59 protein-coding genes, 1 rRNA gene and 1 pseudogene (1 of these 61 running past the window's edge) are annotated in these 54,923 nt (G+C 71.1%); 32 read left to right on the top strand and 29 right to left on the bottom strand.

What is annotated here, in order from left to right; translation table 11 throughout:
* Together ACIA8N_RS23555 and ACIA8N_RS23550 are read right to left on the bottom strand one after the other, a co-directional pair.
* Positions 1-478 carry the beginning of a GNAT family N-acetyltransferase gene (locus ACIA8N_RS23555; protein WP_365783126.1) on the bottom strand. The gene continues 767 nt to the left of window position 1, outside the view, so 478 of the gene's 1,245 nt are visible here — the first part of the coding sequence; its start codon is at positions 476-478; its stop codon lies off the left edge, out of view.
* Between the two features lie 132 nt (positions 479-610).
* Positions 611-1,234: an ABC transporter substrate-binding protein gene (locus ACIA8N_RS23550; protein WP_365783128.1), complete on the bottom strand. Its 624-nt coding sequence runs from the start codon at positions 1,232-1,234 to the stop codon at positions 611-613.
* A gap of 139 nt (positions 1,235-1,373) precedes the next feature.
* Between ACIA8N_RS23550 and dtd the strand changes: the two genes are divergently transcribed.
* Complete coding sequence (gene dtd, locus ACIA8N_RS23545) at positions 1,374-1,799, top strand: D-aminoacyl-tRNA deacylase (RefSeq protein WP_365783130.1); 426 nt, start codon at positions 1,374-1,376, stop codon at positions 1,797-1,799.
* Positions 1,800-1,860: 61 nt separating this feature from the next.
* Here the strand turns inward: dtd and ACIA8N_RS23540 are convergent, their stop codons facing one another.
* The 6 genes from ACIA8N_RS23540 to ACIA8N_RS23515 form a co-directional block, all read right to left on the bottom strand.
* Positions 1,861-2,826 carry a folate-binding protein gene (locus ACIA8N_RS23540; protein WP_365783132.1) on the bottom strand — a complete coding sequence of 322 codons (966 nt, stop codon included), beginning with the start codon at positions 2,824-2,826 and terminating at the stop codon, positions 1,861-1,863.
* A gap of 21 nt (positions 2,827-2,847) precedes the next feature.
* Positions 2,848-3,285, bottom strand: coding sequence for a transcriptional repressor (locus ACIA8N_RS23535; protein WP_365783134.1), 438 nt, complete (start codon positions 3,283-3,285; stop codon positions 2,848-2,850).
* Positions 3,286-3,326: 41 nt separating this feature from the next.
* Positions 3,327-3,899, bottom strand: coding sequence for an FABP family protein (locus ACIA8N_RS23530; RefSeq protein WP_030218907.1), 573 nt, complete (start codon positions 3,897-3,899; stop codon positions 3,327-3,329).
* A gap of 225 nt (positions 3,900-4,124) precedes the next feature.
* The gene (locus ACIA8N_RS23525) at positions 4,125-4,955 is read right to left on the bottom strand and encodes a hypothetical protein (RefSeq protein WP_365783136.1); all 831 of its coding nucleotides are present in this window, start codon (positions 4,953-4,955) and stop codon (positions 4,125-4,127) included.
* A complete protein-coding gene (locus tag ACIA8N_RS23520) occupies positions 4,952-5,731 on the bottom strand; it encodes a hypothetical protein (protein WP_365783138.1) in 780 nt (259 codons plus the stop codon). The genes ACIA8N_RS23525 and ACIA8N_RS23520 overlap by 4 nt, the downstream gene beginning before the upstream one ends.
* Positions 5,728-6,471 carry a hypothetical protein gene (locus ACIA8N_RS23515; protein WP_365783140.1) on the bottom strand — a complete coding sequence of 248 codons (744 nt, stop codon included), beginning with the start codon at positions 6,469-6,471 and terminating at the stop codon, positions 5,728-5,730. Before ACIA8N_RS23515 ends, ACIA8N_RS23520 begins: the two co-directional genes overlap by 4 nt.
* 210 nt (positions 6,472-6,681) lie before the next feature.
* Between ACIA8N_RS23515 and ACIA8N_RS23510 the strand changes: the two genes are divergently transcribed.
* Positions 6,682-7,047, top strand: coding sequence for a DsrE family protein (locus tag ACIA8N_RS23510; protein WP_365783142.1), 366 nt, complete (start codon positions 6,682-6,684; stop codon positions 7,045-7,047).
* Entirely contained in the window at positions 7,047-8,183 is a 1,137-nt protein-coding gene (locus ACIA8N_RS23505; protein ID WP_365783144.1) for a hypothetical protein, read from the top strand. The genes ACIA8N_RS23510 and ACIA8N_RS23505 overlap by 1 nt, the downstream gene beginning before the upstream one ends.
* A gap of 15 nt (positions 8,184-8,198) precedes the next feature.
* Here the strand turns inward: ACIA8N_RS23505 and ACIA8N_RS23500 are convergent.
* The 9 genes and pseudogenes from ACIA8N_RS23500 to ACIA8N_RS23460 all read right to left on the bottom strand — a co-directional run.
* A pseudogene (locus tag ACIA8N_RS23500) lies at positions 8,199-8,273 on the bottom strand (DUF3099 domain-containing protein); the annotation flags it as partial.
* 120 nt (positions 8,274-8,393) lie between these two features.
* Positions 8,394-8,654, bottom strand: a complete 261-nt coding sequence (locus tag ACIA8N_RS23495; RefSeq protein WP_399416776.1) for a DUF3099 domain-containing protein — start codon at positions 8,652-8,654, stop codon at positions 8,394-8,396.
* Positions 8,655-8,798: 144 nt separating this feature from the next.
* A complete protein-coding gene (locus tag ACIA8N_RS23490) occupies positions 8,799-9,086 on the bottom strand; it encodes a DUF1416 domain-containing protein (protein WP_015035121.1) in 288 nt (95 codons plus the stop codon).
* A gap of 52 nt (positions 9,087-9,138) precedes the next feature.
* On the bottom strand, positions 9,139-9,984 hold the full coding sequence (locus ACIA8N_RS23485; protein ID WP_365783146.1) for a sulfurtransferase: 846 nt from the start codon (positions 9,982-9,984) through the stop codon (positions 9,139-9,141).
* Between the two features lie 159 nt (positions 9,985-10,143).
* Complete coding sequence (locus ACIA8N_RS23480; protein WP_350497993.1) at positions 10,144-10,224, bottom strand: putative leader peptide; 81 nt, start codon at positions 10,222-10,224, stop codon at positions 10,144-10,146.
* A 248-nt stretch (positions 10,225-10,472) separates the two neighbouring features.
* Positions 10,473-11,159 (bottom strand): DUF2993 domain-containing protein, encoded by a 687-nt coding sequence (locus tag ACIA8N_RS23475; RefSeq protein WP_365783148.1) that lies wholly within the window; start codon positions 11,157-11,159, stop codon positions 10,473-10,475.
* Positions 11,160-11,314: 155 nt separating this feature from the next.
* On the bottom strand, positions 11,315-12,541 hold the full coding sequence (locus ACIA8N_RS23470) for a hypothetical protein (RefSeq protein ID WP_365783150.1): 1,227 nt from the start codon (positions 12,539-12,541) through the stop codon (positions 11,315-11,317).
* 11 nt (positions 12,542-12,552) lie between these two features.
* Complete coding sequence (locus ACIA8N_RS23465) at positions 12,553-12,807, bottom strand: MoaD/ThiS family protein (RefSeq protein WP_359212528.1); 255 nt, start codon at positions 12,805-12,807, stop codon at positions 12,553-12,555.
* A 45-nt stretch (positions 12,808-12,852) separates the two neighbouring features.
* A complete protein-coding gene (locus ACIA8N_RS23460; RefSeq protein WP_365783152.1) occupies positions 12,853-13,659 on the bottom strand; it encodes an alpha/beta fold hydrolase in 807 nt (268 codons plus the stop codon).
* 223 nt (positions 13,660-13,882) lie between these two features.
* On the opposite strand from ACIA8N_RS23460, the gene ACIA8N_RS23455 reads away from it, so the two are divergent.
* The 6 genes from ACIA8N_RS23455 to ACIA8N_RS23430 all read left to right on the top strand — a co-directional run bounded on the left by ACIA8N_RS23455 (position 13,883) and on the right by ACIA8N_RS23430 (position 19,995).
* A complete protein-coding gene (locus ACIA8N_RS23455; RefSeq protein WP_365783154.1) occupies positions 13,883-14,692 on the top strand; it encodes a response regulator transcription factor in 810 nt (269 codons plus the stop codon).
* A gap of 24 nt (positions 14,693-14,716) precedes the next feature.
* The gene (locus ACIA8N_RS23450; RefSeq protein WP_030554336.1) at positions 14,717-15,742 is read left to right on the top strand and encodes a LacI family DNA-binding transcriptional regulator; all 1,026 of its coding nucleotides are present in this window, start codon (positions 14,717-14,719) and stop codon (positions 15,740-15,742) included.
* Between the two features lie 120 nt (positions 15,743-15,862).
* Positions 15,863-16,981 (top strand): trypsin-like peptidase domain-containing protein, encoded by a 1,119-nt coding sequence (locus ACIA8N_RS23445; protein WP_365783156.1) that lies wholly within the window; start codon positions 15,863-15,865, stop codon positions 16,979-16,981.
* A gap of 32 nt (positions 16,982-17,013) precedes the next feature.
* Entirely contained in the window at positions 17,014-17,742 is a 729-nt protein-coding gene (locus ACIA8N_RS23440; protein WP_030218961.1) for a response regulator transcription factor, read from the top strand.
* A complete protein-coding gene (locus ACIA8N_RS23435; RefSeq protein WP_365783158.1) occupies positions 17,739-19,130 on the top strand; it encodes a HAMP domain-containing sensor histidine kinase in 1,392 nt (463 codons plus the stop codon). Before ACIA8N_RS23440 ends, ACIA8N_RS23435 begins: the two co-directional genes overlap by 4 nt.
* Before the next feature lie 61 nt (positions 19,131-19,191).
* Positions 19,192-19,995: a nucleotidyltransferase gene (locus tag ACIA8N_RS23430; protein WP_365783160.1), complete on the top strand. Its 804-nt coding sequence runs from the start codon at positions 19,192-19,194 to the stop codon at positions 19,993-19,995.
* Here ACIA8N_RS23430 and ACIA8N_RS23425 read toward each other — a convergent pair.
* The 4 genes from ACIA8N_RS23425 to ACIA8N_RS23410 all read right to left on the bottom strand — a co-directional run bounded on the left by ACIA8N_RS23425 (position 19,992) and on the right by ACIA8N_RS23410 (position 25,155).
* The gene (locus ACIA8N_RS23425) at positions 19,992-20,846 is read right to left on the bottom strand and encodes a phosphatidylinositol-specific phospholipase C (RefSeq protein WP_365783162.1); all 855 of its coding nucleotides are present in this window, start codon (positions 20,844-20,846) and stop codon (positions 19,992-19,994) included. The two genes, ACIA8N_RS23430 and ACIA8N_RS23425, sit on opposite strands and share 4 nt — an antisense overlap.
* A 141-nt stretch (positions 20,847-20,987) precedes the next feature.
* Positions 20,988-21,464, bottom strand: a complete 477-nt coding sequence (locus tag ACIA8N_RS23420; RefSeq protein WP_365783164.1) for a hypothetical protein — start codon at positions 21,462-21,464, stop codon at positions 20,988-20,990.
* Positions 21,465-21,486: 22 nt separating this feature from the next.
* Positions 21,487-23,007, bottom strand: a complete 1,521-nt coding sequence (locus tag ACIA8N_RS23415; RefSeq protein WP_365783166.1) for a vanadium-dependent haloperoxidase — start codon at positions 23,005-23,007, stop codon at positions 21,487-21,489.
* A 312-nt stretch (positions 23,008-23,319) separates the two neighbouring features.
* Positions 23,320-25,155, bottom strand: a complete 1,836-nt coding sequence (locus tag ACIA8N_RS23410; RefSeq protein WP_365783168.1) for a bifunctional metallophosphatase/5'-nucleotidase — start codon at positions 25,153-25,155, stop codon at positions 23,320-23,322.
* A gap of 153 nt (positions 25,156-25,308) precedes the next feature.
* On the opposite strand from ACIA8N_RS23410, the gene mshD reads away from it, so the two are divergent.
* The 11 genes from mshD (at position 25,309) to pstB (ending at position 36,769) form a co-directional block, all read left to right on the top strand.
* Positions 25,309-26,235 (top strand): mycothiol synthase, encoded by a 927-nt coding sequence (mshD, locus tag ACIA8N_RS23405; protein ID WP_365783170.1) that lies wholly within the window; start codon positions 25,309-25,311, stop codon positions 26,233-26,235.
* Positions 26,236-26,351: 116 nt separating this feature from the next.
* A complete protein-coding gene (locus ACIA8N_RS23400; RefSeq protein ID WP_365783172.1) occupies positions 26,352-26,738 on the top strand; it encodes a GntR family transcriptional regulator in 387 nt (128 codons plus the stop codon).
* On the top strand, positions 26,735-27,577 hold the full coding sequence (locus ACIA8N_RS23395) for an ABC transporter ATP-binding protein (RefSeq protein WP_365783174.1): 843 nt from the start codon (positions 26,735-26,737) through the stop codon (positions 27,575-27,577). The genes ACIA8N_RS23400 and ACIA8N_RS23395 overlap by 4 nt, the downstream gene beginning before the upstream one ends.
* Positions 27,574-28,554: an ABC transporter permease gene (locus ACIA8N_RS23390; RefSeq protein ID WP_365783176.1), complete on the top strand. Its 981-nt coding sequence runs from the start codon at positions 27,574-27,576 to the stop codon at positions 28,552-28,554. Before ACIA8N_RS23395 ends, ACIA8N_RS23390 begins: the two co-directional genes overlap by 4 nt.
* Before the next feature lie 260 nt (positions 28,555-28,814).
* Entirely contained in the window at positions 28,815-31,070 is a 2,256-nt protein-coding gene (locus ACIA8N_RS23385) for an RNA degradosome polyphosphate kinase (RefSeq protein ID WP_365783178.1), read from the top strand.
* Complete coding sequence (locus ACIA8N_RS23380; protein WP_365783180.1) at positions 31,057-32,070, top strand: CHAD domain-containing protein; 1,014 nt, start codon at positions 31,057-31,059, stop codon at positions 32,068-32,070. Before ACIA8N_RS23385 ends, ACIA8N_RS23380 begins: the two co-directional genes overlap by 14 nt.
* Entirely contained in the window at positions 32,067-32,480 is a 414-nt protein-coding gene (locus ACIA8N_RS23375) for an NUDIX hydrolase (protein WP_365783182.1), read from the top strand. The genes ACIA8N_RS23380 and ACIA8N_RS23375 overlap by 4 nt, the downstream gene beginning before the upstream one ends.
* A 196-nt stretch (positions 32,481-32,676) precedes the next feature.
* Positions 32,677-33,819 (top strand): phosphate ABC transporter substrate-binding protein PstS, encoded by a 1,143-nt coding sequence (pstS, locus tag ACIA8N_RS23370; protein ID WP_365783184.1) that lies wholly within the window; start codon positions 32,677-32,679, stop codon positions 33,817-33,819.
* A 104-nt stretch (positions 33,820-33,923) separates the two neighbouring features.
* Complete coding sequence (pstC, locus tag ACIA8N_RS23365; RefSeq protein ID WP_365783186.1) at positions 33,924-34,898, top strand: phosphate ABC transporter permease subunit PstC; 975 nt, start codon at positions 33,924-33,926, stop codon at positions 34,896-34,898.
* Positions 34,895-35,968: a phosphate ABC transporter permease PstA gene (gene pstA, locus ACIA8N_RS23360; RefSeq protein ID WP_365783188.1), complete on the top strand. Its 1,074-nt coding sequence runs from the start codon at positions 34,895-34,897 to the stop codon at positions 35,966-35,968. Before pstC ends, pstA begins: the two co-directional genes overlap by 4 nt.
* A gap of 24 nt (positions 35,969-35,992) precedes the next feature.
* The gene (gene pstB, locus ACIA8N_RS23355; protein ID WP_365783190.1) at positions 35,993-36,769 is read left to right on the top strand and encodes a phosphate ABC transporter ATP-binding protein PstB; all 777 of its coding nucleotides are present in this window, start codon (positions 35,993-35,995) and stop codon (positions 36,767-36,769) included.
* Positions 36,770-37,215: 446 nt separating this feature from the next.
* Here pstB and ACIA8N_RS23350 read toward each other — a convergent pair whose 3' ends face one another.
* Both ACIA8N_RS23350 and ACIA8N_RS23345 read right to left on the bottom strand, forming a co-directional pair.
* Positions 37,216-38,214: an inorganic phosphate transporter gene (locus tag ACIA8N_RS23350; RefSeq protein ID WP_030554364.1), complete on the bottom strand. Its 999-nt coding sequence runs from the start codon at positions 38,212-38,214 to the stop codon at positions 37,216-37,218.
* Positions 38,215-38,219: 5 nt separating this feature from the next.
* On the bottom strand, positions 38,220-38,840 hold the full coding sequence (locus tag ACIA8N_RS23345; protein WP_030219030.1) for a DUF47 domain-containing protein: 621 nt from the start codon (positions 38,838-38,840) through the stop codon (positions 38,220-38,222).
* Between the two features lie 193 nt (positions 38,841-39,033).
* On the opposite strand from ACIA8N_RS23345, the gene ACIA8N_RS23340 reads away from it, so the two are divergent.
* Positions 39,034-39,384, top strand: a complete 351-nt coding sequence (locus ACIA8N_RS23340) for a metal-sensitive transcriptional regulator (RefSeq protein ID WP_030219033.1) — start codon at positions 39,034-39,036, stop codon at positions 39,382-39,384.
* 149 nt (positions 39,385-39,533) lie between these two features.
* On the opposite strand, the gene ACIA8N_RS23335 is transcribed toward ACIA8N_RS23340, so the two are convergent.
* Together ACIA8N_RS23335 and ACIA8N_RS23330 are read right to left on the bottom strand one after the other, a co-directional pair.
* Positions 39,534-39,680, bottom strand: coding sequence for a hypothetical protein (locus ACIA8N_RS23335; protein ID WP_365783226.1), 147 nt, complete (start codon positions 39,678-39,680; stop codon positions 39,534-39,536).
* A gap of 160 nt (positions 39,681-39,840) precedes the next feature.
* On the bottom strand, positions 39,841-40,683 hold the full coding sequence (locus ACIA8N_RS23330; protein ID WP_365783193.1) for a hypothetical protein: 843 nt from the start codon (positions 40,681-40,683) through the stop codon (positions 39,841-39,843).
* 132 nt (positions 40,684-40,815) lie between these two features.
* Between ACIA8N_RS23330 and ACIA8N_RS23325 the strand changes: the two genes are divergently transcribed.
* The gene (locus ACIA8N_RS23325; RefSeq protein ID WP_169749549.1) at positions 40,816-40,980 is read left to right on the top strand and encodes a hypothetical protein; all 165 of its coding nucleotides are present in this window, start codon (positions 40,816-40,818) and stop codon (positions 40,978-40,980) included.
* A gap of 78 nt (positions 40,981-41,058) precedes the next feature.
* Here ACIA8N_RS23325 and ACIA8N_RS23320 read toward each other — a convergent pair whose 3' ends face one another.
* Both ACIA8N_RS23320 and ACIA8N_RS23315 read right to left on the bottom strand, forming a co-directional pair.
* Positions 41,059-41,787, bottom strand: a complete 729-nt coding sequence (locus ACIA8N_RS23320) for a phosphatase PAP2 family protein (RefSeq protein WP_365783195.1) — start codon at positions 41,785-41,787, stop codon at positions 41,059-41,061.
* A 229-nt stretch (positions 41,788-42,016) separates the two neighbouring features.
* Complete coding sequence (locus ACIA8N_RS23315) at positions 42,017-43,045, bottom strand: NlpC/P60 family protein (RefSeq protein ID WP_399416787.1); 1,029 nt, start codon at positions 43,043-43,045, stop codon at positions 42,017-42,019.
* Between the two features lie 316 nt (positions 43,046-43,361).
* On the opposite strand from ACIA8N_RS23315, the gene ACIA8N_RS23310 reads away from it, so the two are divergent.
* The 6 genes from ACIA8N_RS23310 to ACIA8N_RS23285 all read left to right on the top strand — a co-directional run bounded on the left by ACIA8N_RS23310 (position 43,362) and on the right by ACIA8N_RS23285 (position 50,414).
* The gene (locus tag ACIA8N_RS23310; RefSeq protein ID WP_017242359.1) at positions 43,362-43,670 is read left to right on the top strand and encodes a hypothetical protein; all 309 of its coding nucleotides are present in this window, start codon (positions 43,362-43,364) and stop codon (positions 43,668-43,670) included.
* 99 nt (positions 43,671-43,769) lie between these two features.
* A complete protein-coding gene (locus ACIA8N_RS23305) occupies positions 43,770-44,609 on the top strand; it encodes a hypothetical protein (protein WP_365783199.1) in 840 nt (279 codons plus the stop codon).
* Positions 44,599-45,927, top strand: coding sequence for a hypothetical protein (locus ACIA8N_RS23300; protein WP_365783201.1), 1,329 nt, complete (start codon positions 44,599-44,601; stop codon positions 45,925-45,927). Before ACIA8N_RS23305 ends, ACIA8N_RS23300 begins: the two co-directional genes overlap by 11 nt.
* Entirely contained in the window at positions 45,924-47,477 is a 1,554-nt protein-coding gene (locus ACIA8N_RS23295) for an SCO6880 family protein (RefSeq protein ID WP_030554375.1), read from the top strand. The genes ACIA8N_RS23300 and ACIA8N_RS23295 overlap by 4 nt, the downstream gene beginning before the upstream one ends.
* A gap of 20 nt (positions 47,478-47,497) precedes the next feature.
* Complete coding sequence (locus ACIA8N_RS23290) at positions 47,498-48,892, top strand: ATP-binding protein (RefSeq protein ID WP_365783203.1); 1,395 nt, start codon at positions 47,498-47,500, stop codon at positions 48,890-48,892.
* Between the two features lie 4 nt (positions 48,893-48,896).
* Positions 48,897-50,414, top strand: coding sequence for a type IV secretory system conjugative DNA transfer family protein (locus ACIA8N_RS23285; RefSeq protein ID WP_365783205.1), 1,518 nt, complete (start codon positions 48,897-48,899; stop codon positions 50,412-50,414).
* Between the two features lie 34 nt (positions 50,415-50,448).
* Here ACIA8N_RS23285 and ACIA8N_RS23280 read toward each other — a convergent pair whose 3' ends face one another.
* Positions 50,449-51,009 (bottom strand): GNAT family N-acetyltransferase, encoded by a 561-nt coding sequence (locus tag ACIA8N_RS23280; RefSeq protein WP_365783207.1) that lies wholly within the window; start codon positions 51,007-51,009, stop codon positions 50,449-50,451.
* Between the two features lie 135 nt (positions 51,010-51,144).
* Between ACIA8N_RS23280 and ACIA8N_RS23275 the strand changes: the two genes are divergently transcribed.
* The 4 genes from ACIA8N_RS23275 to ACIA8N_RS23260 are packed head-to-tail and all read left to right on the top strand — an operon-like array spanning position 51,145 to position 54,755.
* On the top strand, positions 51,145-52,047 hold the full coding sequence (locus tag ACIA8N_RS23275; RefSeq protein WP_365783209.1) for an ABC transporter ATP-binding protein: 903 nt from the start codon (positions 51,145-51,147) through the stop codon (positions 52,045-52,047).
* Positions 52,044-52,814: an ABC transporter permease gene (locus tag ACIA8N_RS23270; protein ID WP_365783211.1), complete on the top strand. Its 771-nt coding sequence runs from the start codon at positions 52,044-52,046 to the stop codon at positions 52,812-52,814. The genes ACIA8N_RS23275 and ACIA8N_RS23270 overlap by 4 nt, the downstream gene beginning before the upstream one ends.
* Positions 52,815-52,827: 13 nt before the next feature.
* Positions 52,828-54,090 (top strand): sensor histidine kinase, encoded by a 1,263-nt coding sequence (locus ACIA8N_RS23265; RefSeq protein ID WP_365783213.1) that lies wholly within the window; start codon positions 52,828-52,830, stop codon positions 54,088-54,090.
* Positions 54,087-54,755, top strand: coding sequence for a response regulator transcription factor (locus ACIA8N_RS23260; RefSeq protein ID WP_365783215.1), 669 nt, complete (start codon positions 54,087-54,089; stop codon positions 54,753-54,755). Before ACIA8N_RS23265 ends, ACIA8N_RS23260 begins: the two co-directional genes overlap by 4 nt.
* Before the next feature lie 76 nt (positions 54,756-54,831).
* On the opposite strand, the gene rrf is transcribed toward ACIA8N_RS23260, so the two are convergent.
* Positions 54,832-54,923 (bottom strand): 5S ribosomal RNA (gene rrf / locus ACIA8N_RS23255); the annotation flags it as partial.

The raw sequence follows: 54,923 nt of genomic DNA, 5'->3' as shown, positions 1-54,923 counted from the left end.
GGCCGCCGTCGTCCGGGCGGCCCGAACGGCGCGGGTCGAGCCCCGCCCTGCGGACGTCCACGCTCCACTCGGTGATCCAGCTCGCCGTGCCGAAGCCGAACCGCCCGTAGATGGGGTACTCGGCGGCGATCAGCGTCGCGACCGCGTCGCCCCGCTCCTTCGCGGCGGCCAGGTCGGCGGCCATCATCCGGCTGAGCAGGCCGCGCCTGCGGTGCGTCGGGGAGACCGTGACCTGGCTGATCGCGTCGGCGGTGACGCTGCCCCCGCCGACCGTGCTGACCTCCTGCCGGAACGACCGGAAGGTGGCGACGATCCGGCCGCGGTCGAAGGCCCCGAGCGTCCGCGCCAGGCCGACGTGCGCGAGACGGTCGGCGGCCTCCTCGTCGGACACGACGGGCGGGCGGAGGAACCCGGTGCGCAGGGCCCGCTGCCAGTCGGGGAACTCGGACTCCGCCACCGTGCGTACGTCGACAGTCATCCTCCGACCCTACGCACGGCCCTTTCGCGCCCGCACCCGAGTTTCCGCGACCTGGTTCCGGCACCCGACTCTCCGCCCCCGGTTTCGGCACCCGAGTGTCCGCACCCGGGTTCCCGCACGCTCCCGGCCGGGTCAGGCCAGCAGGTCGTCGACCTGGGCCTCGCCCTCCCGGTAGCGGCGGGCGATCTCCGCGCTGCATTCGTCGGCGGTCCGCTGGAGATGCTGCCGGCGCCGGGAGATCTGCTGCTCGTAGCCCGCGAGCCGCCCCATCGCCGTGTGCAGCTCGTCGTCCGTACGGGCCGTCAGGTCCGACAGCTCGACCTCCGACAGCATCTCGGACGCGAGCCGCCGGTACTCCTCGCTCCGCGGCGTCGACAGCGTCACGTGCCGGGCCGAACTGCGATGCCGCGACGGCACGTCGGCGAGGATCTCGGAGAGCCGGTCCAGTACCGGGGACTCGGGATCGGTCCGCCGCGCAAGCTCGGCGCGCAGGATGTCGATCCGCCCCTGGAGCATCCTCCGCACATAGCTCAGGTCGGCCTCGTCGCTCTGCGCCTCCCGGCGCAGCGCCCGCAGCTCGGGCAGCCGCAGCGCCCCGAGGTCCGGCTGTGCCCGGTCCGGCAGGGCCGGTTCGGCGGTCCGCTGCACGGGTGGGCGCGTGGCCGGGCCTCCGCCCGGTCCACCTCCGCCCCTGGTTCCGGCGCGAATCAGCGGTACGGGGCCGAACGGCGTCGGCCCGGTGCCAGGTGCACTCATCAGAATCGTCCCCTCGACCGGTGCGGAGCCGCACCGCCTGACACGCATGGTGCCACTCCTGCACGCGCGCGTGCAGGCGCTCTGCACCCGTTCGGCCCCTCATCCACCGGCCTGCGGGCGACTCGGTAGGTTGGGGCGCATGCGTGCAGTAGTGCAGAGGGTCGACGGCGCGAGTGTCGTCGTCGCAGGGGAGACCGTCGGTGAGATCACCGGCGAGGGGCTGTGTGTACTGGTCGGGGTGACCCACGAGGACACCCCGGAGAAGGCCGCCCAAATGGCCAGAAAGCTCTGGTCCGTCCGGGTACTGGACGACGAGAAGTCCTGCTCGGACGTGAACGCGCCGCTGCTCGTGATCTCTCAGTTCACGCTCTACGGGGACGCCCGCAAGGGCCGCCGGCCCACCTGGAACGCCGCCGCGCCGGGCCCCGTCGCCGAACCCCTCGTGGACGAGGTCGTGCACCGGCTGCGGGAACTGGGCGCGCACGTGGAGACGGGCCGCTTCGGAGCGGACATGCGCGTCTCACTCACGAACCACGGCCCGTTCACGGTACTGATCGAGGTCTGATCGGGCTCTGGTCGAGCTCCGATCGGGCTCTGGTCGAGCTCTGCCCCCCCAAGATCGCGTCCTACGGCTCGACGACGACCTCCTGCGCCGCCGCCGTCGTCCCGACGATCAGCGGCGCGTCCACGGGTACGTTCCGCTTCACCAGGGCGAGGGCGATCGGGCCCAGCTCGTGGTGGCGGGCGGAGGTCGTCACGAAGCCGAGCTGCCGGCCCTCCTCCCCGTCGGCCGCCAGCCGCACCGGGGTGCCGTGCCCCGGCAGGAGCACCTCGCTGCCGTCCAGGTGCAGGAAGACGAGGCGGCGCGGCGGCTTCCCCAGGTTCTGCACCCGGGCGACGGTCTCCTGCCCCCGGTAGCAGCCCTTCTGGAGGTGGACGGCGCTGCCGATGAGACCGACCTCGTGCGGGATCGTCCGGTGGTCGGTCTCGAAGCCGAGCCGGGGCCGGTGCGCCTCGACGCGCAGCGCCTCGTACGCCAGGATCCCGGCGGCCGGCCCGTGGGAGCCGGCGAAGGACTCCAGGTCGGGGCGCGGCAGGAACAGGTCGCGGCCGTACGGGGTCTCCCGTACGACGACACCCTCGGGCACCTCGGCGATGGAACCGGCCGGAAGGTGCACGAGCGCGATCTCGTCCGTACGGTCGGCGACCTCCACCCGGTAGAAGAACTTCATCGACTCCAGGTACGCGACCAGCTCCTCCCGCGTCCCCGGCTCGACGTGCGCCCACAGGGTCTCGCCGTCGTCGACGAGGTACAGGGCGTGCTCGATGTGCCCGTTCGCGGAGAGTACGAGCGCCTCGGTGGCACGGTGGGGCGGCAGGTCCGTCATGTGCTGGGTGACGAGCAGGTGCAGCCAGCTCAGCCGGTCGTCACCGGTGACCGTGACGACACCGCGGTGCGAGAGGTCGACGAAGCCGTGGCCTTCGGCGAGGGTGCGCTGTTCACGGAACAGGTCGCCGTAGTGCGCGGCGACACCTTCGTCGCGGCCTTCGGCGGCGACGGCACCCGGGAGCGACAGCAGAGGGCTCTTCATGAGGGAAAGCCTACGACTCGCCTACGACTCCGCGCCGGTGGCCTTCCTCGCGCAGTCCCCGCATCGCCCGAAGATGGCGAAGTGCTTCATGTCCGTCTCGAAGCCGAAGGTCTCCCGGAGCTTCCCGGTGAACTCGGCGGCCACCTCGACGTCCGCCTCGATCACCCCGGAACAGTCCCGGCAGACCAGGTGCAGATGGTGGTGCCGGTCGGCGAGGTGGTACGTCGGAGCGCCGTGCCCCAGATGGGCGTGGCTCACGAGACCGAGCTCCTCCAGGAGCTCCAGGGTCCGGTAGACGGTGGAGATGTTCACCCCCGACGCGGTCCTGCGGACCTCGACGAGGATGTCGTCGGGCGTCGCGTGCTCCAGCGCGTCGACGGCCTCCAGGACAAGCTGACGCTGCGGCGTCAGCCGATAGCCGCGCTGCCGCAGGTCGCTCTTCCAGTCGGTGCTCACCACGCCCTCCAGTGTAGGAGGGCGCGGCGCGCACCTATAGGTCTCTAGCGGAAGAACGCGATGCCGTCGTCCGGCAGGTCGCCGAGGTTGCGGGCCATGTCGGCGACCTCCTCCGGCGTCACGACCTTCTTCAGGTGCGCCGACATGTACGGCCGCAGCGGGACCTCGGGGGTCGCCTTCTCGCCCACCCACATGAGGTCGCTCTTGACGTAGCCGTAGAGGCGCTTGCCACCGGAGTACGGGCCCGAGGCCGCGGTCCGGGCGACTGCGTCCGTCGCCAGGTCGATCTGCGGCTTCTGGTCGGCGAGCTCGCCGTACCAGATCTCGACGACGCCGTCGTCGCGGACCATGACGACCTCGACCTTGCGGTCCTTGTCGATGCGCCAGTAGCCGCTCTCGCTCTCCAGCGGACGGACCTTGTTGCCCTCGTTGTCCAGGACCCAGGAGTGGGAGTGGTACTCGACGAAGTCCCGGCCGTCGTGGCTGAACGTCACGGACTGGCCGAAGTTGCACTTCTCGGCGCCGGGGAAGTCGGAGACGCCCGCGCCCTCCCACGTGCCGAGCAGGAACGCGAGGGGGACGAGGTCCGGATTGAGGTCGGACGGGATCTCGATCATGAGCAGCTCTGGCGTTCTCTAGAAGTGGTTAGCGCTGGCCCTGGTACAGCTTCTTCACAGCCAGTCCGGTGAAGGCGAGCACGCCGACGGCGACCAGGACCAGCAAGATTTCGAAGAAAATGATCACGGGGTGCTCCTCGACTGAGCGGTGAAGGCGGAACGGGCCGGACCCCAGCTTAGTGGGCTGGGGTCCGGCCCACTCGGTGAGGTGGGTCTCGCGGACGATCAGCCGAGCAACTGCGCCTGCAGGACGACGGTCTGCTGGAAGGGCACGGCGAGCACCCCGCCCTTCCGGGTCTGGCTGACCATGGCGAGCGTGTCACCGGCCGTGACGTAGGCCCAGCGGGTCTGCTCGGGGCCGTAGGGCTTCTTCTCCTGGTACGCGTACGTGGACACCTCCGGCACCCGGACGTCATCCGGTACCTGGTCGAGGATCTCCGCCTCCGCGACCCCCGCGGGCAGTGCCCCCTCCCAGTCGCTGGTGAGGTTCCTGTGCATCAGGTCGACGTAGGCGACGGAGGAGAACCTCAGCAGGAGGACACGGGTCTCCGTACCGTCAGGCATCGTCCAGGCCCGGCCCGTGATGTGGCGAAGGGTCGTGTCGTCCAGGGCCTCCTTCACCCGTGCACGATCCTTCTCCCTGTAACCCGCGAGATAGGCGCCTTCGGACACCCAGCCGCCGTTCGTTTTCGGGTCGACGGTGGCGCCCGCCGGGGCGGGCAGCAGCAGCTTCCGGACGTCGGCGTAGTGAATCTCGCCGTCGTTGCCCTCGGTGAAGGGGCGCGGCCGCTCCGCCGGGAGGGCGGGCAGCCTGAGCTGCGGGTACTCCCAGCGGCCGTCGCTCTCGGTCGCGAGACCGGGCACTTCGTTCCGGTCGAGCGCGGTGATCCCCATGGCGGTCCCGGCGCCCACGCCGCCGCACACGGCGACGGCCGCCGTCCAGCGGGCCACGGCCCACAGGACCCGACGGGTACGACCAGGAGCGGCGGCGACGGGAGCCGGGGCCTCCGGGACCGGCTCCACCGGTTCCACCGTCTCGATCGTCTGCGCGGTCATACGTACTCCCCCGGGGACTCGATGTGATCGAGCTGCTGCTTCACCAGCTCGGCCACGGCCTTCTTGTCGAGCGGAGCGGCACCGTAGGCCGTGACGGTGACCATGACCTCGCCGTCGTACGCCTGGCAGATCATGGACCGCAGCTCGTCCTCCCGCTCCTCCTCGGCGCCCTCTTCGGGCTCGGGTACGAGGAAGCAGGCCGCCTTCTTCTCGTGGTCCTTGATCTTCGGGCCCTTGTCCAGCTTCAGGAACTCGAACATGTCCCTCTGGACACCGGAGAACTCGCGGACCATCTTCTTGTCCTTCATCCGCAGGACCATCACCTCCACCTGGAAGGTGCTGTCCACCGCGGCGTACGAGCGCATCGCCATGCCCTGGACCCCGAGCTTGTCGATCTCCTTCTCGAACTCGCGGCGCTTCTTGCCGTAGAGGTTCTTGTTCGTCTGCTTGAAGAGGGCCACGGCTTCCTTGGCGGCCACCTCGTGGTCGTTGCCGTACCCCTCGACGTCCGCACCCAGCACATAGCCGTCCGGTACGGGCAGGAGGAGCTTGCTCAGCGGGGTGGAGGCCCGGCCCTCGGCGAGACCGGCGGCCGGATCCGCGGGCGTCGCGGTCGTGGTGGGCTCCGCCCACCCCACGGTGGGGGCTGTCCGGTCGGCGCCTTCGACCGTGACGGCGGTGTACGCGACACCTCCGCCGACGGCCCCGAGGACGAGCACGGCCGTCAGTGCGTTCGTCAGGAGCCGGCGCCTGCGGCCCACGGTCTTCTCGGTCACAGGAGCCCCAGCTGCCGCTCGGCCAGAGAACGGATGTCGTTCTCGGCGATCTTCCGCGTGTCCTCGATGTAGATCTCGACCGCGATGTCCCCGCGCCAGATGTACGCACGGGCCTCGTAGTAGTCCAGGTATCCGGCCTCACGCTGCACGGGATAGAGGAAGTACCGGCCGTTGCGAGAACCCTTGACCTCTTCGCCGTTGGAGTCGGACCGGTCCTCATCCCTCGCGTAGCGCTGCTGGTCCTCTATGAGCTCCTTGGCGCCGATCCCCGCGTCGGCCCGGTACTGGACGAGCCTGACCGTGGTGTACCGGTGTTCACCCGTCCGCCACATCCGGGTCGCCACCCGCCGGATGCCCAGGTCGAGCTGGAACTCCAGCGCCCCACCGGGATAGTCGTAGACGGAGGCGTACTCGGCCAGCGACTGCCACCCGTCCACCCCGTGGGCGCGCGCGCCCTTCGGCCGCGGCACGAGCAGCTTCCGCAGGTCGCCGTTCGCCTTCGCCTGCCGGTCCTCCGCCGCGGAGAGCGGCTCGGGCTCCTGGCCCTTCGGGAGCGGCTTCGGGTAGGCGAGGCCCGGCTGGTTGAGCGCGGGCAGCGGGGTCGGTGCGCGTTCGGCCTGGATGCCGTAGCCGGTGGCGGTGCCGCCGACGAGGCCGATGACGGCGGCGACGGCGATCAGGCCGGCGGTCCTGAGGACACGGCGGCGCGGCCGTACGGTCGGCGGTGTGTCCGGAGTCACCTCGGGCGCCTCGTCCTGCAAGGCGACCGGAAGGGCGGCTTCCGACCCGGTCCCGGGCTCCGGCGGCGGTGCCGAATCCGGATTTTGGATATTTTCTTCGATGCTCAAGAGTCCCCCCACGAGACCTGAAGCGCGGATTCCGTCACCACGCACCCACCTGACACGCGAGTGACGCATGAGGTTGCAGTGCCGCGCATTACAGTTCGGTATATGGCGAAGAAGCTCGTGATCAAGGTGACCGCAGGGGCCGACGCCCCCGAACGCTGCTCGCAGGCCTTCACGGTGGCCGCCGTCGCCGCCGCGAGCGGCGTCGAGGTCTCGCTCTGGCTGACCGGCGAGTCCGCCTGGTTCGCCCTCCCGGGCCGGGCCGCCGAATTCGAACTCCCGCACGCGGCGCCGCTGCCGGACCTGATCGACTCGATCCTCGCGGCCGGCGGCCGCATCACGGTCTGCACCCAGTGCGCCGCCCGCCGCGACATGGTGGAGAAGGACCTTCTGGAGGGCTTCCGCATCGCCGGGGCCCAGGTCTTCGTCCAGGAGGCCATGGCCGACGAGACCCAGGCCCTCGTCTACTGATGCCGGGGTGGCGCAGGTTCTTCCGGCCGCGACGTACGGAAGAACTGGCTCTGATCGACGCCGACATCACGGCGTTCGGCGAGGAACTCGCCCGCCATGTGTTCGTCCCGACCGGGCAGGACCCCGACGCACTCGCCCTGGCGGACTACGAACGGGCCCTGAACGCCTACGAGCTGGCCAAGCGCGCCTTCGTCGGCGACCGCGACCGGGACGACGCCGAGGACGTCCTGCGGGCGCTGGAGGAAGGGCGGCACGCGCTCGCGTGCGCGGACGCACGGGCCTCGGGACGGCCGCTGCCCGTACGCCGCCCGCTCTGCTTCTTCGACCCGCGGCACGGCCCGGCGACCACCGCGGTCCGCTGGTCGCCACCCGAGGGGGCGGCGCGGCTCGTCGACGTGTGCGCGGCGGACGGCGTACGGCTCCTGGAGGGGCACCCGCCTATCGCCACCGGCCGGGCCCCGGTCGTGGCACGAACGGTCCCCCGTCCCCGTCCCCCTGCCCACCACGCCGAGCACCCCACGCAAGGCGCCCCCGTGCCGGTGCCCGGGCAGGGGTCGCACCGGCGGCCGTACAGGATCTGGCCCTCGGTCACGCCGGCCGCGCAGCGCGCGGAGGGGCGGGGGGACAGCCGGTTCGAGCTGGTCAGGCCCGACGCCTCGACGCCGGTGATCCTGGTCGTCCGGCTGCTCGACGCGAGCGGCTCGGCCGAGCTCTTCGGCCACGAGAGCCTCCTCGGGCACGAGGGGAGGCGGAACCTCCTCAAGCGCGGCGCCTCCGGGCGGCGGGCCGTCGTCCCGCTGCCTCCGGACGGCCATGAGACGGTGCGGCTCGGCGTCGAGACGCGCGGCTCCTGGCGTGCGTGGCTGCACGCACCCGACCGGGTGCCGGAGATCGGGTCGCAGCTGACCTCGAAGGGCTCGTACGTCTTCCGCCACTCCGGCGGCCCGGCCACGATCCGCGTCGGCCAGCGCGGCGGCGGAACCCTGTGGGTCGGAGAACTCACCGACGGGTTCGACCGGGGTGAGCGGCTGATCGCCGGAAAGGGCACGTGCGGCGCCGAGGGCCGGCTGAACGGCCCCGCCCTGATCCACGTCAGCTCCACCGCCGACTGGCACGTGACGCTCGCGGCGCTCTAGGCCGTGCTTCGGATCCCGGCGCTTCTTGCCGTCCAGTTCGTCCCACCACTCGTCCGACGTCGGGTCGCCCGAGGGGTCGTCCCACCAGCGGACCCCACTCCCGACGCGCCTCTCGCACTGCTCGGCCCCGAGGGGCCTCCCAGGCTTCGAGCCGCTGCGCCGGACTCCGTCCGGCGGGGCCGGCGCCCGGGGTGGGGCGAGGCCCGCGCTCTACTTCCGACGCTTCTTGCCGTCCAGTTCGTCCCACCACTCGTCCGACGTCGGGTCGCCCGAGGGGTCGTCCCACCAGCGGTCCTCGGGGCCCCTGCGGTTCGCGACCATCGCGGCGACCGGGGGGATCAGCATGGCGACCACGCACATGCCGATGGCGACCGGCATCGAGAAGAGCCGCACGACTGCCCAGGCGCCCACGAAGAGGACCAGGCAGGCGCCCATCATCCAGAAGTAGACGTGGCGACGGCGTGCGTACACACCTTCAGCGTACGACCGGGCGCCGGTTTCGGCGGCCGGAGGCCGCCGCGAGAAGGGAAGACCGAAGGGCCGTGCCTCTAGTCCTGGAAATGGCGTCCAACCCCCCAGGAGGCACGGCCCTTCGGCCGGTTCAGCGGTGCGGGATCACACCGCGATGGCGACCTCGGCGAGGCCACCGTGCTGGGCCACGACCTGGCGGTCGGCGGTGCCGCCCGGGACCAGGGCGCGGACGGTCCACGTGCCCTCGGCCGCGTAGAAGCGGAACTGGCCGGTGGCGGAGGTCGGGACCTCGGCCGTGAACTCGCCGGTCGAGTCCAGGAGGCGGACGTAACCGGTGACGGGCTGGCCGTCCTTGGTCACGAAGCCCTGGATGGTGGTCTCACCGGGCTTGATCGTCGAGGCGTCGGGGCCGCCGGGCTGCGCTCCACACATGTCGTTCTGTCCTTACGGTCGAGGGGTCCGGAGGAGGGGAGGATCCGGGGAGTTACTTGTTGGCGCCGAGCTCGATCGGCACGCCGACGAGGGAGCCGTACTCGGTCCACGAGCCGTCGTAGTTCTTGACGTTCGAGACCTCGAGCAGCTCGTGCAGGACGAACCACGTGAGCGCGGAGCGCTCACCGATGCGGCAGTAGGCGATGGTGTCCTTCGCCAGGTCGACCTGCTCGGCCTCGTAGAGGGCCTTGAGCTCGTCGTCCGACTTGAAGGTGCCGTCGTCGTTGGCGTTCTTCGACCACGGGATGTTGCGGGCGCTCGGCACGTGGCCGGGGCGCTGCGACTGCTCCTGCGGGAGGTGCGCCGGGGCGAGCAGCTTGCCGGAGAACTCGTCGGGCGAGCGGACGTCGACCAGGTTCTGGGCGCCGATCGCGGCCACGACGTCGTCGCGGAAGGCGCGGATCGAGGAGTCCTGGGCCTTGGCCTTGTACTCGGTGGCCGGGCGGGACGGGATCTCGGAGCCGTCGACCAGGTCGCGGGAGTCGAGCTCCCACTTCTTGCGGCCGCCGTCGAGGAGCTTCACGTCCTGGTGGCCGTAGAGCTTGAAGTACCAGTAGGCGTACGAGGCGAACCAGTTGTTGTTGCCGCCGTAGAGGACGACCGTGGTGTCGTTCGCGATGCCCTTGGCCGAGAGGAGCTTCTCGAAGCCCTCCTGGTCGATGAAGTCGCGGCGGACCGGGTCCTGCAGGTCCTGGGTCCAGTCGATCCGGATGGCGTTGCGGATGTGGTTCTTCTCGTAGGCCGAGGTGTCTTCGTCGACCTCGACGAGGGCGACCTGCGGGTTGTCGAGGTTGGCCTCGACCCAGTCCGCGTCGACCAGGACGTCGCTGCGAGCCATGCTGTTCTCCTCCGGGGCAGTGTGCGGCGGTGTGGTGCGGGTGTGGTGCGGTACGCGTCATCGCGTGCGTACGGACAGCGGACGTGCGTACGGCTACACAGGGCGGCCCTGACCTCGCGGTGGGAGGGCCTGAGGAATACGGGAGCTGGTGGGTCCCGCTCAGACGGAACGACAGAGCATGGCGGCGACGCGGCACAGGTCTACTGCCCGCCGCTTCGTGAGATCCGCCTGTCGCTTCATGCCCTCGATCGTAGGGACGGACAGGCGGCCGTGTCACCGGTGTGTCGTATTTTGAGACGCGATCGTCCGAGATGTGAGACGCGATCACGGCGCAAGGGGCCCCGGGACAGCCTTGGTACCGGGCGTCAGGACGTGTTTCTACTGTTCGGACAGCAGCGTCTCAGCATGTGACCAACGGGTATGGCCGGGTCGGCCGAGCGGCTTCCGGGGACGCACGAGCGGACCGTGCGGGTCGCCCCGCCGCCGGCTCAGCCCGCGAGGACGATGTCTCTGCCGCTGACGGTGACGGCGAGGCCCTCGGGGCGCGGCTCGACCTTCTCCACCTTCATGCCGGCGATGACACCGATCGGGCGCTCGAAGTCGGTCCGCTCGCGGACCATCTCCTCGATGCCGGGGATGCCCTCGCCCGGCACCTCGTCGGCGCGGACCCGGATGGTGTCGCCGTTCACCACGGTCACCGTCGAGATCACCGTGCGGGTCAGGGTGCGGCCCATGACCGTCACTCCGCCGGTCACCTTCACCTTGCCGTTGCCGCCGTAGGCGACGGTGGCCTCCCGGTCCGACGCGGCGGTGAGGTCCGCGTACGAGATGAGGGCGACCCCGCTCGCCGAACCGGCCTTCGCGCCCGCCCAGTCGCCGGTCACGGTGACGTCCCGCAGCGCCACGGTCAGCTCGTCGACCCGGATGCGCTTGCTGCCCGCCGTCGCCGAGACGCCGGTCGCCTTCACGTCGATCTCGTCGAACCGCTGGTCCGCTACCTGGGTGAGGAACGGGAAGCCCTTGATGTCGACCTCTATCGACTCGCTGTCGACGGCCGAGAGCTTCACCCGGCCGGACGCCTCCGACTCGGCGTACGCCACGGCCAGCCGGTCGATCCCGACGAGGACCCCGCCCAGCACGACGGCCACGATCAACAGAATCCGCAGTGCTCGCATGGGCTGTGCGTCCCCCGATTGGAATGGAAGTGGATAAAGGTTCCGGCCCCCCGACACGAAGATCGACGTGTCGAGGGGCCGGTTGGTTCCCGCGCCCTCCCCGGATCAGGGTCCGCTCAGGGCTGGATCAGGGCCCGTTCAGGGCCGGACCGGGGTCAGGCCAGGGCCCGGCCGAGCAGGTAGACGGCGGGCGCGGCGGCCGTCAGCGGCAGTGCCACCCCGGCCGTCATGTGCACGAAGCGCGACGGGTAGTCGTAGCTGGCCACCCGCAGGCCGACGAGGGCGCAGACGCCCGCCCCGAGGCCGAGCAGCGCCCCCGAGGTCCCCAGGTCGGTGAACCCGCCGGCCGCGATCCCCGCGCCCGCGGAGGCGAGCAGCGCGACGACCAGGGACACCGGGCCCGGCAGCGGCAGCGCGCGGGCCACGACGGTGGCCGCGACCGCGATCCCGCCGACGACCACCGCGTCCGGGGCCGCGCCCAGGTGCCCGGTGGCGATGACGGTGAGCGCCGCGGAGGCGACGGTGGCCATCAGGCCGTACATGCGCTCGTCCGGGTCGGCGTGGCTGCGCAGCTGGAGGACCAGACAGAGCAGGACCCACGCGCCGAGCGTGCCGAGGATCGCGGCGGCCGCGTGCTCCCGGCCGGTGGCGAGCAGGGCGGCGTCGGCGGCGAGGCCGCCGGCGAAGGCGAGGGCGATGCCCTGCCGGGCCGGCCACATGCCGTTGAGCCTGAACCAGCCGGCGGCGGTGAGGCCCTGGAGCAGCACGAGCGGGACGAGCAGGCCGTACGTGCCGAGGGCGGCACCGCCGGCGAGCAGCAGTCCGAGGACGGCCGTCAGCAGGGCGGGCTGCATCCCGGGCTCGATCACGGGCGAGCGGCCCTCGGCGCGGGCGCGCTGGGCGTCGGTGATCCGGGTGTTGCCGGAGGTGGTGGGCTGGGAGAACGCGGGGCCCGCCGCCTCGGCCACGGGGGCCTGGAGGGAAGTCTGGACGGGCGCCTGGAGGGGCGCCGAGGCCGGGACCTCCGCCTGACCCCCGTACGACGGGTACTGCTCGTACGACTGCCCGTACCCCTGCTCGTACGGCTGCTGCTCGTACACCTGCCCGTACGACTGCTGCTGGTGCGGCTGCTGGTGCGGCTGCTCGTACGGCTGCTGCTCGTACGGCTGCCGCTCGTGCGGCTGCTGACCGTAGGGCTGTTCGTACGCGCCCCGCGTCCCGTACGCCTCCTGCGCCCGCGCCGCCTGGACCTGGTCGTAGGAGACCGCCGGCTGGTACTGGGTGTCCCAGGTCTGGCCCTCCCACGTCTGCGTGACGTCGTGGCCCTGCCCGTTCGCGTACGGGTCGTACTGCTGCCCGCCGTGCTGCTGGTCGTTGCTCATGTTCCTGGGGTTCACCCTCCTGCGAACGGGGGGAGCACCTCGACCGTGCCGCCCTCGGCAAGCCGTACCGTCTCATGGCTCCTGGTCCCGACGGGGTCGCCGTCGACCAGGAACGAGCACCGCCGGAGGACCTGGACGAGTTCACCCGGGTGCTTCGCGCGGGCCGCGTCGAGCGCGTCCGCGAGGTGCTCGGCGTCGTACGGCTCCTCCGCGACACCGGCGGCGGCCTTGGCCGCGGCCCAGTAGCGGATGGTTCCCGCTGCCATAGCGGCGCTCCCTTCGTTCGTGTGCGCGCCGCCCCCCATGATGGGCTATGCGCGGGTGAGCCAGTCCCCGAGCCGGGTGAGCAGCTCCCCGCCCGCCGCGTTCTCGGCGTGCCCCATGCCCCGCTCCACCCACAGTTCGGCTTCTCCGGCACCGGCCAGCATCCGCGGGTGGTCGAGCGGGAAGTACGGGTCCCGGTCGCCGTGCACGATGAGCAGCGGGGTCGGCGCGATGAGCGGCACCGCCTCCACCGGCGAGAGGGGCACGGGATCCCAGGCGCGTCGGTCGATCCGGGTCCGGAACCCGTACCGCCCGACGAGGCGGCCCGCCGGACGGGTGACCACCCAGTGGAGGCGGCGCATCGGCGCCGTACCCCGGTAGTACCAGCGGGCGGGTGCGGAGACGGCGGCCACCGCGTCGGCGCGCCCGGCCGTCTCCCGGTCGAGGGCCGCGTGCCGCAGGACCACGGAGCCGCCCATGGAGAAGCCGACCGTCGCCACGCGCGCGTGGCCGAGCTCACGGGCCCAGCGGACGGCGGCGGACAGGTCGAGGACCTCCCGGTCCCCGACGGTGGACCGGCCGCCGGAGCCGCCGTGCCCGCGGAAGGAGAAGGTGACGACGGCGGCGCCGCGCTCCGCGAAGGCGCGGGCGGCGCGCCGGACGGCGGGCCGGTCGGCCGACCCGGTGAACCCGTGGGCGACGACGACGGCCGTATCGGTGACACTTGCGATGGAGGGTTCGTAAACCGCCTCGATACGGACACCGTCATCCGTACGCAACATGACCCGGCGGGATCCGGAAGTGATCAGGGAGACATCCACCATGTGAAATCGACCCTCTCCCTCTGAACTCATGTGGGCTATTCTGCTGGGCAGAGGATCCGGGCGACGCAGCCCCCGGGTCCTTTTGCGTTTTCCGACCGTTGTTACGGACGGATGAACAAAAGCTCTCAAGGCGCGAGAGAGCGCAGTGATCTGTACGAAGCAGTGCACGTCCTCGCAGGGACCGAGGAGGAACCGACGTTATGAGCGAGCGTACGAAGCACGACCGAGCGACGACCGAAGAAGGTGCGGCGCGATGAGCTCTCTGCTGCTCCTCACCAACGCACTCCAGCCGTCGACCGAGGTGCTTCCCGCACTCGGCCTGCTGCTGCACAACGTCCGGGTCGCCCCGGCCGAGGGCCCCGCCCTCGTGGACACCCCCGGCGCGGACGTCATCCTCGTCGACGGCCGGCGCGACCTCCCGCAGGTGCGCTCGCTCTGTCAGCTGCTTCGGTCGACGGGGCCCGGCTGTCCGCTGGTCCTCGTCGTCACCGAGGGCGGCCTCGCGGCCGTCACCGCCGACTGGGGCATCGACGACGTCCTCCTCGACACCGCGGGCCCGGCCGAGGTCGAGGCCCGCCTCCGGCTCGCGATGGGCCGGCAGCAGATCGTCGCCGACGACTCCCCCATGGAGATCCGCAACGGCGACCTGTCGGTCGACGAGGCGACGTACAGCGCGAAGCTCAAGGGCCGGGTCCTGGACCTGACCTTCAAGGAGTTCGAGCTGCTCAAGTACCTGGCGCAGCACCCGGGCCGGGTCTTCACGCGTGCCCAGCTCCTCCAGGAGGTGTGGGGGTACGACTACTTCGGCGGCACCCGTACGGTCGACGTCCACGTGCGGCGGCTGCGTGCCAAGCTGGGCCCCGAGCACGAGTCGCTGATCGGCACCGTCCGCAACGTCGGCTACCGCTTCGTCACCCCGGAGAAGGTCGAGCGGGCCGCGGAGGAGGCCCGCGCCAAGGAAGAGGCCCGGACGAGCACGCGCGTCAAGGACGCCACGGGGGATGTCACCCCCGCGGAGGACAGGAACGTGGCGGACGCCACAGTGCGACCTGCCGGTAGGTAGGTCACCCCGCGTAGACTGCCGCGCGTGGCCAAGGTGACGCGGGATGACGTAGCTCGACTGGCAGGTACTTCGACCGCGGTCGTGAGCTACGTCATCAACAACGGACCCAGGCCGGTCGCCCCGGCCACGCGCGAGCGTGTCCTCGCCGCCATCAAGGAGCTGGGCTACCGCCCCGACCGGGTGGCCCAGGCCATGGCGTCCCGGCGCACGGACCTCATAGGCATGATCGTCCCGGACGCGCGGCAGCCGTTCTTCGCGGAGATGGCCCACGCCGTCGAGCAGGCCGCCGCCGAGCGCGGGAAGATGGTCCTCGTCGGCAACTCCGACTACCGCACCGAGCGCGAGGTCCACTACCTGCGCGCCTTCCTCGGCATGCGGGTCTCGGGACTGATCCTGGTCAGCCAGGGCATGAGCGAGCAGGCGGCGAGCGAGATCGAGGCCTGGGACGCGCGCGTGGTGCTGCTGCACGAGCGTCCTGAGGCGATCGACGACGTGGCCGTCGTGACCGACGACATCGGCGGCGCCCAGCTCGCCACCCGTCACCTCCTGGAGCACGGTCACCCGTACGTGGCGTGCCTCGGCGGCGTCCCGAACACCCCGGCCGTCGGCGACCCCGTCGCCGACCACGAGGAGGGCTGGCGGCGGGCCATGCTGGAGGCGGGCCTGTCGATCGAGGGCCGGCTCTTCCAGGCTCCGTACAACCGCTACGACGCCTACCAGGTGGCCCTGAAGCTGCTGGCCGGCCCGGACAGGCCGCCGGCCATCTTCTGCTCCACCGACGACCAGGCCTTCGGCGTGCTCCGGGCGGCCCGCGAGCTGCGCATCGAGGTGCCCACGGAGCTGGCGGTCGCGGGCTTCGACGACGTGAAGGAGGCGGCGCTCACCGACCCGCCGCTGACCACGATCTCCTCGGACCGTCCGGCGATGGCCCGGGCGGCGGTGGACCTCGTCCTGGACGACTCGCTCCGGGTGGCGGGCTCGCGCCGCGAGCGCGTGAAGCTCTTCCCCTCGGCCCTGGTCGTCCGCCGCTCCTGCGGCTGCGGCGAGTAAGCACCCCACAGGACAAGCCCTTACGACAGCCCCGCCCCTTATATGGGGCATACGGGGTTCTGTCGGGCTTCTCAGCCGGTCCTCAGACGCCTCTCATGTACGGCTCCGAGAGTCATAGCCATGACGGACTTCCAGGAGCAGCAGCCGCAGCAGCCCTACTACCCGCCGCAGCCGCCGAGGCCGCCGTACGACCCGAGCCGTTCGCACGACCCGAACGGTTCGTACGACCCGAGCCGTTCGTACGACCCCACGCAGCCGATCGTCACCGAGCCGGGTACGACGGTCTGGCCGTCCGGCGGGCAGGTGCCGCCGCCCGTGGACCCGCCCCTCGTCGCCACCGTCCCCGCCCCCGCTCCCACCCCCCGGCGCCGCGCCAGGCGCGGTGTCGGCCTCATGGCGGCCGTGGCCATCGCGGCCGCGGCGGTCGGCGGCGGCGCGGCGACGCTGGTCCAGGAGCTCACCTCCGACACCCCCGCCGTCGCCTCCTCCTCCGTGAGCGGCACCAACGTCTCCGCGAGCAGCACGGGCACGGTCGCCGGCGTCGCCGAGGCCGTCTCCCCCTCCATCGTCGAGATCTCCGCCGCCTCGAACGCGGGCAAGTCCACCGGCTCGGGCGTGATCATCACCTCCGACGGCGAGATCGTCACCAACAACCACGTGATCTCCGGCGCCTCGGAGATCGCCGTGCGGCTCAGCGACGGCAAGAGCTACCAGGCCGACGTCGTCGGCACCGACCCCGACAAGGACCTGGCCCTCATCAAGCTGAAGGGCGCGTCCGGGCTTCAGGCGGCCACGCTCGGCGACTCCTCCAAGGTCCGGGTCGGCGACCAGGTCGTGGCGATCGGCTCCCCCGAGGGCCTGACCGGCACCGTCACCAGCGGCATCGTCTCCGCGCTCGACCGGGACGTGACCGTCGCCAAGGACGAAGAGAGCCAGGGGCAGCAGTACGACCCCCGGCAGGGCTGGCCGTTCGAGTTCGGCGGACAGCAGTTCAACGGCGACACCGGCTCGTCGAAGACCACGTACAAGGCGATCCAGACCGACGCCTCGCTCAATCCGGGGAATTCCGGCGGCGCGCTGATCAATATGGACGGCGAGATCATCGGGATCAATTCGGCCATGTATTCGCCCAGTTCTTCGAACGGCTCCACGGCCGGAAGCGTCGGCCTCGGATTCGCGATCCCGGTCGACACCCTGAAGGCCGATCTGGACAGCCTCCGCGCGGGCGGCGACAACTGACCGGGGCCGGGGCGGCATGCGACGCTGAGGCCATGACGGGACAGCAGAACGAAGCCGAGCGCATCCTCATCGTCGACGACGAGCCCGCCGTCCGTGAGGCCCTGCGCCGCAGCCTCGCCTTCGAGGGGTACGGGACGCAGGACGCCGTCGACGGCCTCGACGCGCTCTCCCGCATGGAGTCGTACGCCCCCGACCTCGTCGTCCTCGACGTCCAGATGCCCCGCATGGACGGACTGACCGCCGCCCGCCGGATCAGGGCCTCCGGATCCACCGTGCCGATCCTGATGCTCACGGCCCGCGACACCGTCGGCGACCGGGTCACCGGGCTCGACGCGGGCGCCGACGACTACCTGGTGAAGCCCTTCGAGCTGGACGAGCTGTTCGCCCGCATCAGGGCGCTGCTCCGCCGCAGCTCGTACGCCTCCGCCACGGCGGCCGCCCCCGCCGACACCGACGTGCTCGCCTTCGAGGACCTGCGGATGGATCTCGCCACCCGCGAGGTGACCCGCGGCGGCCGGACGGTGGAGCTCACGCGGACCGAGTTCACCCTCCTGGAGATGTTCCTGGCGCACCCGCGGCAGGTCCTCACCCGCGAGCAGATCCTCAAGGCCGTGTGGGGCTTCGACTTCGAGCCCAGTTCGAACTCCCTGGACGTGTACGTGATGTACCTGCGGCGCAAGACGGAGGCCGGCGGCGAGCCGCGCCTCGTGCACACGGTGCGGGGCGTGGGCTACGCGCTGCGCGGAGGAGGCGGGGAGTGAGCAGTCCGCTGGCCTGGTTCCGCTCACGGCCCCTGCGCTCACGGCTCGCGCTGCTCACCGCCTTCGCGGTGGCCGTCGCCGTCGCCGCCGCTTCGCTCGCCTGCTGGTTCGTGACCCGCGAACAGCTGGAGACCGAGATGGACTCCTCGCTGCGCAGCACCCGGCTCGACGCGAACGGGGTGCAGAGCCTCCTCGCCCTCTGCCGGCAGGGAAGCACACCGCCTCCGGTGGCGGGCTCGTACACCGTGCAGGTGATCCTCGCCAACGGCAGCGTCTGCACCTCGGGCAAGGCCGCCATCCCGGCGGGCGAGGGCGACCTCGCGGTGGCGCGGGGGCAGCTGGAGTACGCCCTGCACACGGTGAAGGACGACAGCGGGCGGGAGATGCGGGTCTACACCTACCCGCAGGACGGCCCGATCGGGCTCGCCGTCTCCGTCGCCCGGCCGCTCGACGAGATCGACAACTCGATGTCCACGCTGCGCTGGGTGCTGCTCCTGGTCTCCGGGATCGGCGTCGTCGGCGCGGGCGCGGCCGGCCTGTGGGTGGCGCGGACCGGCCTCGAACCGGTGAACCGGCTGACCGGGGCCGTCGAGCACGTCGCCGCGACCGAGGACCTGACCGTCCGCATCCCGGTCGAGGGCGAGGACGAGATCGCCCGCCTCTCCCGCTCCTTCAACGCGATGACCGCGGCGCTCGCGACCTCCCGTGACCGGCAGGCGCAGCTCATCGCGGACGCGGGCCACGAGCTCCGCACACCGCTCACCTCCCTCCGTACGAACGTCGAACTCCTCGCGCGCAGCGAGGAGACGGGCCGGGCGATCCCGCCGGAGGACCGGCGGGCCCTGATGGCCTCGGTGAAGGCGCAGATGACGGAGCTGGCCGCGCTGATCGGCGACCTCCAGGAACTGGCCCGCCCTGACGCGGCGGAACCGGGCCCCCTCGAAGTGGTCCCGCTGCACACGATCCTGCGGGCGGCCCTGGACCGGGCGCGGCTGCGCGGCCCCGAGCTGACCTTCGTCACGGACCTGGCCCCCTGGTACGTGCGGGCGGAACCGGCGGCCCTGGAGCGGGCCCTGATGAACGTCCTGGACAACGCGGTGAAGTTCTCGCCGCCCCGGGGCACGGTCGAGGTGACCCTGATGCGCGGCGAACTGACCGTCCGCGACCAGGGTCCCGGCATCGCCCCCGACGAGCTCCCGCACGTCTTCGACCGCTTCTGGCGCTCCCCCTCGGCCCGCAGTCTCCCGGGCTCGGGCCTGGGCCTGTCGATCGTGGCCCGCACGGTCCACCACGCGGGCGGCACGGTCGCCCTCACACCGGTGGAGGGCGGCGGGACGGTGGCGACGGTACGGCTGCCGGGGGCGCCGACGCCGCCGCCGGAGGTGTGACACCCGGGCGGGACCGTAAAACCGCTCGTTGATCGGCCGGCGTCCGGGGCAGAGTGGCGCCATGGACGACGGACGCGGACTGGCCCCCGACGGAACGATCCTGCGCGAAGGCGCCCTGGAGCGCGTGCCCCCGGCGTTCGCGCCGGTCGTCGAGGCGGCGCGGGCCGGGATCTCCGGCACGTTCGGGCCGGACCGTCTGCACAGCGCCTACCTGTACGGCAGTCTTCCCCGCGGGACCGCGATCCCGGGCGTCTCCGACCTCGACCTCGAACTGGCCCTGCACGACGAACCCACGGCGGCCGACCAGGCGGACGCCCACGCCCTGGAGGCCGCGCTCGACCGGGACTTCCCCGTGATCGACGGCGTCGGCATCGTGCTCTCCCACACCCGGACGGTGCTCAGCGAAGCCGAGCGCCACGACGGGGGCTTCTTCGTCGCCTGCCTCTGCACCCCGCTCCTGGGGCCCGACCTCGCCGACGAGCTGCCGCGGTACCGTCCCACCTCGCTCCTCGCCCGCGAGACGAACGGCGACCTCGGCCGGCTCGTCCCCGGCTGGCGTACGCGCGCCGCCGAGGGCACCGACCCGCACGTCCTCGGGCGGCGGGTCGGCCGACGGCTCGTCCGTACGGGCTTCACCCTCGTCATGCCCCGGTGGAACGGCTGGACCAGCGACCTCGACCGGCAGGCCGCCGTCTTCGGCGGCTACTACCCGGAGCGCGCCGGGCAGATGCGGCTCGCCGTGACGACGGGCCGCTCGACCGCGCCCGACCCGTCGGTCCTCGGGATGCTCGTCGACGACCTGGCGCCCTGGCTGGCGGCCGAGTACGCGCGCGTACACGGCGAAAAGGCGCCGCGCCCCCTCTAGTTGTGCCGCAGCAGGGCTTCCACGAGCCCCGCGCGGGTGTTCGGGAAGTCCATGGGGACGATACCGAGGCCCGTACGGCCGGACATCGCGGCACCGTCGAGGAAGCCGTGGACGCGCGGGTTCAGCCGGTCGGAGTTCCAGCGGGGCGGCAGGTAGGCGGAGGTGCTGGTGAAGTTCACGTAGAGGCGGCCGGGCTGTTCGACGGCTGCGCGGAAGTGGGCTTCGATCTTGGCGTACTTGGCGTCGGGCAGCGCGTTCCAGTCGTCCTGGACGGCGAAGAGGGAGCCGTCCCCCCACCGCACCCCCGGCAGCCCGCCGTTGTCGGCCAGGAGGACGACCCGGCCGCGGGCCTCGCCGAGGAGCGGCAGCCCGGAGCCGATGCGGAAGAGGGAGCGCCAGCCCCGCCCGTCGAGGTAGTCGTCGAACACCGCGCGGAAGGTGGCGTCGGACTCCTCGGAGTACTCCTGCCGGACCCGCATGAGGACGGTCTCGGAGGGGTGCGCGGCGAGGAAGTCGCGGCAGGCGACGAGGACGTCCCCGAACATCATGTTCTGGTAGGAGGGCCCGTGGTGGATGGCGAAGGACCCGCCGGTCACCCGGCACCGGATGTCCAGGAAGCGGATGCCGCTGTCCAGCTGCTGGGCGATGGTCGTGTTCTGGCACTCGGACCAGAGGCCGCCGAACCGGGCGCCCGAGTCGTGGGTGCCGGGGATGGTGAGCTGCCGCAGGGCCGTCCCGTCGCCGTGTGCGGCCATCCATGCGCGTACGTCCACGGCGGAGGCGCTGGGCGCCCCGACGATCAGCGCGGCTCCGGCCCCCAGGGCCCCGAGAAGTAGGCGTCGTCGCTCCATGACGCGCACTATGACAGGTTCATATCAACAACACCACGGTGCCTCGGTCCGCGAAGTGAGGACGGAAGGCCGGCTCCCGACGGGGAACCGGCCCTCCTCACCACTCAGTGCGACTCACGCGCACAGGCCACAGGCCACAGTTCACGGGGTGACGGTGAACGCGCACCACGGCGTCCAGTCCGAGCCCCGGTTGCCGCCGGCCGCCCGCAGCCGGAACTGGTACTCGCCCGGCTTCAGCTCGCCCGCGCCGAGCGCGAGGTTGAAGACCATGCCGTTCGGCCAGATCCGCTCGGTCTTGGTGATGAGCGCGGCCTCGCCCGGCTCGGCGACCTCGAAGGTGGCCCGCAGGGAGGAGTAACTCCTGTTCTTGCCCGCGTCCTTGCCGAACCTCACCGGCGAGGCGGCGAGCGCGCCGCCCTTCGCGCCGGAGATCACCGGGACCGGGCCGCCCTCGCAGAACTGCGCCTGCTCGTACGGTCCGGCGAAGACCCGGAGAGTGCCTGGCACGCTGGGGTCGGTCTGCGATCCCGAGGCGTTCGCGCCGGCGACCGCGACGGTGACGAGTACGGCGACCACACCGGCGGTCGCGCCGACGTATCGGAGATGCTTTCTGATCACAGGAAGATCATCCTTTCCGGTGCTAGCGCGGGACGTAGTAGAGGTGGGTGCGGCCGTCGTAGCCGTTCGCACAGCCGTAGGAGTTCCAGAGGAGCTGGTGGTAGGAGTTCTCCGCCCCGTACTCGTCACACCAGTACCAGGAGGCGTGCGAGCCGTCGTACTGGTTCCCGACGGTCGTCGCACCCATGGGCTTGATCAGCCATTCCTTGCCCACGGTGCCGAGGCGGGGGCTGGTGTACGAAGGAGTCTGGTCGCTCGCACTCGTCCAGCCGTACGAGTTGGTGATGATCTGGCTTGCGGCCTTCCGGCCGGTCGCGACGCCGAGGTCACCGTCCCACTGGAAGTGCACACCGAGGTAGACCCGGCTCCGGGCGTTCTCGGTGGCCGCCGCGCTGAAGGTGGGGAAGGTGCGGGTGACCCCGACCGCGTGCGGATCGTCGGTGGTGCCGGTGAAGGAGATGTCGTCCGTGCCGAAGAACTGCTTCATCGACTCGGCCCATGCTCCGCCGAAGGTCGCGTGCCCTGAGACGTAGGCGGGGAAGGGCGGGCTGAAGTGGTTCCCGGCCTCGTCGGCCGACAGCGGCTGCCAGGAACTGTTCTGCACGGTGTCCGGGTTGCCGTCCGAACCGGCCAGCCGGACCGCGCTCTCGGGCCGCCACAGATCGATGGCGGTCTGGTACTTCTGGTCCCAGGCGGAGATACCCGCGTCCGCCATCGAGCCCGCGACCAGCGCGAAGAGCTGGACGTTGGCGAGCTGGCCGAGTCCGCGCTGCGCGGAGACGGTCCGGGTGTGGGCGAAGAGCTGGCCCGGCGGCTTGTAGGTGCCGTTCAGGTCGTTGGCCCAGAACCAGGCGATCTCGGTCTGCTCGGCGGTCCGCGTCGTGCTGTCGGCCGCACCGAGCTCCGCCACCTCCTTGAACTGAGCTGTGTAGGCAGGGCTCTTCAGCAGCTCGGGCATCGTCGCGATCCCGCCGGGCGGCTGCGGACGCAGGTCGGCCGCCGTGGTGTCGAAGTGGGCCCACGGGTAGTCGCCGTAGTCGACGAACTTCTTGACCTTGCCCCAGTTCGGAGTCGCCGCCGCGCCGGAGCCCGTCGGCCGCCACTGACCGGGTTCGGTGCTCGGGGTGTACGGCGTCGTGTCGCCGGATCCGTCGTTGGCGCGACGGGCGATCATCGCCGCGGCGGCCTTCTCGCCGACGCTCCGGCCCTCCGCGGTCGTGGCGTCGACCGGCTCGCCCGTGCGCGCCGCCGTGAGGTAGGGGGCGAAGTCGAGCGCCGGGAAGACGGACTCGAGGACGTCGTGGGCCGCGTGGTCCATCGCCGCCTCGACGTTCGGAGCGACGCCGGCCTTCACGCTGATGCCGGGGGTGTAGAGCGCCCCGAGGCAGTTCTCAGGCTTGAAGCCGCCGCTGCTGTGGCAGCGGCTGGCGTTCGCCGCGTCGTACATGGCCAGATGCAGCATGGCCCCGGCCCGCGCCAGCGGTCCGGGAGCGCCGCCCGTGGTCACGTAGGCGTCGATCAGTGCCTGGTTCCAGTAGAGCACTCGGTCGCCTGTGGTGGAACTGGCGTGTGCGGGCGCCGATATGCCCACGGATGCCAGGAGTAGCGCCAGGACGACGGTGATGGACCGTCTGCCAGGATGTTTCACAGTCTCGCCCCCAGAGATCAAGGAAGTTGATCGTTCCGACAAGATCCCGAGGAGCATACGGTCAGCACCCTTCCCGGCGGTGCCGTTCCGGAATGAAATGCGAGTGAACCACGCTGCTCCTGAAGGGAGTTGCTTCCGGCGGACGCGCGGGACCCCGCCCGGCCGTCACGGCCCGGCGGGGTCCCGGTACTGCACCGCAAAGCCTGGTTACGGCTTCGGGGGGTACACCACGTTGATGCGGCCCGTCGCAGGCACCGGCAGCGGCGCGGCGGCCGAGGAGTGGGCCCCCAGGTAGGCGGTGAACATGTCCAGGTCGGACGCGCCGACCAGCTTGTTCTTGTGCTCCTTCAGGACGGTGAAGCCGTCGCCGCCACCAGTCAGGAACTCGTTCATCGCGACCCGGTAGGTCTTCGCCGGGTCGATCGCCTCACCGTTGAGCCGCACCGAGTCGACCACGATCCGGTCGGCGCCGGTCTTCGTCATGTCCAGGGTGTACGTGAAGCCCTTCGACACCTGGAGGATCTTCGGAGCCCCCAGGTTGGCGCCGCTGACCTGCTGCTGGAGCGTGGTGATGAGCTGCGCGCCGGTCAGGTCGACCGCCGTCATCATGTTGGCGAACGGCTGGACGTTGTACGCCTCTTCGTAGGTCACGACGCCCTCGCCCTCGGCGCCGGACGGCTTGTGGACCAGCGGCATGCGGATGCCGCCCGGGTTCATCAGCGCGAGCTGCGCGCCGCCCTTGTCGGCCGGGGCCATGCCCTCCAGCTGCGCGTCCGCGATGAGGTTGCCCAGCGGCTTCTCGTACACCTTGTCGGAGTTGTCGATGTCGGCGGAGATGTGGCCGACGGGACGGGTGGCGACCGGCGCGGACAGGACCTTCCAGCGCTTGATCAGCTCACTCATGTCGCCGGCCGGGTCCACGGTACGGGTGACGACGTGGTTCGCGGAGGCGACGGCGGTGCGGACGATGTCCTTCGTACGACGGTCGTAGGTGAGCGTCGTGTCGGTGTAGAGCCGGCCGAAGGAGGCCGCCGAGGTGACCGTGCGCGGCTTGCCCGCCGGGTCCGCGATGGTGCACGCGTACGCCTGGTGGGTGTGCCCGGTGACCAGGGCGTCGACCTGCGGGCTGACGTTCTTGGCGATGTCGACGATCGGGCCGGAGATGCCGTCGCCGGGACCCGGGCTGTCGCAGTCGTAGTTGTACGCGCCCGAGGCCGGCGCGCCGCCCTCGTGGAGCAGGGCGACGATCGACTTCACGCCCTTGCGCTCGAGCACCTTGGTGTACTTGTTGATCGTCTCGACCTCGTCGCCGAACTTCAGGCCCTTGACGCCATCGGCGGAGACGATGTTCGCCGTGCCTTCGAGGGTGACGCCGATGAAGCCGATCTTGACGCCGTCCTTCTCCCAGACGAAGTACGGGTCGAGCAGCGGCTTGCCGCTCTTCTCGTCCGTCACGTTGGCCGCGAGGTAGGGGAAGTCCGCCCCCTCGAAGGTCTTGCCCTCCTCGAAGCAGCCCTCGGTCGGGTGGCAGCCGCCGTTCTGTATCCGGGCCAGCTCGCGCGCGCCCTCGTCGAACTCGTGGTTGCCGACCGAGCTCACGTCGAGCTTCAGCTTGTTCAGCGCCTCGATGGTCGGCTCGTCGTGGAACAGCCCGGAGACCAGCGGCGAGGCGCCGATCATGTCGCCCGCGGCGGCGGTGACGGAGTAGCGGTTGCCCTCGCGGGCCTGCCGCAGGTGCGTGGCGAGGTACTCGACGCCGCCGACGCCGTTGATGGTCTCGGTCGAGCCGTCCTCCTTGAGGCGGGTGAGCCGGCCCGCCGAGCCCGTCGGCGGCTCCAGGTTGCCGTGCAGGTCGTTGAACGACAGCAGCTGGACGTCGACCATCCGGCCCCATCCCTTGCCGTTCCCGTACCCGGCGGCGAACTCGTCCCCGGACGCCCCGGCCGACGGCATCGTGGCGACGAGCGCCCCGACCGTCGCAAGCCCCGCCCCGGTGGCGAGAATCCGCCGCACGGTCTTGTTCTTCCTCGCTGCCACTGCCATCTCTCCCACTCGTCCCCTTGCCCCGTTTCGTCGGGCATTGATCTGCTCCCCGTTGCGCGTGCAGCCTAGAGTCAACGCGCGTAGCGCAACAGGGGGTGGCCGGTTACAAGACAGTTGCCGCTGGCTGACGAAGTGTCGCCGTAGGCTCGTGTCATGACTTCCGACGCGGCACCGGCCCTCGAACCCGGACGGCAGATCCACACCTACGACGAGCTCACCCCCGAGCAGATCCAGGACGTACTGGACCTGCTCGAAGCCGCCGACCACACCGACGGCGTGCACGCGGTGTCCGAGCAGGGCCGGCTCTACCTGCGCCACGGCCGCCGCGAGGGCGTGCGCCACTTCCTCCTCACCGTCGGCCCCCGCCTCTACGGCTACGCCCAGCTGGAGGAGACCGACCCCATCGAGGCCCCGGCCGCAGAACTCGTCGTCCACCCGTCGCACCGGGGCCGCGGCCACGGCCGGGCGCTCGGCACCGCCCTGCTCGCCGCCTCCGGAAAGCGGCTGCGCGTCTGGGCGCACGGCGGCAAGTCCGCCGCCCGGCACCTCGCCCAGGTCCTCGGCCTGACGCTCTTCCGCGAACTGCGCCAGCTCCGGCGCGCGCTGGCCCCGCTCGACATCCCGGAGCCGGTGTACCCCGAGGGCGTGACCGTCCGCACCTTCGTAGCCGGCCAGGACGACGAGGCCTGGCTCGCGGTCAACGCGGCCGCCTTCGCCCACCACCCGGAGCAGGGCTCGCTCACCCAGCGGGACCTGGACGACCGGATGGCCGAGCCGTGGTTCGACCCGAAGGGCTTCTTCCTCGCCGAGAAGGACGGCCGGCTGATCGGCTTCCACTGGACGAAGACGCACGCCGAGGAGCAGCTCGGCGAGGTGTACGTGGTCGGCATCCTGCCCGACGCGCAGGGCGGCGGCCTCGGCAAGGCGCTCACCGCGACCGGCCTGCGGCACCTGGCGGCGCAGGGGATGCCGACGGCGATGCTGTACGTGGACGCGGACAACACCTCGGCGGTACGGGTCTACGAGGGCCTGGGCTTCGCCACCCACGAGGTGGACCTGATGTACCGCACGGAGTCGTAAGTCCTGCACTTCAGGGGGCGGTTGAGGCCGCCCGGCCGGAGGGGGCGGTTGACACCGCCCCCTTCTTTGCACCACCCTTTCACTACTTGATTAGTGAAAGGGTGGTGAAAGGGATCGTGCTCGAGTACCGCATCGACCGCCGCAGCGGCGTCGCCACCTACCTCCAGATCGTCCAGCAGACGAAACAGGCCCTCCGGATGGGCCTCCTGGAACCCGGCGACCGGCTGCCCACCGCGCGCGAGGTCGTCGAAGCGACGGCCATCAACCCCAACACGGTCCTCAAGGCCTACCGCGAACTCGAACGCGAAGGCCTCGTCGAAGCCCGCCGCGGCCTCGGCACCTTCGTCCGCGCCACCCTAGGCACCGGCCCGGCCGACTCGCCCCTGCGCGGCGAGCTCGACGCCTGGGCCCGCCGGGCCCGCGCCGCCGGCCTGGACCGCGAGGACGTGGCCGCGCTCTTCACATCCGTACTGAAGGAACACTTCGAGGGGGACGACACATGACCGAGGACCCGGCCCTGACGGCCGAAGGCCTGGGCAAGAAATACGGGGGAAGAGGCCGCGGCTGGGCCCTCAGGGAGTGCGACTTCGCCCTCCCCGCCGGACGGATCTGCGCCCTCGTCGGCCCCAACGGCGCCGGCAAGTCCACCCTCCTCGCCCTCGCCGCCGGCCTCCTGCGCCCCACCGAGGGAACGATCCAGGCACCGCCCCGCGAACGACTCGCGTACGTCGCCCAGGACAAGCCGCTCCACCCCCGGCTCAGCGTCGCCGACACCCTCCGCATGGGCCGCGAACTCAACCCAGGCCGGTGGGACTCCGCTCTCGCCGAGCGGATCGTCGAGGGCGGCGGCTTCTCCTCCGACACCCTCGTGCACCACCTCTCCGGCGGCCAGCGCACCCGCGTCGCCCTCGCGCTCGCCCTCGGCAAGCGGCCCGGACTGCTGCTCCTCGACGAGCCGATGGCCGACCTCGACCCGCTCGCCCGCCACCAGCTGATGGGCGTGCTCATGGCCGACGCCGCCGAACACGGCACCACCGTCGTCATGTCCTCGCACATCCTCACCGAGCTGGAGGGCGCCTGCGACCACCTCCTCCTGCTCCACGGCGGCCGGGTCCGCCTCGACGGCGCCGTCGACGAACTCCTCGCCGCGCACACCCTGCTCACGGGCCCGATCGCCGACCTCGACCCGCACACGGTCGTCGAGTCACGGACGACAGGCCGTCAGCTCACCGCGCTGATACGCCACCAGGGCCCGGTCGAAGGCCCCTGGGACACCTCGGCCCCTTCCCTGGAGGACCTCCTCCTCGCCCACCTCCGCACCACCGAAGGAGCCCCGGCATGAGCACCCTCGCCCTGAAGGGCCCCTACTGGGTGACGGTCCGCCAGTACCGGCGGACGCTGTGGCTGACGGGGGCGCTGGTGCTCCTGACGCTCGCGGTGATCGGCGGACTGCGGATCTGGGACCTGCAGACACCGGACGTGCCCGTCCAAGACGGCTATGCGGCACCCTCGGACGAGAACAGGGGGTTCAGGACGCTCACGTTCGCCATGGACTACCTCGGGCTGGGCATCCTCTTCCTCCCGCTCCTGGCCGGCACCTTCGTCGCGGGTCCGCTCGTCGCCCGCGAGTTCGAGTCGGGCACCTACAAGGTCTCCCTCACCCAGTCGCTGAGCCCTGCCGCCTGGCTCCGCGCGAAGCTCCTCACCGCGACCGCCGTGGCCCTGGTCACCACGGTCGCCCTCATGGGCGCCTTCCGGATCGGCTGGAGCCGCATGGCGCCCGCCTGGTACCCGAGCTGGGACCCGCACCCCTACGCGGCCACCGGCGTCGCCCACTTCGCGTACGTCCTCGCCGCCGTCGCCGTCGGCGCCCTCGTCGGCCAGCTGATCCGCCGAACCCTCGTCGCCATGTCGGCCACCGGCCTGGTCATGGGTGTGGTCATGCTCGTCATGGGCGCCTACCGCTGGTCCATCCTGCCGGTGAAGACGGTCACCGGCCCGGCGGGCCCCTCCCTCTGGGCACCGGGGCACGGCCTCGTCATGGACACGGGTCTCCTCACCTCCTCCGGCGTCCGCTTCGACCGGTCGTTCTGCTGGGAGGAGGCGTCCCGGACCCCGGGCACGGACGCCGCCGGGAACCTCTGGGCGAAGATCGAGGCGCAGTGCCGGGCCAGCCACGACCTCACCGGCCAGTACGTCGACTACCACCCCGAGTCCCATTTCTGGCCCACCCAGCTCATCGAGACCGGCATCCTCCTCGCCCTCGCCGCCCTCGCGCTCTTCGCCGCCTTCCGCGTGCTCCGCGCCCGTCACCCGTAGGGGCACGGCGCCCGTCACCCGTAGGGGCACGGCGCCCGTCACCCGTAAGGAGGAATCGGGGGCGGGGTCCTGACAAGGGCCCCGCCCCCGATTCCCGCACGACATGTCGTCGTTACCGGCCATTCAGACGCGCTTGCGACGCTCACGCAATGAAGCGCTCCGTGTCCGTGCCCGCCCGGGCTCTCCCCAAGGGGAGACTTCCCTCCCCCACGGCCCGCTCCGACGCGCCCGACGACCCCTTCGCGCGGAAGAATGGGGCCATGAGCCAGCAGCCCGCCGAGGTCCCGGTCCAGACCTCCGCCACGCCGTCCGCCCCGTCGTCCGCCGCTTCGTCCCTCGGTTCCATAGCCGCGCACCGCGCGCAGGTGGTGAACGGCACCGTCGTGACCGATCTCGCCCCCGATCTGGACACCGATCCCGACACCTACGAGGGCGACGGGACGCTCGGCGACGAGCTGCCGCAGGGCCGCTTCCTCGACCGGGAACGCAGCTGGCTCGCGTTCAACGAGCGCGTCCTCGAACTCGCCGAGGACCCGACCACACCCCTCCTCGAACGAGCGAACTTCCTCGCGATCTTCGCCTCGAACCTCGACGAGTTCTTCATGGTCCGGGTCGCCGGCCTCAAGCGCCGCATCGCGACCGGCGTCGCCACCCGCTCCGCCTCCGGGCTCCAGCCCCGCGAGGTCCTCGACCTGATCTGGACGCGGTCGCGCGAGCTGATGGCCCGGCACGCCGCCTGCTTCCAGCAGGACGTCGCCCCGGCCCTGGCCGACGAGGGCATCCACCTCATCCGCTGGCCCGAGCTCACGGAGAAGGAGCAGGCGCGGCTCTTCACCCTGTTCCGGCAGCAGATCTTCCCGGTCCTCACCCCGCTGGCCGTCGACCCCGCGCACCCCTTCCCGTACATCTCCGGCCTGAGCCTCAACCTCGCCGTGGTCGTACGCAATCCGGTGAGCGGCCACCGCCACTTCGCGCGCGTGAAGGTGCCGCCGCTGCTGACCCGCTTCCTGGAGGCCTCCCCGCAGCGGTACGTCCCCCTGGAGGACGTGATCGCGGCGCACCTGGAGGAGCTGTTCCCCGGCATGGAGGTGCTGGCGCACCACATGTTCCGGGTGACCAGGAACGAGGACCTGGAGGTCGAGGAGGACGACGCCGAGAACCTGCTCCAGGCCCTGGAGAAGGAGCTCATGCGGCGCCGCTTCGGGCCGCCGGTGCGCCTGGAGGTCGAGGAGTCCATCGACCCGTACGTCCTCGACCTGCTCGTACGCGAGCTGAAGGTGTCCGACGCCGAGGTGTACCCGCTGCCCGGCCCGCTGGACCTGACCGGGCTCTTCGGGATCGCCGGGCAGGACAGGCCCGAGCTGAAGTACCCGAAGTTCATAGCGGGCACCCACCGGGACCTCGCCGAGGTGGAGTCGGCGTCCGCGCCGGACGTCTTCGCGGCGCTGCGCGAGCGGGACGTGCTCCTGCATCACCCGTACGACTCGTTCTCGACGTCCGTGCAGGCCTTCCTGGAGCAGGCGGCGGCCGACCCGGACGTCCTCGCGATCAAGCAGACGCTGTACCGGACGTCGGGCGACTCCCCGATAGTCGACGCCCTCATCGACGCCGCCGAGTCCGGCAAGCAGGTCCTCGTCCTCGTCGAGATCAAGGCCCGCTTCGACGAGCAGGCCAACATCAAGTGGGCGCGCAAGCTGGAGGAGTCCGGCTGCCACGTCGTGTACGGCCTCGTCGGCCTGAAGACCCACTGCAAGCTGTCGCTCGTCGTACGGCAGGAGGGCGAGCTGCTCCGCCGCTACTCGCACGTCGGCACCGGCAACTACCACCCGAAGACGGCCCGGCTGTACGAGGACCTCGGCCTGCTCACCGCCGACCCGCAGGTCGGCGCGGACCTCTCCGACCTGTTCAACCGGCTCTCCGGCTACTCACGGCGCGAGACGTACCGGCGTCTGCTCACCGCCCCGAAGTCGCTGCGCGACGGCCTGGTCTCCCGGATCACCAAGGAGATCGTCCACCACCGCGCCGGACGGCCCGCGTACGTACGGATCAAGGTCAACTCCCTGGTCGACGAGGCGATCATCGACGCCTGCTACCAGGCCTCGCGCGCCGGCGTCCCCGTCGACATCTGGGTCCGCGGCATCTGCGCCGTACGCCCCGGGGTCACCGGCCTCTCGGAGAACATCCGGGTCCGTTCGATCCTCGGCCGCTTCCTGGAGCACTCCCGGGTCTTCGCCTTCGGCAACGGCGGCGAACCCGAGGTGTGGTTCGGCAGCGCCGACATGATGCACCGCAACCTGGACCGCCGGATCGAGGCCCTCGTACGGGTCTCCGACCCGGCCCACCGGGCCGCGCTCACCCGGCTCCTGGAGACCGGGATGTCCGACACCACCTCCTCCTGGCACCTCGGACCCGACGGGAACTGGACGCGCCACGCGACCGACCCCGACGGCCGTCCCCTGCGGCACGTCCAGGAGATGCTCATCGACGCGCGGAGGCGCCGGCGTGCACAACCCTGACCACTCTGACCACGGACGGGACGTCTCGGCCGGCGAGGTCCTGGCCCCCTACCTGCACGCCCGGGCCGCGGACTTCCTCCGCGGCCTCCGGCTGCACGCCGAGAGCGGCTCGGACACGGCCGGATCCGAGGAGGCGGCCCGCACCCTGCGCGGCGCCGCCCGCCGGATCGGCGGCACGCTCCACACCTTCCGGCCGCTGCTCGACACGGCCTGGGCGGACCAGCTGCGCACCGAGCTGGCCTGGCTCTCCGGCACCCTGGCCCTGGAGCAGGCCTGCACGTCCCGGCTCGTCCGCCTGGTGGACGCACTGTCCCGCCTGTCGAGCGGTACGGGCACGGGGCACGGCGGCGGCGGCCCCGTACCCGCCGCCCGGGGCAGCGAGGCGGCCGGCCTCACCGTGGGAGCCGCCCGGGCCGGCGCCCTCCTCGAACGCCAGCTGACCCTGGCCCGTACCCGAGCCCACTCGGCATCCCTGCAGGCCCTGGGCTCGGCCCGCTTCCACGCCATCGCCGACGCCGTCGCCCTCCTCGCCTCCGAGGTGCCGCTCGGCCCCGTCGGCGCGGCCCCCGCCATCGAGGTCCTCGACGGCCCCGCCGAGATCGCCGAACGGCGCCTCCTGGACGCGGTGGCCGCCCTGCCCCTGACCAGGGCCGCCCACCCGTACAACGCGGACGCCCTCGCGCTCGCCGCCGGGGAGGGTCAGGACGCGCCCTGGCACCAGACCCGGCTCCTGCTGCGCCTGCACCGCTACGCCTGCGAAGCCCTGCACACCGGCGGCGAACCGCACTCCGTCCTGTACGAGGCGGCCCGCGCCCTGGACCGGCACCGGGACGCCGCCGAAGCCGCGACGGCCGCCGCCACCGCCGCCCGCACCCCGCGCATCGCCCCGGCGACCGCGTACGCCCTGGGGGTGCTCCACGCCGACCAGCGCCACGAGGTCGAGGCGGCCCGCTTCGCCTTCCAGCGCGCATGGCGCAGAACGACGGCCCCGGTCCCATGACCGACGACCGAGGCCCGATCCTGGCGGCGGGCTGCGTCCTGTGGCGCCCGGCGGTTTCCGGCCACGGCATCGAGGTGGCGCTCGTCCACCGGCCGAAGTGGAACGACTGGTCGCACCCGAAGGGCAAGCGCAAGCGCGGCGAGACGGCGGAGGCGTGCGCGCTGCGCGAGGTCCTGGAGGAGACGGGCCGGCACTGCGAACTCGGCCCCCGCCTGCCCACGGTCCGCTACACGGTGGCCGGGCGCCCCAAGGAGGTCGTCTACTGGGCGGCCCGCGCCCTGGACGGCGCCTTCACCCCCACGAGAGAGATCGACGCGCTGCTCTGGCTGTCCCCCGCAGCGGCGAGATCCCGCCTCACCCAGCCCCGGGACCGGGAGCTCCTGGACGCCGCCGTGGCGACCCGGCACTGAGCCGGTCACACCCGGGCTTACGGCACGGTTCACTTCCCGTTCACCCTCTTCGGCCGACCGCTTCACCTGTTCTGCCTAATTTCGGACGTACACGGTGCAGAGAGCACAGCGATGCACCTCCAACCGACACACGCCGCCGTAGAACGTTCAGGACACTCGGTCCACGACTGGCGGCTTCTGGAAGGAACACCCGAAAGTGAAGCTTTCGCGCAAGAACGGGCTTCGCGCCTCCGCGATCGGTGCCCTCGTCGTCTCCGGTGCGCTCGTCCTCTCGGCGTGTGGCTCGGACAACAACACGGAGACGCCGACCAAGGACGGCGGCACCAAGACCTCCGCCGCCGCGTCGGACATCGACTGTGCCGGAGCGAAGGGCCAGCTCCTCGCCGCCGGCTCCAGCGCGCAGAAGAACGCGATGGACCTGTGGGTCAAGAACTTCCAGGCCGCGTGTGAAGGCGTCGAGATCAACTACCAGGGCATCGGCTCCGGTGGTGGCATCACCAAGTTCAACCAGGGCCAGGTCGCCTTCGCGGGCTCCGACTCCGCCCTGAAGGAAGAGGAAGTCGCCGAGTCGCAGAAGATCTGCAAGGGCGGCAAGGGCGTCAACCTGCCCATGGTCGGCGGCCCCATCGCCATCGGCTACAAGCTGGAGGGCGTGGACAACCTGGTCCTGGACGCCTCCACCATCGCCAAGATCTTCGACAACAAGATCACCAAGTGGAACGACCCGGCGATCGCCAAGCTGAACCCGGGCGCCAAGCTCCCCGACAGCACGATCCAGGCCTTCCACCGCTCGGACGAGTCGGGCACCACCCAGAACCTCGGCAAGTACCTCTCCACCGCCGCCGCGGCAGACTGGAAGCACGACCCGAAGTCGAAGTCGTGGCCCGCCCAGGGCGGCCAGGCCGCGAACGGCTCCTCCGGTGTCGCGACCGCCGTCAAGGACGCCGAGGGCTCCATCGGCTACTTCGAGCTCTCGTACGCCACCTCGAACAAGATCTCCACCGTCAGCATCGCCACCGGCGCGGCCGCCCCGGTCGCCGCCACCTCGGAGAACGCCTCCAAGGCCATCGCCGCCGCCAAGGTCAAGGGCACCGGCAACGACGTCGCCCTCTCCCTGGACTACGCGACGAAGGCCGAGGGCGCCTACCCGATCGTCCTCGTCACCTACGAGATCGCCTGCGACAAGGGCAACAAGGCGGAGACCCTGCCGACCCTGAAGGCGTTCCTCAACTACACCGTGAGCGAGGAGGGCCAGAAGGTCCTCGCCGACGCCGGCTACGCCCCGCTCCCGGCCGAGATCGCGGCCAAGGTCCGCGCGATCGTCCCCACCCTGTCCTGACCCCCGGCCGGGTCCGGCCCCCGCCCAGGGGGCCGGCCCGGCATCCGGTGCACCGCCGCCAGGAGCCCGTACACCCGTAGGGGCCCCGCAGACCGGAGAAGCAGATGGCTACCACCACACCAGACATACAGAGGAGCCGGCGCGCCAAGAGCGCGGCCCGCCCCGGAGACCGCATCTTCAGCGGCCTCTCCCGAGGCTCCGGCATCACCCTCCTCGTGATCATGGCCGCGATCGCCGGCTTCCTCACCTACCGCGCCGTTCTCGCGATCTCGAAGGACAGCACGAACTTCTTCACCACCTTCGAGTGGAACCCGGCGGGCGACCCGCCGGTCTTCGGCATCGCCGTCCTCGCCTTCGGCACGGTCGTCTCGTCGGTCATCGCCATGGCCATCGCCGTGCCCGTCGCGATCGGCATCGCGCTCTTCATCTCGCACTACGCGCCGCGCAAGCTGGCCAAGCCGCTCGCGTACGTGGTCGACCTGCTCGCCGCCGTGCCCAGCATCATCTACGGCCTCTGGGGCGCGATCTTCCTCGTGCCGTACCTGGACGGCCTGAACCTCTGGCTCGACGAGTACATGGGCTGGACGTACATCTTCGACAAGGCCAACGAGGGCCCCGCCCGCTCGCTCTTCACCGTGGGCATCCTGCTGGCGATCATGATCCTGCCGATCATCACCAACGTCACCCGCGAGGTCTTCCTCCAGGCCCCGAAGATGATCGAGGAAGCCGCCCTCGCCCTCGGCGCCACGCGCTGGGAGGTCATCCGCATGTCGGTGCTGCCCTTCGGCCGCTCCGGCATCATCTCCGCCTCCATGCTGGGCCTCGGCCGCGCACTCGGCGAGACCATGGCCGTCGCCGTGGTCCTCTCCCCCAGCTTCCTGATCTCGGGCCACCTGCTCGACCCGGGCGGTGGCACCTTCGCGCAGAACATCGCCGCCAAGTTCAACGAGGCCAACGAGTACGGCCGGGACGCGCTGATCGCCTCCGGCCTCGTCCTCTTCGCCATCACCCTGCTGGTCAACGGCGCCGCCCGCTGGATCATCGGCCGCCGCAAGGAGTACTCGGGGGCAGCGGCATGAGCCACGCCATTCAGGATCGTCCGGTCACCGTGGCCTCCCGCCCCGGCTCGCTCTCCCACGCCCGCCTCCCCCGCTGGACGCCGGCCGCCATCGCCGCCGGCTCGATCGCCGCGGGCATCGGCATCGGCCTCGCCGCGGGATGGCACAGCAAGATCCAGTGGGGCATGATCGCCGCACTGCTCTTCGTCCTCGTCACGTACGTCGTGACGACCAAGGTCGAGGGCAGCCGCCAGGCCAAGGACCGCGTCGCCACCAGCCTCGTCTGGGTCTGCTTCGTCCTCGCCGTCGTCCCGCTGCTCTCCCTCGCCTGGGTCACCATCAGCAAGGGCATGAGCGTCCTCGACGGCTACTTCCTGACCCACTCGATGAACGGCGTCCTCGACGCCGAAGCCGGCGGCGGCGTCTACCACGCCCTCCTCGGCACCATCGAGCAGGTCGGCATCGCGACCCTGATCGCGGCCCCGATCGGCCTCCTCACCGCCGTCTACCTCGTCGAGTACGGCGGCGGCAAGCTCGCCCAGGCCGTCACCTTCTTCGTCGACGTCATGACGGGCATCCCGTCGATCGTCGCCGGCCTCTTCGTCCTCGCCACCTGGAACCTGATGCTGGGCTTCGGGCCCTCCGGTTTCGCCGGCGCGATGGCCCTGTCCATCCTGATGATGCCGGTCGTGGTCCGCTCCACGGAGGAGATGCTCAAGCTCGTCCCGAACGAGCTCCGCGAGGCCTCCCTCGCCCTCGGCATCCCCAAGTGGCGCACCATCCTGAAGGTGGTCCTGCCCACCGCGATCGGCGGCATCACCACGGGCGTCATGCTCGCGGTCGCCCGCATCACCGGTGAGACGGCCCCGGTCCTGCTCCTCGTGTTCGGTACGAAGCTCATCAACCCGAACCCCTTCGAAGGCGCGCAGTCCTCCCTGCCGCTCTACGTGTACGAGCAGTTCGCGGTCGGCACCGACGCCGCGATGGCCCGTGCCTGGGGCGCCGCGCTCGTCCTGATCGCCTTCGTCATGATCCTCAATCTGGTGGCCCGCGGCATCGCCCGCTGGAAGGCCCCGAAGACCGGCCGCTGACGCGGCAAATTGGAAGTGATCCCCATGGCCAAGCGAATCGACGTCAGCGGCCTCTCCGCCTACTACGGCGCCCACAAGGCGATCGACGACATCTCCATGACCGTCGAGCCCCGCTCCGTGACGGCCTTCATCGGCCCGTCCGGCTGCGGCAAGTCCACCTTCCTGCGCACCCTGAACCGCATGCACGAGGTCACCCCCGGCGGCCGCGTCGAGGGCAAGGTGATGCTGGACGACGAGAACCTGTACGGGTCGCACGTCGACCCCGTCGCCGTGCGCCGCACGGTCGGCATGGTCTTCCAGCGCCCCAACCCCTTCCCCACCATGTCGATCTTCGACAACGTGGCGGCGGGCCTGCGCCTCAACGGCAAGTACAAGAAGGCCGAGCTCAACGACATCGTCGAGCGGTCCCTCAAGGGCGCCAACCTCTGGAACGAGGTCAAGGACCGCCTCAACAAGCCCGGCTCCGGCCTCTCCGGCGGCCAGCAGCAGCGCCTGTGCATCGCCCGCGCCATCGCCGTCGAGCCCGACGTCCTGCTCATGGACGAGCCCTGCTCGGCCCTGGACCCGATCTCGACCCTGGCGATCGAGGACCTCATCGGCGAGCTGAAGGAGCGCTTCACGATCGTCATCGTGACGCACAACATGCAGCAGGCCGCCCGCGTCTCGGACCGTACGGCGTTCTTCAACCTGGCGGCCGTCGGCCAGCCCGGCAAGCTGATCGAGCTGGACGACACCGAGCGCATCTTCTCCAACCCGAGCGTCCAGGCGACCGAGGACTACATCTCCGGCCGCTTCGGATAAGACGTCTACGGTGCTGCATGGCGGTGCCACCGTATGACGAAGGGCCCGGCTCCCCACAGGGGAGCCGGGCCCGACCATTTGTAGGGCTACGTTGTGGGCATGCGTTCCGCCGGGGCGGAACGGGTGGGCACAACGCCACCGGGGCGGCGCCCCCTCAAGCCCGTCCACCCCATGGGCCCGAGCCTGAACGATCAGCCGAAGAACAGCTGCACCAAATAGAAGCTCGTCGCAGCGACGAGCGCCGCCGCCGGCACGGTGATACTGCATCCCCCCGGGGGATAACCCCCGGACCCCCAGCGACACCCGGCGGCACCGGCTGTCAGCCGAAGAAGAGCTGCACCACATAGAAACTCGTCGCAGCGACGAGCGCCGCCGCCGGCACGGTGATACCGCATCCCCCGGGGGATAACCCCCGGACCCCCAGCGACACCCGGCGGCACCGGCTGTCAGCCGAAGAACAGCTGCACCACATAGAAACTCGTCGCAGCGACGAGCGCCGCCGCCGGCATGGTAATGAACCAGCCGAGGATGATGTTCTTGGCGACACCCCACCGCACCGCGTTGACCCGCTTCGTCGCACCCACGCCCATGATCGCGGAGGTGATGACGTGGGTCGTCGAGATCGGCGCGTGGAAGAGGAACGCGGAGCCGAACATGATCGACGCGCCGGTGGTCTCCGCCGCGAAGCCCTGCGGCGGGTCCAGCTCGATGATCTTCCGGCCGAGCGTGCGCATGATGCGCCAGCCGCCCGCGTACGTACCGAGCGAGAGCATCACGGCACAGGCGATCTTCACCCACACCGGGATGTCGTCGCCGGCCTGCTGCACGTCGGCGATGACCAGGGCCATCACCACGATGCCCATGGTCTTCTGCGCGTCCTGCAGACCGTGACCGAGCGCCATGCCGGCCGCGGACACCGTCTGCGCGATACGGAAGCCGCGCTTGGCCTTGTGCGGGTTGGCCTTGCGGAACATCCACATGATCGCGCACATGACCAGGTAACCGGCGAGGAGACCCACCACCGGCGAGATGAACATCGGGATGACGACCTTGTCGAGGACGCCGCCCCAGAGCACCTCGGTACCACCGGCGAGCGCCGCACCCACCATGCCGCCGAACAGGGCGTGCGAGGAGGACGACGGCAGGCCGAAGTACCAGGTGATCAGGTTCCAGATGATCGCGCCGACGAGCGCGGCGAAGAGGATTCCCATCCCCTTGTCGCCGGTCGGGGTCTCGATGAGCCCCTCACTGACCGTCTTGGCGACCCCGCTGCCCATGAAGGCACCGGCGAGGTTCATGACGGCCGCCATCGCGAGCGCCGCCCGGGGCGTCAGCGCCCGGGTCGACACCGAGGTCGCGATGGCGTTGGCCGAGTCGTGGAAGCCGTTCGTATACGTGAAGCCGAGCGCGACACCGATGGTCACGATCAGAGCGAAGGTGTCCACGAAGCTCAGGACTCCTTGACCGCGATGGTCTCCACCGTGTTGGCCACGTGCTCGAAGGCGTCGGCCGCCTCTTCCAGCACATCGACGACCTGCTTGAGCTTCAGCACCTCGATGGCGTCGTACTTGCCGTTGAAGAGCTGGGCGAGCAGCTTGCGGTGGATCTGGTCCGCCTGGTTCTCGAGCCGGTTGACCTCGATCCAGTACTCGGTGAGGTCCTTCATCGTCCGCAGGTTCGGCATGGCCTCGGCGGTCAGCTCGGCCGCCCGCGCCAGGACCTCGATCTGCTGCTCGACGCCCTTGGGGAGCTCTTCGATGTTGTAGAGGACGACGAGGTCGACGGCCTCTTCCATGAAGTCCATGATGTCGTCGAGGGACGACGCGAGGTTGTAGATGTCCTCGCGGTCGAAGGGGGTGATGAAGGAGGAGTTCAGCTGGTGGAAGATCGCGTGGGTCGCGTCGTCGCCGGCGTGCTCCGCTGCCCGCATCCGCTCCGCGATCTCGGCCCGGGCGGAAGGCTCCGCTCCGAGCAGTTCCATCAGGAGCTTGGAGCCCGTGACGATGTTGTCCGCGGAAGCGGCGAACATGTCGTAGAAGCTCGTCTCCCTGGGGGTCAGACGAAATCGCACGTGGGGTCCTCGGGGTGCTGGGTTTCGGTCAGGCTGATGCTAGGCGCATCATCCGGCCACGGCTAACCGGCGTCCTCTCAGTGTCGCCCATCAGGCACAGTGAACAGCACGGACCCCCGCCCGGATCGGCGGGGATCGGTACCATATACCCACGAGGGGTATACACCCCCTTAATGGACAACGGGAGGACGCGATGACGACCACCGAGGCGGACCAGGTTCCCGAGGCCGTCGGGGCCGTCGTGCCGGCCGACCACGACCACGGCGTGCACGGCTACCACAAGCAGAAGGACGAGCACCTCAAGCGACTCCGCCGGATCGAGGGCCAGATCCGCGGTCTGCAGCGGATGGTCGACGAGGACGTCTACTGCATCGACATACTCACCCAGGTCTCCGCCTCGACGAAGGCACTCCAGTCCTTCGCGCTGCAGCTCCTCGAGGAGCACCTGCGCCACTGCGTCGCGGACGCGGCGGCGACCGGCGAGGGCATCGACGCCAAGGTCGAGGAGGCCACGAAGGCCATCGCCCGCATGCTGCGCACCTGAGCCCGGACCACACCCGGGGGCGGGACGCCCATCCGAGGCGTTCCCGCCCGTACGAGGCTCCGCCCGACCGTCGGGCGACAGCGGCCCGACCGCCGACATCGTCAGCGGCCCTTCGACCGGCAGCGTCAGCGGTCCCTCGACCGGCGTCGTCAGCGATCCTTCGACCCCGCCACCCGCAGCACCTCGTCGATCCTGTCGGCGCTGAGCCGCTCCCCGTCCGCGGCCGAGGCCGCGATGATCAGTTCGCCGCAGAGTTCGATCTCGGCGAGGGCGACGCAGTCGGGATCTGCGGGCACGGTTGCTGTACCGGGCGGGGCCACGCGCATCCACCTCTTCCTGCCGGCGGGGGTCTCCCAGCGGTCTGCCAGCGGTCTCCCAGCGTAGGGACGGCGACACGCACCGCGCATGACACGTCCGGACCATTTGCCGATGGCCCCTGCCCGCACCGGCCCTGGCTCAGGCCTCGATCTTCCCGGCGTACAGGTCCCGGCGGTCCGGGAGCGTGACCTCGACAGGAACCCCGAAGCCGTACAGCAGTGTCGTGGACGCGACCGCGACCGTACGGCCCTGGTTGCTGAAGCTGAACTGGTGGCGAACCTTCCGCAGCCGCCCCTCGCCGTCGAGGTACGCGTCGAAGGGCACCGAGTCGTCGGCGAACCCTTTCGCCGCGGCGGCGAGCGCCCCCCGCAGCTGTGGAGAGGCGGCCCGCGCGGCCAGGGCGATGTCGGTGACCCCCTGGTAGTGGCTGACTTTCACCCCTGCCAGCTCGACCTCGCCGAGGTACGTGACCTTCCGAACGCCCCGGAGCAGCTCCGCCGCGGCGGCCGGGTCGGTGGCGCCGCCCGTGACCAGGTTGCCGTCGTCGAGGGTGGTGGTGTCGACACGGACCCACTTGTCGGCGGGCACCCCGGCCCCCCGGTTCTTCATGTAGAGGGCGCCGGGGGTGAGGAGCTCGGTGATGGGCCGGTGCGCGCTGGACCCGGCCGGGTCCTTCGGCAGCACCACCTGGAGCCGGCCGGTGCGCCGCCGGAAGTCGTAGCCGCCCTCGCCCCGGATGGTGACCCGGGTGCCGCCCGCGGCCATCTCCATGGAGGTGCTCGCCTTGGCGGTGCCGGCCTTCGTCAGGGCGTCGGCGGCGTTCCGTACGGTGAGCATGGGGTCGGCCGTGGGCTTCGGGTCCTCCGGGGCGCCGCATCCCGTGACCGCCGTGGTCCCGACGAGGGAGCCGACCAGGACGGCGGTGACGGCGAACGCCCCGCTCCCGCGACCGTGCGGACGCCCGCACCGCTGCACCACCATCGCCTGCCAACCCCCAACGCCTCACCGCTGTTTGCCCGGGACCCCGGCCCTTCCCGGGGCCCGCGGGCCCGGGGACACCCGATCCGCATAACGACGGCCGGGGCGTGCCGTCACGCGCAGTACGGTGGTGGGGTGCACGCGCAGTCCTCTTCACACGCCACCACGATGACGGAGCGCGGCTCGTTCGCGCTGGCACGCTGCAGCTGCGGCTGGACGGGCCCGGCCCGCAGGTCCCGCGACCGCGCCCGTACGGACGCGGCGGACCACCTGCGCTCGGCGGGCGTCTCCGCCCCCTGAAGCCCGACTTCCGGATCGCTCCCCGACGGGATCGCACCCCGACGGGGTCTGTCCCCGACGGGGTCGCTCCCCGACGGGTCAGGCCGCGAGGTCGTTCCGGCCGGAGTCCGAGCCGGTGGCCGGGCCGCCGACGCGGGGCTCGGGGATGTCGACCGCCTCGGGGCGCCGCGGCACCGCTGCCCGGCGGGAGCGGACGAGCCGGACACCGAGTCCCGAGCGGGCGACGGCGGACATCAGCGGGGTGAGCAGCGCGAGGGCCGGCGGGGCGAGGAGCAGGGCGATCGCGGTGCCGAGGGCGAAGCCGCCGATCACGTCGGTCGGGTAGTGGACGCCCATGTAGACGCGGGCGAAGCCCTCGGCGAGGGCGAGGCCGATGGCGGCGAGGCCGAACCCGCGGTGGGCGACGAAGAGTCCGACGCCGAGGGCCATCGCCAGGGTGGCGTGGTCGCTGACGAAGGAGAAGTCGGTCTTCCCGGCGATGAGGACTTCAAGGCCCTGGTGGTCCTTGAAGGGCCGGGGTCTCTCGACGAAGCCGCGGATGGGGATGTTCACCAGGAGAGCCACACCGGCGGCCAGGGGGGCCCAGGCGAGGCCCGCGACGGCCGAGACGGAGTCGGCGAGGGTGCCGCGGCGGCGGACGCTCCACCAGCACCACAGCACGACGAGAGCCATCGCGAGCATGATCCCGTACTCGCCGACGAACTCCATGACGCGGTCGAACCACGGCGGGGCGGCCTTGGCCAGCCCGTTGATGTCGTAGAGCAGGCTGACATCGGGGTTCGAGCCGTCCGATGCGAGTCCAGGCATCTGCTGCGGCCCCTTGCTCTCGTGTCTGGTTTTCCAACCCCCGTGGTCAGAGTGGTCGGATCAGGGAACGAACCGCCTGAGGCGCACGTTCCGCTCTCTCCGGTGGATCATGCCGACGTTATCGAAGAGTGACGGTCCGGCGCAGCTCAGGGCCTGTACATGACGGAGAGTTCCGGCCATGTCCGATACGACCTGAGGACCCGCGGGGCCGACGGACCGTCTGCTCGGCTCAGGTCTGCGGGAGATGGGTCGGCAGCGCCGCCGCGCCCGCCTCGGTGACCCGGGTCGCACCGAAGTAGTCCGGGGTGTCGATCCGGCTGAAGCGGATCACCGCCCCGGTGCGCGGCGCGTCGATCATGTACCCGCCGCCCACGTAGATGCCGACGTGCCGGATCGCCCGCGAGTTGGTCAGGTCGTCCGAGAAGAACACGAGGTCGCCCGGGAGCAGCTCGTCCCTGCTCGGGTGCGGCCCGGCGTTGTACTGGTCGTTGGCGACGCGCGGCAGCTGGACGCCGACGCTGTCGTACGCGGCCTGGGTGAGCCCGGAGCAGTCGAACCGGCCGTTCTGCGCGGCCGTTCCCGTACCGCCCCACAGATACGGGGTGCCGAGCTTCTGCTGCGCGTAGTGGATCGCGCCGGCCGCCTGCCGGGAGGGGTCGACGCGGCCCGCGGGCCGGGCGAAGCTCTTCTCGAGGGACCGGATGATCCGCACGTAGTTCTGCGTCTCGCTGATGGGCGGCACCCCGCCGTGCTTGATCACCCGGTACGCGCCCGCGTTGTACGCCGCCAGCATGTTGTTCGTCCGGTCGCCGGGCACGTTCTTCACGTAGCCGGCGAGCTCGCAGTCGTACGAGGCGGCGGACGGGATCGCGTCCTTGGGGTCCCAGATGTCCCGGTCGCCGTCCCCGTCGCCGTCCACTCCGTGACCGGCCCAGGTGCCGGGGATGAACTGGGCGATGCCGCGGGCGTCGGCGTGGGAGACGGCCCGCGGGTTCCAGCCGCTCTCCTGGTAGAGCTGGGCGGCGAGCAGCGCGGGGTTGATGGCGGGGCAGAGGTTCCCCCACTTCTGCACGAGCCCCTGGTAGAGGGCGGGGACAGCACCCTTGGCCAAGGCCACGGTGCCGTTCTTGGAGCTGCCCGCGCCGCCGACGAGACCGGCCGCCGCCGAGTACGTACCGATGACGAGCAGTGCGACGAAGCCGAGACAGACCCCGAAGGTCCCGCCGGCCACCAGCCATGCCTTGCCGGCCCTACGCACCGTCAACCACCCCTCGGCTCATGGCAGTACGCCCCGGGCCCAGTCTAGGCGGACACCGACGCCGCCCCAAGAGTGCAACAACGACAATCATTGCCCGGAGTCACTCTCCGTGATACACAGAGTGACCATACGCTTCTTCGCATAGAAACCGGCCACACCACCGCAGGTCAAGACGGTCACATCGGTCAAGTGTGCGGGGATCGGGTAAAGAGTGCCGCCAAGCCGTCACACGCGGGCGGTTTCATCAGCGAAGATAGGGCGATGACCCATGCCATCCGGCAGGGGCGACAACTACCCCATACGGGCGGTGAGTTACATGTACCTGGCGGCTGAAAAAGGCGACATCACCACCATCATCGGTGGAATCGCCCCGAACTGGGGCCCTTTCGGGAGCCTGGGCGCCGAAGCGAAGATCATGATCGAGGTCGTGATGGCCGTGGCCATCCTGCTCTGCCTCGGCATCGCCATCTGGGGAGCGGCCAAACAGCGCATCGGCGCGACCGCCCTCCGCGACACGTTCAGCGCCGAACAGGGCAAGGGCCTGATCGTGGCCGGTCTGACCGGCGTCTTCATCATCGGCTCCCTGGGGACGCTCTTCACCATCGTGTACGGGATGGCCGTCTGATTCCCCGTCGGAACCGGCCCTCCTGAGATTGCGTTCCCTGATGTCCAGTCATGTTGCAGCACTGCCCGTACCGCGAACCAGTGAGGGGGCGTACCCGGCATGAGTCCCGGTGACGAGCACGACAGCTTCGGCGGCGTGGGCGGCTCGGGCCAGACCCGGACCCGCCTGCCCGAGGGCAACAGCGGCGACGTCTACGGCGGCGCCCGCCGCCCCGTCCGCAGCCCCCGCTCCCTCATCACGGTCGTGGGCGTGGTGGTCCTCCTCATCGCGGCCATCGCCTTCGCCAACCGCGGCGGCGCCGACCCGGCGGACGCGGCGGACCCCACCTCCGGCACCCCGGGCAAGACGGCCCCCACGGCGGCGACGGGCGTCCGCCCCGTCACGGGCAAGAACGGCACGATCCCCACAGGCCACGCCCACGACGAGCAGGGCGCCCAGAGCGCGGCGACGAACTACGCGGTGGCACTGGGCTCGACGGGGATGTTCACCCCCGCAGGACGCGACGAGATCATCGCGACGGTCTACGCGCCCGACGCCGCGGCGGCCCGTACGGACGAGCTCGACAGGGCCTACAGCGACAAGCAGTTCCTGAGTGGCATCGGCCTCCAGGAGGACGGCACGGCGCCACAGGGCACGACGTTCATCTCCCGCGTCGTTCCGGTGGGTTCCAAAGTCGAGAGCTACACCGAGGACCGGGCCACGGTGTCGGTCTGGTACTCGTCCCTGTTCGGCATCACGGGCGAGACATCGAAGAACCCCGTCTCCGAGGCCTGGTACACCGAGACGTACGAGCTGCGCTGGGTCGACGGCGACTGGAAGGTCGTCACCTCCAACCAGAAGGACGGCCCCGTGCCCGTCGCCCGTGACCAGAGGGCGTCCAGCTCCCAGGACATGGAAGACGCGGTCGGTCAGTTCGGAGGCTTCACGTATGCCCGGTAAGCCCCTCGTCCGCGGCACCGGACTCGCCGCCGCGCTCGTCGCGGCCCAGACGGCCGTCGTACTTCTCGCCGGCCGGGCCGCCGCGGCCCCGACACCCACGCCGACCCCCTCGCCCAGCGCGAGCGCGAGCAACAAGGGTTGCGACCTGCTCACCGGGCAGGCCAGGGAGCACTGCGAGCGGGGTCAGTCCGGCGGCGGCTCCACGCCGTCCCTGAACGACCCCACCACGGCCCTGGACCCCCTGGCCTCCCTCGCCCGCGGCTGCGCCGACGCCGCCATCGCCACCATCGACTACCTCTCCAAGGCCGTCAAAGAGACCGCCGACGTCGACTTCACCAACACGGAGTTCCTCGGCCGGTACGCGATCGTCTTCGCCGCCTCCACCTTCCTCACCCTCCTCCTCTGGCTCCTCGCCGTCGCCAAGCGGGCCATCCGCGGCGTCCCCCTCACCACCGCGCTCTCCGAGGCCATCGGCTTCCTCTGGCTGACCGTCCTGGCCTCCGCCTTCACGCCCCTGATCCTCTACACCGTCGTCAACGCCACCGACGCCGTCACCGAGGTCATCGCCTCCGGCACCGGCCAGCAGACCGACGTCTTCTTCGGCAGCTTCAAGCAGGCCCTCCAGAAGGGCGACAGCATCGGTGGCGGCCCCATCATGCTGATCATCGTGTCCCTGGTGACCGTCGTCGCCGCAGGCGTGCTCTACCTGGAGCTGTTCCTCCGCGCCGTGATGCTCTACGTCGGCGCCCTCCTCGGCGTCGTCGTCTACTCCGGCCTCGTCGACAAGAACATGTGGGGCCACGTCCGCCGCTGGGCCGGCATCATGATCGCGATCATTCTCGTCAAGCCGGTCATCGTCATCGTCCTCGGCCTGGCGGGCGCGCTCTCCTCCGGCACCGGTCCCGACGCGTTCTCCGCCGTCGTGTCCGGCCTCGCGATCATCCTGCTCGCGATCTTCGCCTCCGCGATGATCTACCGCTTCGTCCCCGGCTTCGGCGACGAGATCGCCGCCTCCCGGAACAACCGCCTCCACCGCGCGGGCGAGAACACCGCCGCCGCCGTCATGACCTCCCCCGCCTCCCTCGTCTCCCAGGGAATCAAGACCCACAGCTCCCGCGGCGACGGCGGCCAGTCCTCCCAAGGCTCCGCCCCCCGCCCCGCCAACCCCGTGTCCGGCGGCATGGCCGCCCACAGCAGCCGCGGCGGAAGCGGCGGCGGGAGCGGCGGCGCCACTCCCCCACCCGCACCCCGTAGCAGCAGCCCCACCGCGGGCACCCCGCACAGCAACCGCAAGAACTCTGGAGGTGGAGGGCGTTGACGACCCAGTCCCAGCCGGTCGCGCCCCGCCGCACGTATCTCGTGGGCCGCGCCCGGCCCAACGCGATCGTCGGCAAGAACCGCGAGACCGGCGAGATCGCCCTGATCATCGTCGGCGCCTTCCTCGGCATGATGAGCGGACTCCTCGTCCCCCTCCTCCCCCTGCGGATCGCGCTCCTCGCCGGCCTGCCCATGCTCGCGATCGCCGCCGTGTACCTCCCGTACAAGCACCGCACCTTCTACAAGTGGTTCGAGATCAACCGCAGCTACAAGCGGATGCTCAAGCGCGGCACGGCCTACCGCTCCGTCGTCTCCGAGGCCGGCACCCGTCTCGACGGCCGCGAGGTCGAGGTCGGCCCGCCGCCCGGCATCGGCCGCGTCGGCTGGCTCGCCGCCCCCTTCGGCCCCGACGAGATCGCCGTCCTCCTGCACGCCGACCGCCGCACCGTCACCGCCGCCATCGAGATCGAGGGCCCCGGCGTCGGCCTGCGCGACAGCGAGGACCAGGAGGCCCTGGTCGACCGCTTCGGCACCCTCCTCAAGCACGTCGCCAACGGCGACGGCTTCGTCACCCGCCTCCAGATGCTCGCCCGCACCCTCCCCGCCGACCCCGACGCCCACGCCAAGGACGTCGGCCAGCGCGGCGACCCGCACGCGCCCGCGTGGCTCATGGAGTCGTACGACCAGCTCCAGTCGATGGTCTCCACCTCCAGCGAGCAGCACCGCGCCTACCTCGTCGCCTGCATGCACTACACGCGCGAACTCGCCGCCGAGGCCAACGCCATGGCCCGCGCCGCCCGGCACGCCTCCGGCGCCCGCCGCCTCGACCGCGACGCCGGCCTCGCCGTCGTCATGGCCCGCGAGCTCACCGACATCTGCGCCCGCCTCGCCGAGGCCGACATCCGGGTCCGCCAGCCCCTCGGACAGTCCCGGCTCGCCTCCCTCGTCCACTCCATGTACGACCCGGACCACCCCATCGACCACATCCAGGCCATGACGAAACGAAACGCTTGGCCCGCCGAACTCGACGCGATGGAACCGACCTACCTCCAGGCCAAGACCCGCGAGTCCTCCACCCGCGCCCCCTGGTGCCACGCCACGGCCTGGGTGAAGGAGTGGCCGATGACCCCGGTCGGCGTCAACTTCCTCGCCCCCCTCCTCGTCCACACCCCCGACGTCATCCGCACGGTCGCCGTCACCATGGACCTGGAACCGACCGAGGTCGCCATCGAGCGCATGCTCACGGAGAAGACCAACGACGAGGCCGACGCCAGCCGCGCCGCCAAGATGAACCGCACGGTCGACCCCCGCGACATCGCCGCCCACGGCCGGCTCGACCAGCGGGGTGAAGATCTCGCCAGCGGGGCTGCCGGAGTGAACCTGGTCGGGTACATCACGGTGTCGTCGCGTTCCCCCGAGGCCCTGGCCCGGGACAAGCGCACGATCAGGGCCTCCGCCGGCAAGTCGTATCTGAAGCTGGAGTGGTGCGACCGCGAGCACCACCGGGCCTTTGTGAACACCTTGCCGTTCGCGACCGGCATCCGCCGCTAAGGCCGAAGGGGCACCGACCGATGCGAGATCCGCTGTCCGTCCTCACCGACGCCTTCACCTCCTTCGTCTTCGGAAAGGTGGAGACGACCCGCCTGCCCGTCCGCACCTCCACAGGACAGGCCCAGGCCGTCTACCTGCCGACCGCCGCCCCCGGCCTCGGCGACTCCGGCGTCATCATCGGCCGCGAGGTCTACAGCGGGAAGGGGTACATCTACGACCCCTTCCAGCTGTACGGGCAGCAGCTCCCCGCCCCGCACTGGCTGGTCCTCGGCGAGTCCGGCAACGGCAAGTCGGCGCTGGAGAAGACGTACGTGCTCCGCCAGCTCCGCTTCCGCGACCGGCAGGTCGTCGTCCTCGACGCCCAGGGCGAGGACGGCGTCGGCGAGTGGAACCTCATCGCCCAGGAGCTGGGGATAACCCCCATCCGCCTGGACCCTATGGTCGCCAACGACTCCGGGATCCGCCTCAACCCGCTCGACCCGTCGATCACCACGACCGGACAGCTCGCCCTGCTCCGTACGATCATCGAGGTGGCGATGGGCCACGGCCTCGACGAGCGCGCCGGCTTCGCGCTCAAGGTCGCCCACGCCTACGTCACTGAGCACAAGACGGACCGTCAGCCGATCCTCACGGACATCGTCGAGCAGCTCCGCCACCCCAAGGCCGAATCGGCCGAGGCGATGAACGTCGACATAGACGACGTCCGCGCCTGGGGCCTGGACGTCGCCCTCGTCCTCGACCGGCTCGTCGACGGCGACCTGCGCGGCATGTTCGACGGCCCGACGACCGTCGGCATCGACCTCGACGCGCCCCTGATCGTCTTCGACCTCTCCCACATCGACCGCAACTCCATCGCCATGCCCATCCTCATGGCGATCGTCGGCGTCTGGCTGGAACACACCTGGATCCGCCCCGACCGGAAGAAGCGCATCTTCCTCGTCGAGGAGGCCTGGCACATCATCAACAGCCCGTTCGTCGCCCAACTCTTCCAGCGGCTGCTCAAGTTCGGCCGCCGCCTCGGCCTGTCGTTCGTCGCCGTCGTCCACCACCTCTCCGACGTCGTCGACGGAGCGGCCGCCAAGGAAGCGGCGGCGATCCTCAAGATGGCCTCCACCCGGACCATCTACGCCCAGAAGGCCGACGAGGCACGCATGACGGGCCGGGTCCTCGGCCTGCCCCGCTGGGCGGTCGAGATCATCCCGACCCTCACCCCCGGCATCGCGGTCTGGGACGTCAACGGAAACGTCCAGGTCGTCAAGCACCTCATCACCGAGAAGGAACGCCCGCTCGTCTACACGGACCGTGCCATGACCGAGTCCTCGGTCACCGACCCCGAACTGGAGTGGGAGACGGAACAGCGGGCGATCCTCATCGAGCAGCAGCTGAACGGCACTTCGCAGTCGACGGTGGCATAGACGCATGGAAACGGCACGGAAGGGAGGCGGCGGAGGCATCTCCGACGGGCTGCTGCTCAGCCTCTTCGGGCTCCTCCTCTGCCTCACGGTCCTGGTGTGGACGGCGACCGGCCTGGCCGGTCTCCTCTCCCACGGCGCCTGGCCGGAAGGCATCACCCTCACGGGCACGCCGTCGGCCCTCCGCTCCCTGGTGACCGCCCCGACGGACCTCCCGGCCGCCTGGCCGGCCACCCCACCGGGACAGCTCTCGGGGTACGGCCTCTTCTGGGGCCTGCTGATCGGCGAGGCGATGATCCTGCTGGTCCTCGCCATCTTCGCGCTGGGCACGCTGGCCCGCTGGAGAGCGGTCAGGACGAACAGGAAGGCGGGAGCGTACGGCCACACCCACCCGGCTCCCCTACGGGACGACCTGACCGCGCCCGCACCGCCCGAGCCCGTACGGGTCACCCCACCGCGCACGGAAACACCCCCGGCACCGGCACCGGCCGAGCCGACACCGACGCCCGTCGTTCCCGCACCGCCCGCCTCACCCGACCCAGTCGTCGCGCCCGACCCCGTCGTCGCGCCCGACCCAGTCGCCGCCCCCGCCCCGGCAGCATCACCCCGTACCGTCTACGGCCCCCGGGAAACCCGTCACCCCGCCGCCGTGCAGGCGGTCCGGGACGCAGAGGGCCCCGTCCTCGTCGTCACCTCCGACCCCACCGTCTGGTCGGCGACGAAGGACGCGCGCGGCAAGCTCGGCCCGGTCCTGGTCCACGACCCCGGCCACCTGTGCGACACCCCCGCCCGGCTCCACTGGTCCCCGTCCGAGCACTGCGAGGACGCGGACGTGGCCGCGCAGCGGGCCGTGGCCCTGCTCGCCCCCGTCCGCCCGCACTCCCGACTGGACGCGGCCACCGCCGACACCGCGGAAACGCTCCTGCGCTGCTGGCTGCACGCGGCCGCCGTCGACGGGCGCCCCTTCCGCCAGGTCCACCGCTGGGCGCAGGGCGCCGGCGCCCACGAGCCGGTACGCATCCTCCGCAGCCACCCCAAGGCGGCGTCGGGCCACGCCGGCCTCCTGGAATCGGCCCTGACGGCACACCCCGAAAGCCGCCGGCTCGCCCAGGAACTGACGGCCCGTGCGCTGGCGGCACTCTCCTCGATCCACATCAGGGAGGCCTGCACCCCGAACCGAACGGATTCGCTGGCGCTGGCATCTTTCGTCCCCGAAGGGGGCACGCTGTACGTGGTGGGGGAACCGATCGAGGATCCCCGCACCCACCCCGGCGCGATGCCGCTCCTGACGGCGCTCGCCGCAAGCGTGGTCGAGCACGGCCGCCGCGTGGCCGCACGGTCATCCGACGGTCGGCTCGACCCACCACTGACGCTCGTCCTCGACGACGTCGCCGCCGTGGCCCCGCTCCCGCAGCTCCCGCAGCTCCTCGCCACCGGCCACGGGCAGGGCCTCCCGACCCTGGCCCTGATGCGCTCCGCCGAACAGGCCCGCTCGCGCTGGCCGGAGGACTCCCTCAGCCGCTGAGGACCCGCCGGCTCAACCGCTGAGGACCCGCCGCTCAGACCGGCCGCAGCAGCTCGTGCTCCAGCTCGTTCGCCACCTCGCTCCCGCGCAGGGCGACCGGCGCCCCGGTCGGCACGTATCCGAGTCTCCGGTACACCGCCTGGGCCCGGACGTTCTCGGCGTGCACGTACAGCCGCGCCCGCTCGATCCGCGGCTCCGTCAGCGACCACGACCACTCGGCCGCCGCCTCGAACAGCGCGTCGATCACCCCGGTGCCGCGCGCCTCGTCCCGTACGAACACCCCGACGACATGCGTCTGCTCGACCTCGGGGACGTCGTCGAAGAACGACACCGTCCCTGCCCGCTCCACCAGCACCGACACCGTGCCCACCCAGCGCCCGTCCGGCGCCTCCGCGACGAACTGGCGCACGGCGCCCGGCCCGTCCTCGGCGGCCCCCGCGGCCCGCTCCTGCCAGAAGGAGTCCGGGCGCTCGGCCGCGACCTCGTACGTCTCGAGGAAGGCGAGGTGCGCGACGGGGTCCTGGAGGGCCGCGAGCCGGAGCTCGCGGATCCGCTGCCACTCGTCGGCGCGGACGGCACGTACTGAATAGTCCATGAGGCAGATCCTCCCCACGGCCGCACCACCTGACAACGCCTTTTGTGCGTCGTCGTACCCCGGTACTACACGGCAGCCGACGTTCCCTCCCCCGGTCGGACGTCCGGCCGCCGCCCGCTCCCTAACGTCGGAAGCATGATCCGAGCAGAGAACCTCACCAAGCGGTACGGCGACACCACCGTCGTCCAGGACCTCGGTTTCACCGTCCGCCCCGGCGCCGTCACCGGCTTCCTCGGCCCCAACGGAGCCGGCAAGTCGACCACCCTCCGCATGATCCTCGGCCTCGACGCCCCCACCCGCGGCCACGCCACGATCGACGGCCTCCCGTACGCCGCCCACACCGCCCCGCTGACCCGCGTCGGCGCCCTCCTCGAAGCCCGTTCCGTGCACCCGGGCCGCTCGGCGTACCACCACCTGATGGCCCTCGCCCACACCCACGGCATCCCCCACGCGCGCGTGGAGCGGGTTCTGGCCCTCGCCGGCCTCACCGCCGTCGCCCGCAAGCGCGTCAAAGGGTTCTCCCTCGGCATGGGCCAGCGCCTCGGCATCGCCGCCGCACTCCTCGGCGACCCGGCCACCGTCATCCTCGACGAGCCGGTCAACGGCCTCGACCCGGAGGGAGTGCTCTGGATCCGCACCCTCCTCAGGTCCCTGGCCGCCGAGGGCCGAACCGTCCTCGTCTCCTCCCACCTCATGAGCGAGATGGCGCTCACCGCCGACCACCTGATCGTCATCGGCAAGGGCCGGCTCCTCGCCGACACCACGGTCGACGAGCTCGTACGCACCTCCGGCGGCGCCTCCGTCAAGGTCGTCTCCCCCGAGGCGAACCGGCTGCGGACCCTGCTGCCGGGCGCCGGGTTCACCGTGGAGGCCCCCGACACCCTCCTCGTCACCGGCCCGGACGCTCCGGAGATCGGCCGCGCGGCCGCCGCCCACGGCGTCCCCCTCCACGAACTCACCCCCCAGGCACCCTCCCTGGAGCAGGCGTTCATGGCCCTCACCCACGACTCCGTCGAATACCAGGGAGCCCCCGCATGACGATGCCGGCCCTCACCCACGCGCGCGTACTCCGCTCCGAGTGGCACAAACTGTGGACCGTCCGCTCCACCTGGACCACCGTCCTCACCTCTGCGGCCCTCCTCCTCGGCGTCGGCATCCTCATGGGCGCCACGTACACCTCGGACGGCGGCGACTCCGACGTCGACACCGTCGTCCTCAGCCTCTACGGTTCCCAGCTCGGCGGGATCGCCCTGGCCGTCCTCGGCATCCTCGTCACGGCGGGCGAGTACGCGACGGGCATGATCCGCGCCTCGCTGACCGCCGTCCCGCGCCGCGCCCCCGTCCTGTGGGCCAAGGCCGCGGTCTTCACCACCACCGTCTTCACCCTCTCGTTCCTCACCGCCCTGTTGACCTTCCTCACCGCCCAGGTCTTCCTCTCCGACACCGACCAGGCGGCCTCCCTCACCGACGACGGGGTCCTCACCGCCATCGCGGGCAACGCCGCCGGCGTCACCCTCCTCGGCGTCCTCGCCCTCGGCCTCGGAGCCACCCTCCGCTCGGTGCCGGGCGCGATCGGCGCCTTCGTCGGCGGAGTCCTGATCGTGCCCGAGATCCTCGGGATGCTCCCGTACGAGGCGATGGACACGGCCATGCGGTACTTCCCCACCCAGGCGGCCGGCGCCCTCGGCTCCGCGACCCCCCTGCCGGGCGCGGCCTCCCCCGGCGCCGCCCTGCTCGCCCTGCTCTGCTGGGCGGCCGCGAGCCTCCTCCTCCCGGCCTGGCTGCTCAAGCGCCGCGACGTATGAGGATGATGACGGGGTGACCACGAAGGAGACACCGCATCCGACCGAGCCGGCGGGGCCGACAAGTCCGACCGGCCTCAGCAGGCACGTCCAACGCCTCCTCGCCCGGCTCCGCGCCTTCGACAGCGGGCGCCCCTGGGTGTGGGACACCACGCTGACCGTCCTGTGGACGACGGCGGCGCTCGTGGACGCGTCCGGTGGCTGGCGCAACATCGCCCGCGTCCCGACCGTTCCGGTCTGGCTGGTGGTCGTCCTCAGCCTGGCCTTCGCCCTGCCGCTCTACTGGCGCCGCCGCCATCCCGTGGCCGTCCTCGCCGTCATGGCCTGCGCGGCGCTCGTCAGCGACGTCTCCGGAGCCTTCCTCCAGGCCGGCTACCTCCAGATGATCCCGGTCTTCCACATCGCGCTCACCCGCCCGCCCCGCGCACTCCTGTGGACCCTCGTCCTGATCCTTCCGCCGCTCGTGACGGGCGCGGTCCGCTATCCCCAGGAGAGCTGGGACCAGCGCGTCGTCCCCACCCTGTGGGCGTACGCCCTCGTCACCCTCCTCGGCATCGCGGTCCGCTCCCGGAAGGACTACACGGCGGGCCTCGTCGACCGGGCCCGCCGCCTGGAGATCGAGCGGGACCAGGAGGTCCGGCTCGCCGCGGCGGCGGAACGCACCCGTATCTCCCGCGAGATGCACGACATCATCGGCCACAACCTGTCGGTCATCACCGGCCTCGCCGACGGCGGCCGTTACGCGGCTGCCAAGCACCCCGAACGCGCCGCCCAGGCACTCGACGCCATCGGTACGACGAGCCGCGAGGCCCTCGGCGAGCTCCGCCGCCTTCTCGGCGTCCTCCGCGACGACGAACCGGAGGCCGCCCGCACCCCCCAGCCGACCCTGGCCGACCTGACCACCCTGATCACCGGCGTCAGGAAGGCAGGCCTGCCGATCCGATTCGATGTCGACGACGAACCGACCGCCCAACCCCTGCCCGCGGGCGCCCAGCTGACGGTCTACCGGGTCGTGCAGGAAGCCCTGACCAACACCCTGAAGCACGCGGGCGCGCGCGCACAGGCGCGCGTACTCCTCACGTACACGCCGAAGGACGTACGGGTGGAGATCACCGACACGGGCAGGGCAGCCGCCGACGGGGGACAGGGCCATGGTCAGGGACTCACGGGAATGCGCGAACGCGCGGCCCTCTACGACGGCACACTCGAAACCGGCCCGCTGCCGACCGGCGGCTGGCGCGTCATGCTCCGACTCCCCCGGGAGGACTCCCCCTCGTGACGACCGTTCTCATCGCGGACGACCAGCCGATGCAGCGCTTCGGCTTCCGCATGCTGCTCGAAAGCCAGGACGACATGACGGTCGTCGGAGAGGCGACGAACGGCACCGAGGCGATCCGCCTGGTCGACCGCCACCACCCTGACGTCGTCCTGATGGACATCAGGATGCCCGGCCTGGACGGCATAGAGGCGACCCGCCGCATCATCGCCACCGGCGCCCGCACCCGGATCCTGATCGTCACGACCTTCGACCTGGACGAGTACGCGTACGACGGCCTGCGCGCCGGCGCCAGCGGCTTCCTGGTGAAGGACGCCCAGCCGGAGGAACTCCTCGCGGGCGTCCGCGCGGTCGCGAGCGGGGACGCCGTCGTCGCCCCGAGCCTCACCCGCCGACTCCTGGACGCGTACATCCAACACCTGCCACCGTCCCCCACGGCGGCCCCGCGCCCCGAGGACCCGCGCCTCGCGCCCCTCACGGAGCGGGAACGGGAGATCCTCACGGTCATCGGTCAGGGCTGGACGAACACGGAGATCGCCGAGCGTCTTCATCTCGCGGAGTCGACGGTGAAGACCCACGTCGGCCGCATCCTGTCGAAGACGGGCACGCGCGACCGCGTCCAGGCGGTGATCCTGGCGTACGACACCCAACTGGTCACGCCGGCCTGAAAGCCCATACCGACTTCCTGGTCGTGAACGCAGAAAAGCCCCGCACCATAAGGTGCGGGGCTTTCCCACAATGATTGTTCGGCGGCGTCCTACTCTCCCACAGGGTCCCCCCTGCAGTACCATCGGCGCTGAAAGGCTTAGCTTCCGGGTTCGGAATGTAACCGGGCG

Origin of the sequence: Streptomyces sp. NPDC051822 (assembly GCF_044452745.1) — a bacterium.
Lineage (GTDB): Bacteria > Actinomycetota > Actinomycetes > Streptomycetales > Streptomycetaceae > Streptomyces.
This window is presented reverse-complemented; position numbering and strand designations above follow the sequence as displayed.

Bases quoted from the DNA above. Each gene is read 5' to 3' on its own strand.
- ACIA8N_RS23410 (WP_365783168.1), bottom strand. From the start codon at position 25,155: ATGGCAGTGGCAGCGAGGAAGAACAAGACCGTGCGGCGGATTCTCGCC.
- ACIA8N_RS23480 (WP_350497993.1), bottom strand. From the start codon at position 10,224: ATGAAGCGACAGGCGGATCTCACGAAGCGGCGGGCAGTAGACCTGTGC.
- ACIA8N_RS23290 (WP_365783203.1), top strand. From the start codon at position 47,498: ATGCGAGATCCGCTGTCCGTCCTCACCGACGCCTTCACCTCCTTCGTC.
- ACIA8N_RS23510 (WP_365783142.1), top strand. From the start codon at position 6,682: ATGGCGAAGAAGCTCGTGATCAAGGTGACCGCAGGGGCCGACGCCCCC.
- ACIA8N_RS23445 (WP_365783156.1), top strand. From the start codon at position 15,863: ATGACGGACTTCCAGGAGCAGCAGCCGCAGCAGCCCTACTACCCGCCG.
- ACIA8N_RS23455 (WP_365783154.1), top strand. From the start codon at position 13,883: ATGAGCTCTCTGCTGCTCCTCACCAACGCACTCCAGCCGTCGACCGAG.
- ACIA8N_RS23320 (WP_365783195.1), bottom strand. From the start codon at position 41,787: ATGCCTGGACTCGCATCGGACGGCTCGAACCCCGATGTCAGCCTGCTC.
- ACIA8N_RS23470 (WP_365783150.1), bottom strand. From the start codon at position 12,541: ATGAGCAACGACCAGCAGCACGGCGGGCAGCAGTACGACCCGTACGCG.
- ACIA8N_RS23270 (WP_365783211.1), top strand. From the start codon at position 52,044: ATGACGATGCCGGCCCTCACCCACGCGCGCGTACTCCGCTCCGAGTGG.
- ACIA8N_RS23390 (WP_365783176.1), top strand. From the start codon at position 27,574: ATGAGCACCCTCGCCCTGAAGGGCCCCTACTGGGTGACGGTCCGCCAG.
- ACIA8N_RS23460 (WP_365783152.1), bottom strand. From the start codon at position 13,659: ATGAGTTCAGAGGGAGAGGGTCGATTTCACATGGTGGATGTCTCCCTG.
- ACIA8N_RS23550 (WP_365783128.1), bottom strand. From the start codon at position 1,234: ATGAGTGCACCTGGCACCGGGCCGACGCCGTTCGGCCCCGTACCGCTG.
- ACIA8N_RS23440 (WP_030218961.1), top strand. From the start codon at position 17,014: ATGACGGGACAGCAGAACGAAGCCGAGCGCATCCTCATCGTCGACGAC.
- ACIA8N_RS23485 (WP_365783146.1), bottom strand. From the start codon at position 9,984: ATGGCTCGCAGCGACGTCCTGGTCGACGCGGACTGGGTCGAGGCCAAC.
- ACIA8N_RS23505 (WP_365783144.1), top strand. From the start codon at position 7,047: ATGCCGGGGTGGCGCAGGTTCTTCCGGCCGCGACGTACGGAAGAACTG.
- ACIA8N_RS23465 (WP_359212528.1), bottom strand. From the start codon at position 12,807: ATGGCAGCGGGAACCATCCGCTACTGGGCCGCGGCCAAGGCCGCCGCC.
- ACIA8N_RS23475 (WP_365783148.1), bottom strand. From the start codon at position 11,159: ATGCGAGCACTGCGGATTCTGTTGATCGTGGCCGTCGTGCTGGGCGGG.
- ACIA8N_RS23540 (WP_365783132.1), bottom strand. From the start codon at position 2,826: ATGAAGAGCCCTCTGCTGTCGCTCCCGGGTGCCGTCGCCGCCGAAGGC.
- ACIA8N_RS23305 (WP_365783199.1), top strand. From the start codon at position 43,770: ATGAGTCCCGGTGACGAGCACGACAGCTTCGGCGGCGTGGGCGGCTCG.
- pstA (WP_365783188.1), top strand. From the start codon at position 34,895: ATGAGCCACGCCATTCAGGATCGTCCGGTCACCGTGGCCTCCCGCCCC.
- ACIA8N_RS23430 (WP_365783160.1), top strand. From the start codon at position 19,192: ATGGACGACGGACGCGGACTGGCCCCCGACGGAACGATCCTGCGCGAA.
- ACIA8N_RS23275 (WP_365783209.1), top strand. From the start codon at position 51,145: ATGATCCGAGCAGAGAACCTCACCAAGCGGTACGGCGACACCACCGTC.
- ACIA8N_RS23375 (WP_365783182.1), top strand. From the start codon at position 32,067: ATGACCGACGACCGAGGCCCGATCCTGGCGGCGGGCTGCGTCCTGTGG.
- ACIA8N_RS23285 (WP_365783205.1), top strand. From the start codon at position 48,897: ATGGAAACGGCACGGAAGGGAGGCGGCGGAGGCATCTCCGACGGGCTG.
- ACIA8N_RS23525 (WP_365783136.1), bottom strand. From the start codon at position 4,955: ATGACCGCGCAGACGATCGAGACGGTGGAACCGGTGGAGCCGGTCCCG.
- pstC (WP_365783186.1), top strand. From the start codon at position 33,924: ATGGCTACCACCACACCAGACATACAGAGGAGCCGGCGCGCCAAGAGC.
- ACIA8N_RS23280 (WP_365783207.1), bottom strand. From the start codon at position 51,009: ATGGACTATTCAGTACGTGCCGTCCGCGCCGACGAGTGGCAGCGGATC.
- ACIA8N_RS23530 (WP_030218907.1), bottom strand. From the start codon at position 3,899: ATGATCGAGATCCCGTCCGACCTCAATCCGGACCTCGTCCCCCTCGCG.
- ACIA8N_RS23340 (WP_030219033.1), top strand. From the start codon at position 39,034: ATGACGACCACCGAGGCGGACCAGGTTCCCGAGGCCGTCGGGGCCGTC.
- mshD (WP_365783170.1), top strand. From the start codon at position 25,309: ATGACTTCCGACGCGGCACCGGCCCTCGAACCCGGACGGCAGATCCAC.
- ACIA8N_RS23330 (WP_365783193.1), bottom strand. From the start codon at position 40,683: ATGGTGGTGCAGCGGTGCGGGCGTCCGCACGGTCGCGGGAGCGGGGCG.
- pstB (WP_365783190.1), top strand. From the start codon at position 35,993: ATGGCCAAGCGAATCGACGTCAGCGGCCTCTCCGCCTACTACGGCGCC.
- ACIA8N_RS23490 (WP_015035121.1), bottom strand. From the start codon at position 9,086: ATGTGTGGAGCGCAGCCCGGCGGCCCCGACGCCTCGACGATCAAGCCC.
- ACIA8N_RS23385 (WP_365783178.1), top strand. From the start codon at position 28,815: ATGAGCCAGCAGCCCGCCGAGGTCCCGGTCCAGACCTCCGCCACGCCG.
- ACIA8N_RS23300 (WP_365783201.1), top strand. From the start codon at position 44,599: ATGCCCGGTAAGCCCCTCGTCCGCGGCACCGGACTCGCCGCCGCGCTC.
- ACIA8N_RS23395 (WP_365783174.1), top strand. From the start codon at position 26,735: ATGACCGAGGACCCGGCCCTGACGGCCGAAGGCCTGGGCAAGAAATAC.
- dtd (WP_365783130.1), top strand. From the start codon at position 1,374: ATGCGTGCAGTAGTGCAGAGGGTCGACGGCGCGAGTGTCGTCGTCGCA.
- ACIA8N_RS23310 (WP_017242359.1), top strand. From the start codon at position 43,362: ATGTACCTGGCGGCTGAAAAAGGCGACATCACCACCATCATCGGTGGA.
- ACIA8N_RS23425 (WP_365783162.1), bottom strand. From the start codon at position 20,846: ATGGAGCGACGACGCCTACTTCTCGGGGCCCTGGGGGCCGGAGCCGCG.